Origin of the sequence: Glutamicibacter sp. NPDC087831 (assembly GCF_044742845.1) — a bacterium.
GTDB lineage: Bacteria > Actinomycetota > Actinomycetes > Actinomycetales > Micrococcaceae > Glutamicibacter.
In genome coordinates this window covers 228,020-282,671 of sequence record NZ_JBIUVH010000005.1, presented here as the reverse complement: position 1 = coordinate 282,671, position 54,652 = coordinate 228,020, and the positions used below count along the sequence as shown (strand labels likewise).

Sequence of the window (54,652 nt, the reverse complement as noted above, 5' to 3'; positions counted from 1 at the left end):
CGGAGACCACAGCTCCGGCGCAATGCGGGTCGTTCAGGACCCTGCCCAAAATGCCTTGCGAAATCCGCGAAAGTTTCGAAGTTGTCTTGCTATCTCCCCGCTGCGATCGAGCATTGCGAGTGCCCGCCAGCGAGAGAATTCGTGAATATTCCATTATTCAAACCGCCCCAATCGGTTCGTTCCCCCAAATTAACCGTGAAAGAATCTGTCAGGACTCTTCCTCGTGTTTCCCCATCCTAGGACTTAAAGGCAGCGAGAACACTGGGTTCGGCAGGATAAATGAAGCTCAGTCACTTTTTCTTCTTTTCCCAGTGATTGCACAACACTTCGCCTTCACTCGGGAACAACGAGTTAGTCCCCATGACTTTTCTAGTTGACTTGGAATAACTCGCACCTTGGGAAGGATTGCCGAGCCTAGATGAGGGGTTCTGGCCGTTCACCTGCCATTCACTGGGACCACACCCGATTTTTACCTACCCGGTTTTTATGGCGTTACGCGATTCTGGCCAAGGAACTGATCCAGCAAGTCGGCTAACGGCTTCGGCGCGAAGCCGGTCGCTTGCAATTTTGCGGTGTCCAGCGTGCTGTTCGCCGGCCGGGGTGCCAACTGCGGCCGGCCCAAGGCATACTCCCGGGTGGAAACCGGCTGCACGGAATCCGGGTCATGGCCGCACAAGGCGAAGACCTCGCGGGCAACCTGGTACCAGCTGGCGGGTTCGCCGCCACCCTGCAGGTGATAGGTCCCCGGGGCGCTGCCGGCATCAATCAAATGCATGATGCCGCGGGCCAGCTCGCTGGCGAAGGTCAACCGGCCGATTTGGTCATCGACCACCCTGGGCGCGATTCCCTGCTCGGCGAGCCGGCGCATGGTAGACACGAAATTGTTGCCCTGCCCGATAACCCAGCTGGTGCGCACCACATAGTTTCTGGTGTGGGCCAGCACGGCCTGCTCGCCGGCGGCCTTGCTTTGGCCGTAGACTCCGAGCGGCGCGATCGGATGCAACTCATCAACCTCGCGTTGCGCGCCATCGAACACATAGTCGGTGGACACATGCACCAGCGGCACCCCCCGCTCGGCGCATCGTGACGCCAGCTGGCGCACGGCCACGGCATTGACCTGCCACGCTTCGGCACTGCCCGCAGGGGTTTGCGCCCGGTCCACTGAGGTCATCGCCGCCGCGTTGACCACGTGGCTGCAATTTGCAAGGTCCAGCGATGCCGCGAAGCCCGGGGACTGCAAGTCGGTCTGGGCGCGGGTATACAAAGCGATCCGTTCATCTGACTTCGCCAGCTGGGCGAAGGCACGTCCGAGCTGACCGTTCCCGCCGAGCACCGCAATTTTCTTGGGCTGCACTGGTTTCGCCTGCGCCAGCGGTGGGTGCTCCTTGTCCGCCTGTGAAACTATGGCCTCATCCAAGCTGATGGGCCAGGGGATGTCCAAATCCGGGTCGGCCAGATTGACGTAGCTGTATTCCAACCGGGCTGGCTCGGTCCAGTGCTCGGTGACCAGGTAGGAGTACACGGTATTCGAGGCCAAGGTCTGGAAGGCGTTGGCCACCCCGCGGGGCACGAAGACCGCTTGGCCTTCGCCCACCTGAGCGGTGAACAGCCTGCCGAAACCGTGCCCGGGACGCAGGTCCACCCAGGCGCCGAAGATCTCCCCAGACAGCACCGAAATGTATTTGTCCCATGGCTCGGCGTGCAATCCGCGAGTGGTCCCGCGCTGGCCATTGAAGGAGACATTGTTCTGCACCGGACGGAAGTCCGGCAAACCCGCAGCCACCATTTTCTCCCGCTGCCAGTTCTCCTTGAACCAGCCGCGCTCATCGCGGTGCACCGGCAGGCTGACCACTTTGAGTCCCTGAATCGGGCTGTCCTCTACCCGTAGCTGTGCCGCGCCGCCCATCAGCTGGCAACCTTGAACGCATCGGCCTGCTGCGCATAGCGCTGCTCGGTCTGTGCCTTGGCCGGCTCCCACCAGGAGCGGTGCTGACGGTACCAGCCAATGGCCTGCTCCAGGCCCTGCACCAGGTCGGTGTACCGCGGCTGCCAGCCAAGCTCGGTGCGCAGCACCGTGGAATCGATGGCATAGCGCAGGTCATGGCCGGCCCGGTCGGCCACCGCATCGAAGTCATCGGCTTTCCTGCCCATCAGCTCCAGAATCAGGGCGAGCACTTCGCGGTTGCTCTTCTCTCCGTCCGCACCAATCAAATAGGTGCGCCCGGTCTGGCCCGCTTCCAGAATGAGCTGCACCGCCGAGGAGTGGTCGCTGGCGTGGATCCAATCGCGCACGTTTGTTCCATTGCTGTAGAGCTTGGGCCGCAATCCCCCCAGGACGTTGGTGATCTGCCGCGGGATGAACTTCTCCACATGCTGGTACGGCCCGTAGTTGTTCGAGCAGTTGGATAGCGTCGCCTCGATCCCGAAGGAACGGACCCAGGCCTTGACCAGCAGGTCGCTGGAGGCTTTGGTAGCCGAATAAGGGCTGGATGGCTTGTAGGGCGTGGTTTCGGTGAAGCGCTGCGGATCATCGAGTTCCAGGTCTCCATAGACCTCGTCGGTGGAAATATGGTGCAGGCGCACACCGTGGTTGCGCACGGCTTCCAGGAGTTCGAAAGTTCCCAAGACATTGGAATTCACGAAGCTGCGCGGGTCATGCAAGGAATTATCGTTGTGCGTCTCTGCCGCGAAGTGGACCACAGCATCATGCTGCGGCACCAGTTCGTTGACCAACACGTAGTCGCAGATGTCGCCAACAACAAGGTTGACGCGTTTGCTGTCCAAGCCTTCCAGCGACTGCCGGTTGGCGGCGTAGGTCATCTTATCCAATACGGTGATTTCACTGTCGGAATGCGCAATCATATGGTGCACGAAATTTGCCCCAATGAATCCTGCTCCCCCAGTTACAAGGATTCTTTTCATCTCACCAATGTAGCCAGTGGGCACCGCGGCCAAGCAGCTTCCTAGCAATTCTCGAGTATGACTACTCTGACAAGATCGCTGCCCGCTTCATTAGGCTCGATAGCCATGAGGGGAATAATTCTAGCTGGGGGAACCGGGTCTCGTTTGCACCCGATCACGCGAGGCATCTCAAAGCAATTGGTGCCTGTCTTCGACAAGCCGATGATCTACTATCCGCTGACCACGCTGATGCTCGCTGGAATCAGGGACATCCTGGTCATCACGACGCCGCAGGATGAGGGGCAGTTCAAGTCCTTGCTCGGCGATGGCTCGCAGTTCGGCATCAATCTGTCCTATGCCGTGCAAGCCCGGCCTGAAGGCCTGGCCCAAGCGTTCATACTTGGCGCCGAGCACATCGGAGGGGAATCCGTGGCGCTGGTGCTGGGTGACAACATCTTCCATGGACCGGGGTTCGGCACCCAGTTGGGAAGCTACGCCGACCAGACCGGCGCGACGATCTTCGGCTACTGGGTCAAGGATCCCAGGTCCTACGGCGTCGTCGAGTTCGATAGCTCCGGAAGGGCCGTATCGCTGGAAGAGAAGCCGCTGGACCCGAAAAGCCACTACGCTGTTCCGGGATTGTACTTCTACGACAATTCCGTGGTTGGCAAAGCCCGGACATTGCAGCCTTCGGCCCGTGGAGAGCTTGAGATCACCGACATCAACCGCTTGTACCTCGAAGAGGGCAACCTCAACGTCACGGTGCTGGCCCGCGGAACTGCGTGGCTTGATACCGGAACCTTCGATTCGCTCAACGACGCCTCCAACTTCGTGCGCACTGTCGAAGCGCGGCAGGGTTTGAAGATCGGTTCTCCCGAGGAAGTTGCATGGCGCCAGGGGTTCATCTGCGATGACCAGTTGCGCACTTTGGGCCGGGAGTTGGGCAAGAGCGGGTATGGCGATTACTTGCTTCAGCTGGCAGAAAACAGTTTCGTCGATCCCCATCATTCAACGCGTCCTGCCGCTATGCCGGCTATCAGCTGATATTCGAGGGCTTCGCGGCTTCCGGACGCCGTTGGCACCCGGAAGCAGTGCGCTGGCTAGCGCGTCGAGCGCAGCGAGAAGAACAGGAAGCTCAAGAACGCGTCGCGTTCACGCAAGGCTTCTGGAATCACGCCTTCGGGCGCATCCTTGGCATACGGCGGCTCCCAAACACGCTCCACCGCGAACCCTGCGGAGATCAGTGCCTTCATAGTTTCATGCAAAGGCCGATGCCAATAGGTCAGTTCGGCAGGCTTCCCCTTGAAAGTCACTTCGTCGGTGTACTGGGTGAGCTGGAAGTAGTCCTTGCCTCGGTGGTTGAACGGGTAGAGAATCGGATGGTTCACCGACATGATGAGCCGGCCGCCGGGCTTGAGGACCCGGCGGACTTCCTCCAGTGCGTAGTCCCAGTCCGGCAAATAGTGGAACACCAAGGAAGCAATGGCATCGTCAAAACTGTTGTCGGCATACGGGAGCTTCTCCCCCAATGTCGCCACTTTCAGGTCGGCATCTTCGCCCAGCCGCTGGCGTGCCAGGTCCACCATTGCCCGGCTGGTGTCGAAGCCCGAGACGCTCGCTCCACGGCTCATGAGCTGTTCCGACAGCGGGCCGGCGCCGCAGCCGATATCCAGGATGTTCCGGCCGGCAACCTCTCCTGCCAGTTCCAAGGTGGCCGGCCGCTCATAGTAGGCGTTCAGCATGCTGAATTCGTTCTCGTCAGCGTAGTCCTGGGCGAAATCGTCGTAGTTGCTTTCCTGTGGCACGGGCGCGCTCCTTTGCATGGTTTTGCCCGAGCCTAGCAAAGGCTTCAACTAATCATTGGGAAAACACTCGACTGATCGAGTAACGCTTTGACTGCAATAGCCGCAATCGATCACAATCGCGTCCAGCCATAGTTTCTATTCCCAGTCCAGATTAGAATCAGCACATGGGACCGATCAGTGCCCATGCTCGTTCGACTTTCCATGGGGAGAAATTGAATAAATTAGTTCAGCGTTCACTCGCTGTCATCGCTTCGGGAGCACTTGTATTCTCCGGTGTCTCCGCGGCCTCGGCCGCTCCGTTGCCCACCAGCATTTCATCTGCCAGCATCGTTGCTGCGAAGAAAAAGGCTCCTGCGGTAACGATCAAGAAAATTGGCACGAAGACTGTCAAGGGTTCAGCCAAGGCAACCATCAAGCCTAGCTATTCCAAGGCAAAGAACGTGAAGATCAAGTCGGCGTTGCTGAAGGTGGTCAAGGGCAAGAAGACCGTCGCCAGCAAGAAGAAGTCCGTCAAGCTCGCAGCGGGCACCTACAAGGTCACCACCACGGTCAAGTACCAGCTCAAGGGCAAGACCTCGACCATTCAGAAGACGCAGACCTTGCTGGTGAAGAAGGCGGCCGCCAAGCGTTCCGTGAAGATGAGCGGGAAGGCGAAGAACTGCCCTGCGGGGTACCCGGTGAAGGGCAACCGCACCGGCAGCCAGAAGGAGTGGAAGTACCACGTCAAGGGACAGCGCTTCTACAACATCACGAAGCCAGAAGAATGCTTCAAGACTGCAGCTGATGCGCGCAAGGCCGGCTACCGGGCTTCGAAGCTCTAAACCTGCCTGGCTGGTATCCGACCCAGCAGACTGAAAAATCGACCTCGGTTGTTTCCCAAATGGGAAGCAACCGAGGTCGATTTATTGTGTGCAGATTATGCAGGCAGCCGCATGATTAGCGGGCTACCGAACCATCTACGTAATCATCCGAGGATGCATCCGAGATCCAGGAGAACAGCGAGCGGAGTTCGCGGCCGGTGGTCTCGATTGGGTGGGCTTCGCCCTTGGCGCGCAGTTCCTTGAACTCCGGAGCGCCGGCCTTCTGGTCTTCCATGAAGCGGTTGGCGAAAGCACCGGACTGGATATCAGCCAGCACAGCCTTCATGTTTTCCTTCACCTCTGGGGTGATCACGCGTGGGCCGGAGACGTAGTCGCCGTACTCAGCGGTGTCGGAGATCGACCAGCGCTGCTTGGCGATGCCGCCTTCCCACATCAGGTCAACGATCAGCTTCAGCTCGTGCAGCACCTCGAAGTAGGCGATTTCCGGCTTGTAGCCAGCTTCGGTCAGGACCTCGAAGCCGTACTGGACCAGCTGGGAGGTGCCACCGCAGAGCACAGCCTGCTCGCCGAACAGGTCGGTTTCGGTCTCTTCGGTGAAGGTGGTCTCGATAACGCCGGCACGGGTGCCGCCGATGCCTGCTGCGTAGGACAGTGCCAGTTCCTTGGCGCCGCCGGTGAAGTTCTGCTCCACGGCGATCAGGTCAGGGATGCCACGGCCGGCTTCGAATTCGCGGCGCACGGTGTGCCCTGGTGCCTTGGGAGCAACCAGTGCAACGTCGACGTTGGCTGGTGGCTGGATGAAGCCGAAGCGGATGTTGAAGCCGTGGCCGAAGAACAGCGCGTTGCCCTCTTCGAGGTGCTCGGCGATCGACTCGGTGTAGACCTGGGCCTGGACCTGGTCCGGGGTCAGGATCATGATGACATCTGCCCAAGCCGCTGCTTCGGCAACCGTAGCTACCTTCAGGCCTTCGGCCTCGGCCTTGGCACGGGACTTGGAGCCCTCAGCCAGGCCGACGATAACCTCGACGCCCGAGTCGCGCAGGCTCAGTGCGTGGGCGTGGCCCTGGGAGCCGTAGCCAATGACAGCTACTTTCTTGCCCTGGATGATCGAGAGGTCTGCGTCGTCTTCGTAGTACAGATCAGCCACTGTAATTCTCCTTATTTGTGCTTCTGGTAAAGAAGTCTTGTGCTTAGGCACTGTTGCTTTCTTCTAAGCTAGGTGCCAAATACCTAAATTTGTAGTTCGTGTCTCTTGAAGTCGTTGTGCGCTTAGGCGGACAGCGTCTTCAGGGCACGGTCGCTCATCGACTTGGTTCCGCGTCCCACGGCCAGCGTTCCGGCCTGGACGATCTCGCGGATGCCGAATGGCTCAAGTACTGCCAGCAGTGCTTCGATCTTCGCCGCATTGCCGGTGGCCTCAACGACCAGCGAGTCCGTGGATACGTCGATCACCGATGCGCGGAACAGCTCCGCGGCCTGGGTGACCTGCAGTCGCGTCGCCGCATCGGCGCGCACCTTGATCATGATGTGGTCACGCTGCACCGAGGTTTCCGGCAGCAGTTCCACGATCTTGATGACGTTGACCAGCTTGTTCAGCTGCTTGGTGACCTGCTCCAGGGAATCCCCTTCGGCGTCCACCACCACGGTCATGCGGCTGATGCCGGCAATTTCCGTGGGACCAACGGCCAGCGAGTGAATGTTGAAGGCACGGCGGGCGAAGAGGCTGGCGACGCGGGTGAGCACGCCGGGAACGTCTTCAACCAGTACCGAAAGCGTATGCTTTGCCATGTCCTAGTCCTCCTCTTCCCATTCAGGGGTCATGCCGCGGGCAATCTGGATCTGGTCGTTGCTGACTCCCGATGGGACCATTGGCCACACCATGGAGTCGGCCGAGACCACGAAGTCGATGACTACCGGACGGTCATTGATTTCCAATGCCTTCTGGATGGTCGCATCGATATCCTCGTCGCGTTCGCAGCGCAGGCCCACGCAGCCGTAGGCGTCGGCCAGCTTCACGAAGTCCGGAATCCGGGCGGTTCCGTGGCCGGTGTTCAAATCGGTGTTGGAGTAGCGGCCATCGTAGAACAGGGTCTGCCACTGGCGGACCATGCCCAGCGACGAGTTGTTGATGATGGCAACCTTGATGGGGATCCGGTTGATCACGCAGGTAGCCAGTTCCTGGTTGGTCATCTGGAAGCAGCCATCTCCGTCAATGGCCCAGACCACGCGGTCCGGCTGCGCCACCTTGGCGCCCATGGCGGCAGGCACCGAGTAGCCCATGGTGCCCAGGCCGGCGGAGTTCAGCCACGAGCGCGGGCGCTCGTACTTGACGAACTGCGCTGCCCACATCTGGTGCTGGCCCACGCCTGCCACGTAGACGCCTTCCGGACCGGTCAGCTCGCCGATGCGCCCAATGACGTTCTGCGGAGCCGAGAGGCCATCGTGGGTTTCGGTGTAGCCGATCGGGTAGGTTTCGCGCAGGCGGTTGAGCAGTCCCCACCAGCCAGCCAGATCCTGCTGGGCTTCGTTCTCGAAGCGCGAGGCGCAGGCCTCGTGCAGCTGCGGGATGATTTCATCCAGCGAGCCGACGATCGGCACATCGGCCACGCGGTTCTTGGAGATTTCCGCAGGATCGATATCGGCGTGGATCACCTTCGCGTTCGGCGCGAAGGTGGAGAGCACGCCGGTGACGCGGTCATCGAAGCGGGCGCCGAGGGTAATGAGCAAATCCGACTGCTGCAGTGCGGTGACCGCAGAGACGGCACCGTGCATGCCTGGCATGCCCACGTGCTGTTCATGCGAGTCCGGGAAGGCACCGCGTGCGGTCAGCGTAGTGACCACCGGAGCGTTGACGAATTCCGCGAATTCCTTGAGCTGCTCATGGGCGTTGGCCTTGATCACGCCACCGCCAACATACAGCACCGGGCGGGTTGCCGAAGCGATGAGCTTGGCGGCTTCGCGCAGCTGCTTGTTGTGTCCGCGGGTGACCACACGGTAGCCAGGCAGGTCGACCTTTGGCGGCCATGAGAAGGTCATGTCGCTCTGCTGGGCATCCTTGGTGATATCCACCAGCACCGGACCGGGACGGCCGGTCTGCGCCAGGTAGAACGCGCTGGCCAGCGTGCGCGGAATGTCTTCCGCGTTGGTGACCAGGAAAGCGTGCTTGGTAATCGGCATCGTGATGCCGACAATGTCTGCTTCCTGGAATGCGTCAGAGCCAATGAAAGCGCTATTGACCTGACCGGTGATTGCCACCATTGGTACCGAGTCCATATTGGCATCGGCCAGTGCGGTGACGAGGTTGGTTGCGCCTGGTCCGGAAGTAGCGATGCATACGCCCACTTCCCCGCTCACCATGGCGTAACCCTGTGCGGCATGGCCGGCACCCTGTTCGTGGCGGACCAAGATGTGGTTAATCTTGGTCGAATCCATCAGTGGATCATAGGTGGGAAGGATGGCCCCACCTGGTAATCCGAAGACGTCTTTGACGCCCAGTTCTTCCAGCGAGCGGACGATGGCTTGTGAGCCCGTCATCTGTGTGGGAGCAACGATATTATTCGGACCCTGTACCGGGTTCGAAGCCTCCACGACGGAAGAGACAGCGGCGGCGGCATCCTTGGTTCGATTGATTGACTTCGCAACCGACGCCGGATTGGCGGGTGTTGAGTTGCTCATCGGGATCCTTTCCATATCTATCTCTTCGTTTGCGCATAAAAAACGCCCCGCGGCCGTCACTACTGACGAAAGGGGGCTTGCGCGTTACCGACGTACTGTCCGTGGTGTTGGACAGTGCCTCAGGCTCCGCGCCTGATAACTAGTAGTACATCGGTGTTTGTTTGCATGCCTCTAGTTTTCTCCACCTCACGGCAAAGAGCAACTAGACACCCTGTTTATCTCATTATATGAGATGGATGTCCAAGCCTTGGACGCGACACCGCAAACAAGACTTGGTTTTTTCGCTTCATAGGCACCAAAAGCGCCTGTCGAAACGGGATTAGCTGGAGACAAGCACCAACTGCCGGGAATGCGCATCGCTCGCGCTGCGCACCCCTTGCTCCAAGGAAGTCCCCTGCCATGCAGTTGGTTTCGCTTGCAGCGTTGAGCCGGGAAAGGCATGAGTTCCGTCGATGGCCACACGGGCGCATGGCTTGGCGACTCAATCAGCATCCTGGCTCATTAATCCCATTCTAGAAGTCAATATGACCAATCAGATAACCCATGACGTGCCGATGACACATTTCGATAAATGTTGCGACTGGTCAAATTGTCCAAAGTTATCGGTAGAGTATTAGTTATGGACAAGCGCCCAGACGAAAATCCAACCCAGCAGGTAAAGGCCCGCCTCCATGAGGCCTTCGACTCGCAGATCCCCAACTTCGCCAGCTACAATCTCGTGGCGGGCACCGGCATCGCCGGCTCCGGAGGGCTCAAGGTCATTGGATATCGGCGCCAACCAGCGGAACTGATTATTGCGCCAGTGAATGCCAGCAGCTTGGAAGCATCCGAGGATGCGATCAACATCAACAATACGAATGTGAACCAGCTCGCCGAGCTCAGCGATGGCGGCTACGAAATCGCGATCTCTTCGGGCCGGGTGTTCCGCTTCAGCATTCCCGAAGCGCCGAGCATCGACTTGCATGTCGATGATGCCATCAGCATTGGTGCCACCATTGACCAGAAATCAGATGCAGAGGACTTCGCTGATTTCATGGACCACTTCATGAACACCATCGAAGGCACCGAGAACTTCGTATAGCCAGCAAGAGAATTCCCGATAGCAAAGGCCATCCCGCCAGCTAGCTCCATTGATAGCTACGCGGCGAGATGGCCTTTTCGCTTACAAAGCCCCGGGATGATTCCCGCGGTAGTCGGAGGCGAGCAGTTGCCCTTCGACGGTGAGGATCTCAACCCGGTCCAATTCGATTGATTCGTAGCCGACGGAGGTCATGACCCGCTCGGCATAGCCGGCAGCACTGCCATCTGCGATCCAATCACTGCCCTCCACCACAATGGCGAGCACGCCCCTGGACTGGAGAGAGCCACCCCACGGTGGCGTACTGGATGGAATCCTCGGCGAATGAATGGAAGCCTGCGGCGCCCTGGCCATTGAGGTACTGGAAGATCTTCTGATCCGCCCATTCCTGGCGCCCTTCGACTTCCTGGAGATTGTCGGCATACTTCGGCAAGGCCGCGATCTGCGGGCTCACGCCAGGAGTTTGCGCGGATGCTTCGAACTGGAGCGGGGCACAGCTGGCCAGGGACGAAGCCAGCACCAGGCCACCGGCAACCACACTGGCCTTGCGCAACGCATCGATGGCCGCGCAGCGCCACTGGATACCGGAAGAAATTACTTGAAGCACCATGCAATCGAGCATAGCCAATGACCGGGACAATTCCACAGGAATCATCCAGTACGGGATTCCACGCCGGCGGCGGGCCCGGAATCAGCCTTGCTCGGCCTGGTACAGGGACATCCCTGCAGCCTGCATCACCAGCCACGGGCTGAAGGCCCACGGAGTGGCGCGCAGGGCTTCACCGAGTTGTGCCGGATCCACCCAGCAGTAGTCCATGACTTCGTCCGGGTTCGCAGTGATTTCGCTGTCAATTATCGCGGTGAAGACCGGGCAGATTTCGTTTTCCACAATGCCCGAGGCATCCACGGCGCGATAGCGGAAGTCCGGCAGCGCCGATTCGATGCGGCTGACCTTGAAGCCGAGCTCATGGGCCGCGTGGCGCGTAATGGCTTCTTCGAAGCTCTCGCCGGGCTGGGGATGCCCGCAGAAGGAGTTCGTCCAGACCCCTGGCCAGGTCACCTTGGACAGGGCACGACGCGTCACCAGCACCTGGCCAGCTTGATTCTGCACATGGCAGGAGAATGCCTGGTGCAGCACGGTATCCGTGGTGTGAACCAATTCTTTCGGGTGCGTGCCAATAGGCTGGCCTTGATCCGAAAGCAAAATGACGTCCATTGAAATCCTTGAATCCCCATCCGGGTCTAGTAGGTGAAAAGTGCCGAAAAGATCAGGAGCATGGTCAGCAGGAAACCGCACAGGTAGTTGATCCACAAGAATCTCTTCCATCCTCGATTAACCGTACCCGAGCTTGCATCGCTGATTCCAAGATGGGGTAGGACGTTGAGCACATAGGCCAGGGCCAGCACCGCTGCCCAGCGGCCAAGGCCCGACAGGCCCACCGCCACGAGCGCTCCGGCCAGCAGGTAGGCGGCCAAGACCAGGTAGATGGTCGTGCGGGCCGACAAGGCGGTGGCGATCGAGGACAGCCCGCCTTGGCGATCGGGAACAATATCCTGGATTGCGCCCAGGGCATGGCTGGCCATCCCCCAGAGCAGGAACGCGCCGAAGACCAGCCACTGCTCGGCCTGCACGCTGGCGCCAGCCAGCACCCACCCGTAGACCGCCGGGGAGACGAAGTGCACCGCGCTGGTCAGCGAGTCCAGCCCGGGCCTTTCCTTGAAGCGCAACCGCGGTGCGGAGTAGGCCAGCACCGCAAGGAGCGACACGGCCAGAACGAGGTTGGCTGCGCCATCCCCGGCCGCCACGAGCACCGCGAGGAACGGCGCGGCGCACAGGACGCAGGCGATGAGCAGCGACTTATGGCTCTGCCTGGACAGCAGCGCCCCCTCGATTCCTCCCTTGCGCGGATTGCGCAGGTCCGACTCGTAGTCGAAGACGTCGTTCACGCCGTACATCAGCAGGTTGTAGGGGAAGAGGAAGAACACCGTGCCCAGGACCAAACGCCAATCGATCCCGCCGCCGGCCAGCAGATAGGCGGCGGCAAACGGGTAGGCGGTATTCACCCAGGAGATGGGGCGTGAGCTCAATACGATTCCGCGGATCATGAAGCGTCCTTTCTGTGGCTGCGGGCACCGAGCAGCCACCACAGCCCGGGAACCAGGAAGACCGCGCAGGCGGCGTAGAAGAAGTCTTCAATCGGGGCCAGGCCCAGATGCACCCCGGACAGCGTCCCGCTGCCGTAGCCGAACAGCCCGGCGTAGATCATCAGGTTGTCGAAGATCGCGGTGAGCACGAGCATCAAGGCCATGGCAGCGCCCAGCGGCTTGGCGACCGAGCGCAGGCGCTGCTTGCTGGCGGCCAGACCGGCGGCAAAGACGGCCATGGCCGCAAATAGGAAGCAGAAGCTCAATTCAAGGAACATGGTTCTCCCCTAACGTGCGCTTGGGTGCTTTCTGGTTCCGGTTGCGCAGCATTCCGGCCAGCACTGGCAGCCCGGTGAAGGCAATCATGGCGCAATAGCACAAGAAGACCAGGAAGAAGACTTCTTCCACAGGGAACTGCTCGCCCACCATGATTCCGGTCATGAGCTCTGATTCCTTGTGCAGGAAGATGCCCTGCCTGATGGCCAGCACATCCCAGAGCACGAAGAATCCGGTGCCCAGCCCCAGGGCCAGGATCCCGCGCACCGGGTGGCGGAAGATGAAGAGCTTTCCCTTCGCGTCCAGCAGCCCCATGCAGGCCAGCAGTGCCAGCAAGATGCCCAGGTAGATCATGCTCCTGCCTCCTGCCGCACCGTGGCCGCGAAGTTTTCGTCCATGGGCCCCGCGGCCTTGATCCCGAGCACCGCTTTGGCAGCCAGTTCCCCGCTGATCAGGCACATCGGCACGCCGATTCCAGGGCGCACGGTGCTGCCGGCATAGTGCAGCCCGCCCACCTTGGCGCTGCGGTTGCCCGGACGCAGCATGGCGCTTTGCCCCAGGGTATGGGCCAGGCCCAGCGCACCGCCTTTGAAGGCGCCGTACTGCTGGAGGAAGTCCCCCGGGCCGATGCTCTGGCGCACTACGATCCGCTCGCGAAGATCCTTGATGCCAGCCCATGCGGCCAGCTGGTCGATGGCCGCGTCGGCCACCGCTTCCACCGCGGCATCTCCTGCCCCATCGGCTGCGCCGATCCCCCATTCGGGCATGGCCGGAGCCGGAACCAGGATGAACAGGTTCTCGCAGCCTTCCGGGGCCACCGAGGGGTCGGTGGCACTGGGCTTGCAGACATAGATGCTGGTTTCCGCCTCCAGCATCCGCCCTTGGCGAATCCGCGAGAAATTCTCTTTCCAATCGGTGGTGAACAGCAAGTTGTGGTGCTCCAGCTGCGGCAGCTTGCCGCTGATGCCCAGGCAGAGCAGCACCGCGCTGGGGCCGGGGTCTTTGCGCTGGAAGCTCTTGGCGGTATGGGTCTGCAGCTCCTCGGGCAGCAAATGGCCTTCCAGGTGGCGCACATCGGCGGCTGCGATCACATGGGTCGCCGGGGTGCGCTGCTGCCTGCCGTGCGCGTCGATCCAGCGCACCGCGCTGACCCGTGGATTTTTTCCTGCGCTGGTTTCAATGGCCGTTGCGGTGGCGCCCAAATGGATGGCCGCGCCGTGTTTCCGTGCCAGTTCGGCCATGGCATCGGCAACGGCAGCGAAGCCTCCCATCGGGTATTTCACCCCGTCGGTGAGGTCCAGGTGGCTCATCAGCTGGTAGAGCGCAGGGGTGCGGCTCGGGCTGGAGCCCAGGAACACCGCCGGGTATCCGAGCAGCTGGCGGATCTCGTTGCTCGAAAAGCGCCGGGCGACATGGCTTTCCAGGCTGGAGGCCAGCAGCTGGGCCAGTTGCGGGGTCCGGCGCAGGATCCTTGGGTGCAGCAGGGAGGTGAGCGAGCTGAAATCGTCATAGAGGAAATGCTCCAAGGCCAATTCATAACCCTCCTTCGCTGTGCGCAGGTACCGCTCCAAGGCTGGGCCGCTGCCCGGTTCCAGGGCTTCGAAGAGTCCGCTGGCCGCAGCGCCGGTTCCGACATCCACCGGTTCTTCGCGGTCCTGGAAGAAGGTGCGGTAGCCGGTGGCCAGTTCGCGCAACTCCAGCTGTTCGCTGGCGCTGGTGCCCATGAGCTTGAACCAGTGCTCGAAGACCTCGGGCATCAGGTACCAGGAGGGGCCGGTGTCGAAGCGGAACCCGTCGCGCTCCAGGCGTCCGGAGCGACCGCCTGGATGCGGCTGCTGCTCGATCAAGGTGACCTTGCAGCCTCGGGCGGCGAGCAACCCGGCGCTGGCCAGGCCGGAGAATCCGCCCCCGATGACTACGACTTCTCTTTGTGCGTGGTTCATCTGCTTGCTACTTCCATTCTTGGCTTGCGGCCGGTGGTGCCCCGGGTGCCCAGCAGCACGCGGGCGGCGATCAGCGCCTTGCGCGGGGCGGAGACCGAGATGCGGGTGCGCAGCAGCTGGGAGGCCGGGGCCTTGTCCAGCTGGGAGTTCAGTTCGCGGAACAGGTCATGGGCCAGGCGCACCGCTCGGGCAGCGGACGGGGCCAGGTAGGGCAGGCCGGCACGGGCCTGCGCAAGGTCCTGCTCGATCTGCGCAACCAGCTTCGCCTTGCTTGGCTCATCGAATCCTGCCGGGTCCAGGCCGGGAAAGTAGCTGCGTCCCAAATCTTCGCTGTCTTCCGCCAGGTCGCGCAGGAAGTTGACCTTCTGGAAGGCCGCGCCCAGGCTGCGGGCGGCGTGCTTGGCGCGCTGCGCCTGGGCAGGCGTCAAGTCCGGCGCGGCGGGCATCGCCTGGAAGACCTGCAGGCACATCAGCCCGATGACTTCGGCCGAGCCGTAGATGTAGTCCTGCAAGCTGCGCGCATCATGCTGCCCGGTGCCCAGGTCCGCGCGCATGGAGGCGAAGAACGGGGCGGTGAGCTCGGCGTGGATGCCGGTGGCCCGGGCGGAAATGGTGAAAGCGTGGACCACCATGTTGGTGCTGTACCCGCGTTCCATGGCGCGCAGGGTTTCTGCTTCCAGCTCGTCCAGGCACGCGGCGATGGCCTGGTTGTCCAGGCCGGCCTGGCAGGCCACCCCGTCCACGATTTCATCGGCCAGGCGCACCAGCGCATAGATATTGGCGATGTGCCTGGCGCTGGCGGCATCCAGCAGCCTGCAGGCCAGCGAGAACGAGGTGGAGTATTCGCCCAGCACCACCCTGGCGCTGCGCTGGGCGGTGCGCGAATAGTGCTCCAAGGCGGCGGTGCCTGCGGTGCTGTTTGGGGAATTGTCAGGTTTCATGGCGTTCAGCTGCTTCGATCCAGGATCAGGCCGGTGCATTCGCGCAGCAGCGTCCGGGCTTCCTCGGGCAGGTCCAGGAAGGCCGCGGAGCCGGTGGCCCGCGAGCACAGCTGCTGGGCCAGCTGCCGGGCGAAGCGCTCGGCCCCCTGCGCGGCTAGTTCCTGGCGGATCCGGCCGGCATCCACTGTTCCTTCGCGGAATCCGCCCAGCAGCTTGGCGAATTCGGGTTGCTCGCTGGCCAGGGCCAGCAAGATGGTGCTCTTGAATTCGCGCAAGTCCGATTCCACCGGCTTGCCGGTGCGTGCCGGGTCACCGAAGGTGCCCAGCACATCATCGATGATCTGGTAGGCCACCCCGAGCTGGCAGCCCACCGCACCGAGGGCCTCGGCCTGCCCGGGGTGCGCCCCGGCCAGCAGCGCTCCGGCCTGCAGCGGCAGCTGGAAGGAGTAGGCCGCGGTTTTCATCTGTTCCATGCGCAGCACCTGGCTGGTGGTGGCCGGAGCCGGGGCCAGCGAGTAGAGCAGGTCCTCGAGCTCTCCGGCCCCTGCCTGCTCGATGGCTTGGAAGAAGGCCTGCTGGACCCCGGCCTCGCTGTCGCTTCCGGCCGAGGCCCTGGCCGCAAGCTTGATCGCTTCGCTGATCAGCAGGTCCCCGGCGATGATTCCCACGGAATTGCCCGCATGCTCGGCATCGGCCCGGTTCCGGCCGCTGGCGATGGCGTGGTCGCGGTAGAGCGCCGAGATGGTCTTTTCCCCGCGGCGCACGAAGTCGCGGTCCACCACGTCGTCGTGGATCAGCAAGGCGGCGTGCAGCAGCTCGAAGGCGCAGCCCAGGTCGATGGCGCGGGCCTCATTGCGGCCGCCGAAGGCACGGTAGCCGAGCATTACCAGCCCCGGGCGCATCAGCTTGCCGGTAGCCAGCCGCTCGGAGATCCGGGACCAGAGCAGCGCAGTCTGCGCGGAGTAGGCGGCGCTGCGGTGCTGGGCCTGCGTGGCCAGCAGTTCCAGCCGATCGCTGATGGCGCGCCGGGTGGGTGCATCGATGAGCCCGCCTGAGGCTGGCGCGCCAGCCGCTGCGGCCTGCGGGGCCTGGTGTGTGGTGGTGTGCATTCTCATGGTTCCCTACTGAAAGGATGTGGTGGGGTTTGCTTGGTTCTCTTCGCTGCTCACGGTGTCCCGCGTCTCCAGCTCTCGCCGGGCATCTTCGAACAGCGCGCCCAGATTCCTGCGGGACGGCTCGTCCAGCTGCGCGTAGAACGTGTGCAGCTTGCGCAGCAGCACCTGCCCTGGCCCGGTGGACACCGGGAAATTGCGCCCCGGGACTACCAGGGTGCGCCGCCGGTCCGCGGCATGGTGCCTTCTTTCAACCATCCCGCGGGCTTCGAGCCGGTCCAGCACCGAGGTGATTCCTGCCGATGACACTCCCAGTTCGCGGGCCAGTTCCCCGGAGCTGGGCGTTTGCATGGAACGCAGCAGGTTCACCGCACGCAAATCTGTATCGTTCAGGTCAAGGCTGTGGCGCAGGCGCGCTTCGCTCAGTGCATAGGACCGCTGGAGCTTGAGCAACAACCGGAACACTTCCGAGGCAATCAGCGGACGTGAACAATCCATGATAACTTCTCTCGCGTAGTTGATATTTAGCTTTTCTAGATACATCATGGTTTAACTATCTCGTTTTGTCGACTCGAAGCGGGAAAATTTTCAACCGACATCAGGAGCACACGATGAGCAGTTCCACGGATTCCCCGAATTTTCCCTATCGAGCCCCCGCGTCAGCAACATCCTGGGCACTGCCGGTGTTCACGGCGATTGCCCTGGTCCTGGCCATTGCCGTTTCATTCATCGGAAGCGGGGCCCTGGGCGGAACTCCGGTCCAGCAGGCAGCCGGCGGCTATCTGGGCGCTGACTCGACGCTGCTGGCCCCCGCGGGTCCGGCCTTCTCCATCTGGAGCTTGATCTACGCCGGGCTGGCCGTCTACGGCATCTTCCAGCTCACCCCCGCCGGACGCCGCTCGGCCTGGGCTGCCAAGCTGCGGATTCCCGCGCTGCTTTCCGCATTGCTGAACGCCGCATGGATTACCGTGGTCCAGCTGGGCTGGCTGGGGGCCAGCGTCGCGGTGATCTTCATCCTCGTCGCGTGCTTGGCCTGGATGCTGACCATCATGGTGACAGGCACCCCGTCTTCGCGCACCGAATACTGGATCATGTGGCTGACCTTCGGCATCTACCTGGGCTGGGTCTGCGTAGCCAGCATCGCCAACACCTCCGCATGGCTGCTCTCCCTGGGCTTTGGCCAGGACGCCTCCTGGGCACCAGGAGCGGCAGTGGCACTGCTGGTGGTCGCAGCGGCCATCGGGCTGGGCACCACCGCCTACTCGGGCAGGATCTTCACCGCCTTGGCCATCGCCTGGGGCCTGGGCTGGATCGGCGTGAGCCGGCTGTCCGGAACCAATCAGTCTGAACTGGCCGGGTACGCCGCGCTGGGCTGCGCCGCGCTGCTCCTGCTCGGATCCATGGTGATCGCCTGGCGCAAGCGCGGTGTTCGAACTCCATGAGCCTGATAGCAGTGACCGGAGCAACCGGATATATCGGCGGACGACTGGTGCCCCTGCTCTTGCGCAACGGGCACCAGGTCAGGGTTTTCACCCGTGACGCGCAGCGCCTGCGCGATACCCCGTGGCGCAGCCAAGTCGAGATCGTCGAGGGCGACCTGCAAGATGAGCACGCAGTGGCCAAGCTCTGCAAGGACGCGGACCTGCTCTACTACCTGGTGCATTCGATGTCCGGGACCCGGGATTTCGCGGCTCAGGAAAAAGCGTGCGCGCAGGTCATGGCGCAGGCCGTACGCGAACAGGACGTCAGCCAGCTGGTCTACCTTTCCGGGTTGCATCCTGCAGGTGAACTCAGCGAGCATCTGGCTTCGCGCGTGGCCGTGGGGCAGATCCTGTCAGCGGCCGCCAGCACCCTGGTGCTCCAGGCGGGCCTGGTGATCGGCTCCGGCTCGGCCAGTTTCGAAATGGTCAGGCACCTGAGCGATGTGCTGCCGGTGATGCCGGCCCCGCGCTGGGTACTGAACCAGGTCCAGCCCATCGCCATCCGCGACACCTTGCACTACCTGGCGGCCTGCGCCGAGCTGGCGCAGCCCGCGCAGGGAACCTATGACATCGGCGGCCCCGGCACCTACAGCTACGCGCAGCTGATGAAGATCTATGCCCAGGTGGCCGGCCTGCGCGAGCCGAAAGTCTGGCCATTGCCGCTGCTCACCCCGCGGCTGGCTTCGCACTGGGTGAATCTGGTGACGCCGCTGCCGCACACCCTGGCTTCCGCGCTGGTGCAGTCGCTGCAGCATGATTGCGTCATGGGCTCGCGGGACATCGATAAGCTGATTGCCCCGCCGGCCCAGGGCTTGTGCGATTATCCGCGAGCGGTGCAGCTGGCACTGGAGAAGATGGATGCCGACGCGGTGCAAACCAGTTGGGCTACCGCCCAGCCGATTTCGGCACCCGCCGAACCGCTGCCCTCTGATCCGGATTGGTCAGGGCGCAAGGCCTACACCGACATCCGCCGCATCAGCACCACGGCAACCGAGGCGCAGCTCTTCAGCGTGCTGCATCGGCTCGGCGGGGAATCACCGTATTTCGCCTTCCCCGCCCTGTGGAAGCTGCGCGGCTTGATGGACAAACTGGCAGGCGGCGTGGGGTCGCGGCGCGGACGCCGCTCGCACAGCACGCTGGCACTAGGAGATGTGGTGGATTGGTGGCGCGTGGAAGCCCTGGAGGAAAACAGCTTGCTGCGCTTGCGCGCGGAGATGCGTGCCCCGGGCCAGGCATGGCTGGATTACCGGATCGACAAGCGAGCTGACGGGCGAAGCGAACTGATCCAGCGAGCGGTGTTCTTCCCGCGGGGCTTGGCCGGACGCTGCTACTGGTGGGCGGTATACCCGTTCCATGGGGCCATTTTCCCGGTCACCATCAAGAACATTGTGCGCGATGCGGAAAAGCAGGCGGCTGGCTGAGGATCCAGCACGTCCCGGTACTAGTCCGCTTCGCCGGCAGTCGTTGAATCGAGGCTGCTTTCCAAGGCATCGGAGGTCCCGGCAAGGAACCGGATCACTACGTCCCGCTCCTCGGGGCTCATCGCGTTGGCCACTTCGAATCTCTTGGCATGGTGCCGCCCCACTTGCTCCCGTGCTGCCAGGTGGGTTTCCTCGGTGACCTCGACGCATTGCGAACGCCGGTCGGTTGGATGCCTGGTGCGCCGCACATGGCCGTGGGCTTCCAAGCGGTCAATCATCTTGGTGACCGATGCGCTGGAAATTCCCAGATACTGGCTCAGCGCACCCGGGGTGACGGATTGGCCCGCATGCTTGGCGGAGATCATCTTGCGGATCGCCCGCATGTCGGTTTCGTTCAGTTTCATGAACTGCTGGGAGCTGCGCATGATGCGGCGTTCGATCTGGCGCATCCGGCCCATTTCAGCCATGATGCGGTCGATTTGCTCCAGATTGGCAGGGGCTATGCCCGCCCGCTTGATCAGGTCCTGGCCAGGATCGGATTCAGAAAGCCCATACATGGTGGGCAGTTCCTTGGCTGCCATGGTGCCCCTCCTCCTCGGATCGCGGCCGCTTGCCTTATTTGGATCATACGCTTGGTCAACCGCTGCGGATGCATGCAAAAACCCTGCGGCCGATGGAATCAGACCGCAGGGTTCAGTTGGTGCGAGTAGAGAGACTTGAACTCTCACGTCCGAAGACACTGGAACCTAAATCCAGCGCGTCTACCAATTCCGCCATACTCGCTAGCGCTACACCGGAAACACTGTTTCCTCGAAGGCGACCTCATTTAGTGTAGCGGAAGTTCTGCCTGATATGAAATCAGCCAAACAAGGGGTCTACTTGGGATCAATGCCCAAGTCACGGCGCAGCTTGGCTACATGGCCGGTGGCGCGAACGTTGTACTGCGCCAGCGCGATTTTGCCCTCTTCATCGAGCACGATTGTGGAGCGGATCAGGCCCTCGTAGACCTTGCCGTAGTTCTTCTTTTCTCCCCAGGCGCCGTAGGCTTCAGCTACTGCGTGGTCCTCGTCGGAGAGCAGCGGGAAGTTCAGTTCTTCCTTGGCGACAAATTTTTCCAGCTTGGCGGTCTTGTCCGGGGAAATGCCCAGAACTGCGTACCCCAGGGACTGCAAGGATTCGAGCGAATCACGGAAATCGCAGGCCTGCTTCGTGCAGCCCGGGGTGGATGCGGCTGGGTAGAAGTACACGATGGTCTTCTTGCCGCGGTAATCGGCCAAGGCAACAGACTTGCCAGCAGCGTCCTGCAAGGTGAAATCAGGGGCCTGGTCACCGATGGACAGACGGTTCGTCTTTTCGGAAGCACTCATGAGCTGATCCTCTTTTCTTTGCGGTATACAAAAAATCCGACCTGACGAATCAGATCGGATCTACTGTGCGCCCTCCGGGACTCGAACCCGGAACCTAATGATTAAGAGTCATTTGCTCTACCAATTGAGCTAAAAGCGCTTCCTCGCTCTGACTAGTTCTTTTTCAGAACTCATCTTTGCGACGTAGACAATCATAGGCAGAAATGATGCGAAAGCAAAAATCGGCCAGTACCCGACCTGAGAACATAAAAGTCCAAGTCAGATTAATGATATCACATTTGTCCGGCTTGAAAGTAATCTAAAACACACATAGTTTTCCGATCCGGACCTCACTATCCACCGGCGGGGCAAATCCGGGATTTGCCACTCGCGGCCAGCACTCCCGCTCGGCTCCGGTCCGCACAGCACTCCGGGCGCACCTGCAGCAATGATTTCCACGAAACCGCAATGCGGCGTCGCCCGAAGGACCAGCCGCCAGCCGGTCAATTTCCCGCCAGTGGCCTCGAATCCTTTCCCCGATCCCCTCCCGGCTCCGGCGCGGGCCAGCCTACCGGCGACCACAGGCCAAAGTGGTTCCGCGTCAAGCGCTGGCTGGTCCACCGGGACAAACAAAAAAGGCCAGACCGAAGCCTGACCTTTGTTTTGTGCGCCCTCCGGGACTCGAACCCGGAACCTAATGATTAAGAGTCATTTGCTCTACCAATTGAGCTAAAAGCGCGTATTTATTTATGAAAACAAGTTGTCTGGTGAACCGAACAAATTGTTCGTGCGCCCCCCGGGACTTGAACCCGGAACCTAATGATTAAGAGTCATTTGCTCTGCCAATTGAGCTAGAGGCGCCCGCTGCGATGTTCTAGAAGCTTTTCGGGCTTCGCGCTTTCGCAACGAGATAAAACTTTACCAGCAATTTCCCTCAGCGCAAATTCGGGGGCCAGTATTCTGCGGTGACCTTCATTACAGGACATGACTAGGGGTTACTACCAAAGCGCGGATGGGGTTTGTACAGTGTTTCCATGAGCACCCAACGAACGATTTCATTCCCGACACAAGATCTGATTGATGCGGTCGGTCCGATCCCGGAAAACCTCAAAGCTGTGCTCTGGGACCTGGAGAGCACCCCCGGAACTGCGCTGGAAGAAATCGACATTGCCATTCTTCCCTATATGTCGAATCCCCAGACGCTGAAGAACATCCGCAAGGCACCGAACGTCAAGATCGTCCAGACGCAGACCACCGGCTTCGACGGAATGGTTGACCTGATTGGCGATCGCGCAGATATCAATACCGCGGCCGGCGTCCACGCGGCGGCTACCGCCGAGATGGCCATCGGCCTGGCCATCGCATCCCTGCGCGGCTACCCGCACGCGGTCCGAGATCAGCAGCAGGGCCGATGGAATCCCCAGCAGTGGCCCGGCTTGGCTGATCGGACGGTGGCATTGGTTGGCGTGGGCGGCATCGGCGAAGAGATCCGCAAGCGCCTGGAGCCCTTCGAGGTCAACCTCCTGCGCTTCGGCTCCACGGCCCGCACCGATGAGCATGGCGAGGTCTTCGCAACTTCTGATCTCGCAGCGCGCGCGGCGGAGATCGAAGTGCTGATCCTGATCGTGCCGCTCAACGATTCCACCCATCATCTGGTTGACGCTGATCTGCTGGCCCAGCTTCCCGACGGTGCAACCGTGGTCAACGTCGCTCGCGGCCCGGTGGTGGATACCGAGGCAATCGTGGCAGAAGTCGCTTCGGGCCGCTTGAATATGGCATCGGATGTATTCGATCCAGAACCCCTGCCGTCCGATCACCCATTGTGGCAGCACCCTAATGCCTTGGTCATTCCCCACAACGGCGGCAACACCAAGGCGTTCTTCCCGCGCATGGTGAAGTTGCTCAAGAAGCAGGTGCAGGCCTGGGCCGCGGGCAACGACGGCGAGAACCTCGTGCACCGCAGCTAACAATTTAGCGACAGTTGACGGCTCCGGGAGTTTTGGCTCCCGGAGCCGTGGCCGTGGTGCGCTATCTTTGATAAATACCTTTGCGCACATTTACTTGCTTGTTCCCTGCGCGAAGCAGTACCGCCTGCCATAGGAAGATGAGTCATCCCAGTGCCCGAATTGCCATTGAAACTCGTATCACGACGCGCATTGCTGACCGGTACATTGGCGACTACCGCACTGGCACTGACCGCCTGCACCGGAAAGCCAGGGCCCGCGGCTTCCGCTTCGCCCTCAGCCTCGGCCAGTGCGCCGCGCATTCCCCGGACCCTGCGCCTGGCAGCAGCCGCTCCCCCGGTCAAGCTCGATCCGGCCATCGTGGCGGATAACGAATCCTTCCGGATCACCCGCCAGGTGTACGAGACGCTGGTCGATATCGATCCCGATACCGGTGGCGCCGTAGCGGGCCTGGCCGAATCCTGGACCGAAAGCCCTGATGGCTTGCGCTACACCTTCACCCTGCGCGAAGGCGTGCTCTTCCACGACGGCACCGAATTGACCGCAGAAGCAGTTGTCGCCAACTTCAACCGCTGGGAAAACTTGTCTCCGCAGCTGCGCGCTTCATCCAGCCAGGGCTTTGCCAATGTTTTCCACTTCGACAGCGACATCCCCAAGCTTCCAACGGCTAAGGAACTTGAAGAAGAGTTCAAGAGCGCTGCCGACGCCAGCGAAGAGGAACTGGCCACCCAGCAGCTGCGCACCAAGCAGCTTGAAGAGCTGACCAAGAAGTTTGACACCAAGCTCTTCGAGGGCAAGTCCGCAGCCGGTTCCGCAAGCTATTTCGAATCAGTCAAGGCAACCGGCAAGTACCTGGTCGCCTTGAATCTGCGCCGCCGGCTGCCAGGGCTGATCGAAGCGCTGACGTTGCCGGGCATGGCCATTGCCGCGCCCAGCGCGTTGACCGGCGGTCCCGGGCAGAACCCGGCCGAGTCGCTCTCCACCCACCCGGTGGGTACCGGGCCATACACTTTCGTTTCCCATGAGGACAATGTGGTGCGTCTGGAGATCTTCAAGGACTATTGGAATCAACCGCGGCTGTCCAATAACACCGCGCATCCCGAGGTTGCGCTGATCTCTGCTGTTCCTTCGCCCTACAACCGCGAAGGCGCGCTGCTGGCCGATGAAATCGACGGCTTCGACATGGTCTCGGTGGACATCATGCGCACCCTGGTGCGAAATGCCAAGGTGGTTGTCCAGCGCGATCCCTTCTCCGTGCTCTACCTCGGCATGAACCAGCGCAATAAGTGGCTGGCCAAGCCGGAATTCCGCATGGCCATTGCGCACGCGGTCAACCGCAGCTCGCTGGCTGAGAAGCTGTTCCTGCAAGGGTCCAAGCACGCTTCGACCCTCTTGCCCTCTGCCTTGAGCATTCCGGCACCGGAAGATACGCCGAACCACGATGCGTCGAAGGCCAAGACCTTGCTGGCCGAGTTGGGTTACAAGGGCGAACAGATCGAGTTCGCCTACCCGCTGCAGGTTTCGCGCAACTACCTGCCGCTGCCTGAACGCACTTTCGCGCAGATCGCCGAGGACCTCGCCGCAGTGGGGATCCGCATCAAGCCGCGCCCGATTGCATGGACCGACGGCTACGTGCAGACCGTGCAGTCCAAGGACTTCGAGGGACTGCACCTGCTGGGCTTCTCCGGCGGCTACCGTTCGGCAGACGACTTCCTTTCCGGCATTTTGGCGGCCAAGGAGAATGAGTTCGGATACACCTCGACGTTACTTGACTCACAGATCATGCTGGCCCGTTCCATCCCTTCCGGGGAGGAACGGACCGCCGCCTATGCCGATATCCTCAAGACCCTGAACGCGGATCTGCCCGCGCTCCCACTGGTCTTTCCGATCTCTGCGCTGGCGTTTAACGGCAACGTCACCTTCTATCCGCCCTCGCCGATGCTCAATGAGTGCTACGCGGATGTGCAGATGGCAAACTCGCCGTCTATCTCAAGTTAGTGACCGTTAACCCAGTTAACGATTTCTAACCCCCGGGGATATAGGTCTACTCTGGGAGAGAGCAAAGTATCACTGTCGATGGAGATCCTCGTGCCTTCTGAAACGTCAACCGAATCTTTTGACGTAGTACTAATCGGTGCCGGCATCATGAGTGCCACCCTTGGCACCATGATCAACCAGCTGGAACCAACCTGGTCCATTGGTCTTTTCGAGAACCTGGACAAGGCCGGGCAGGAATCCTCCTCCCCTTGGAACAACGCAGGTACCGGCCACTCGGCACTGTGCGAATTGAACTACACCGCTGCCAAGGCTGACGGATCGGTCGATCCGGCCAAGGCCATTGGCATCAACGAGCAGTTCCAGGTTTCCCGCCAGTTCTACTCGTGGGCCGTCGAGAACAACCGCGTTGCCGACAACAGCTTCATCAACGCCCTGCCGCATATGTCCTTCGTCATCGGCGAGGACCACTCCAAGTACCTGCAGACCCGCTACGAGGCACTGAAGCCCAATGCGTTGTTCGAGGAACTGGAAATCACCAACGACCTGGACACCATCAACCAGTGGACCCCGCTGGTGGCCAAGGGCCGCGATGCCTCGCAGAAGGTTGCCGCATCCCGCGTTGCCTCCGGTACCGATGTCGACTTCGGCCGCCTGACCCGGGACCTGACCGACTCGCTGGGCGCCGCTGGCGCCTCGGTGAACTACGGCCACAAGGTCAAGGGCATCAAGCGTTCGGGCGCCGGCTGGGAACTGAGCGTCAAGGACAACGCTTCGGGCGCAGTCAAGAACGTCAAGGCCAAGTTCGTGTTCGTCGGTGCCGGCGGTGGCGCACTGCCGCTGCTGCAGAAGGCCGGCATCGACGAGATCAAGGGCTTCGGCGGCTTCCCGGTCTCCGGTCAGTTCCTGCGCTGCACCGATGAGACCGTCATCAACCAGCACCACGCCAAGGTCTACGGCCAGGCTTCGGTGGGCGCTCCTCCCATGTCGGTACCGCACCTGGATACCCGCTTTGTCGACGGCAAGCGCTCGCTGATGTTCGGCCCCTACGCCGGCTTCTCGATGAACTTCCTGAAGTCCACCGGCCAGCTGGATCTCCCGTTGTCCCTGCGTCCGCACAACATCATCCCGATGCTGGCTGTAGGCAAGGACAACCTGGATCTGACCACTTACCTGATCAAGGAAGTTCTCAAGTCCCGCTCCAAGAAGGACGAGGCGCTGGCCGAGTACTTCCCGGATGCAGATGGTTCCAAGTGGGAGCTGATCACCGCTGGCCAGCGCGTGCAGGTCATCAAGAAGGATGCCAAGAAGGGCGGCGTGCTGCAGTTCGGCACCGAGGTCATCACCTCCTCGGACGGCTCGATCTCCGGCCTGCTCGGCGCTTCGCCAGGCGCTTCGACCGCTACCCCGATCATGGTCGGGCTGCTGTCGCGCTGCTTCCCCAAGCAGTTCGCAGGCTGGGAGTCGAAGCTCAAGGACATGATTCCTTCCTACGGCCAGAAGCTGAACGAGAACCCAGCACTCTACGCTGAGGTCAAGGCAGCCACCGACAAGTCCCTGGGACTGTAGGCACCAAGCACAATGAGAACCGCCCACCAGCTTTGGTGGGCGGTTCTCGCGTATTCGGGCACTGGTCGGGCTATGGCCGGTCCAGCGGCTCGCCGTAGGGGTAGTCCACCCAGGCACCGGCGCCAAGGTCGGGGCAATGGCGTTCGGCGCCGTGGCGCGTGCACGAGGCATCGGCGGGATACCGGTGCCCTTGCAGCAATTTATCGGCCTCGGCCCAGCCCAGGCCGGAGACTTCCCGCCCGTCGGCGTAGCGCAGGGCGTAGCTGAAATAGCGGTACCGGATCCTGATTAGCCGCCGGATCCCTTGCTGCGCGGTGGCTTGCACCGCAATCGGCATCTGCAGACTCATGTCCCCAGTATTCCATGCGGCCACCAGCCACCGCCTTCCCTAAGAATCGGGCAGGCGCTCCAGCAGCGCTGCGCGCGCCGCGCCATCGGCAGCATGGGCACGTGCGGGCGGGCGGGCCCCAGGCAGCTTCGGGGTAATCCATTGGGATGATTTTGCGTGCTTTACATCTCCCGGTGACTGTTGAGCATTGGCAACCAACTAAAGTTGAGATCAGCCCTTCCCACTGCGACACAGCTAGGACCACACCCGCATGCAGCGCTTGGCCATCTTGTCATTGAAAAACCGGGCGCTCATTGCGCTCATCACGGTTTTCGCCGCCGTCTTCGGCGTGATTTCCATGGGATCGCTCAAGCAGGAGCTGATCCCCGCCCTGGAATTCCCCCAGATCTCGGTCATGGCAACCCAAATGGGCTCCAGCCCCGAGGTGATCGACGAGCAGGTGGCTGAACCGCTGGAAACCGCTTTGCAGGCAGTTGAGGGCCTGGAATCCTCCACCGCTACCTCGCAGACCGGCTTCACCCGCATCTCGCTGACCTTCGAATACGGCACGGACATGGATCGTGCCCGGTCCCAGGTGGAACGGGCCATTGCCAATTCCAAGGCCCAGCTTCCCGAGGATGTCGAGCCCACCGCCTTCGCCGGCTCCATCGCGGACTTCCCGGTCCTGGCCCTAGCCGTCTCCTCGGACCAGTCGCTGGAAGCGCTCAACGACGATGTGGAGCGCCTCACCCTGCCCAAGCTGCAGAAGATCGAGGGGGTCCGCGAGGCCTCGGTCTCCGGTGGCGCCTCCCAGCACATTGCGGTGATCCCGAAGGACGACCAGATGCGCGATGCCGGCCTGGCCGTCACGGATCTGAAGGACGGCATCGAGAACGCCGGCTCCCCCATGCCCATTGGCAACATGGACGTCGATGGCCTGGAACTGCCGGTCATTGCCGGCTCCACCCCGGACAGCTTGGAGGCCATCAAGGAGATCCCGCTGGTCACCGATGGCGGTCCGGTGCTGCTCAAGGACGTCGCCGAGGTTTCGGTCAAGGCCGATGAGGCCACCAGCATTACCCGAACCAACGGCGAGGAGACCCTGTCCATCCAGGTCACCAAGACTCCCGATGGAGACACGGTAGCCATTTCGCACGCGGTCACCGCAATGCTTGCCGAGCTGGAGTCAGAGCTGGGCCACAAGGCCACCATGACCACGATCTTCGACCAGGCGCCCTTCATCGAGGACTCGATCAAGCACCTGGCACTGGAAGGCGCCCTGGGCCTGGGCTTCGCGGTGATCATCATCTTGGTGTTCCTGTTCTCGGTACGCTCCACCCTGGTCACCGCGATCTCCATTCCGCTGTCCCTGATGGCCACCTTCATCGGGATGAATGCCTTCGGATACACGCTGAACATGCTCACCTTGGGCGCCTTGACCATTTCCATTGGCCGCGTGGTGGATGACTCGATTGTGGTCATCGAGAACATCAAGCGCCACCTGTCCCATGGCGAATCCAAGGCGCAGTCGATCCTGCTGGCGGTCAAGGAAGTGGCCGGCGCCATTACCGCGGCGACCCTGACCACCGTGGCGGTCTTCTTGCCGATCGCCCTGGTGGGCGGCATGGCCGGCGAACTGTTCAGCCCGTTCGCGCTGACCATGACCATCGCGCTGCTGGCGTCCCTGCTGGTATCGCTGACCATTGTTCCGGTACTGGCGTACTGGTTCCTGCCGCACCGCCCGGGCAGCGGCGAAACCCATACCGTGCATGTGGCCGAAGACAAGTCGTGGTTGCAGCGTGCCTACATTCCGGTGCTGGAGGGAACCCAGAAGCACCCGGTCATCACCTTGCTGGCCTCGGTGCTGGTCCTTGCCGGCACCGTGGCCATGACCCCGCTGCTGAACACCAACCTGCTGGGCTCCACCGGCGAGAACTCGATTTCCATCACCGCCAAGATGCCTTCGGGCACCTCCATGGAAACCACCGAAAAGCAAGCGGCAAAGATCGAGACCGGGCTCGCTGATATCGAGGGAATCGAAGATATCCAGCTGACCGTGGGCACCGCCAGCGGCATGGCAGCCATGTTCTCCTCCGGCTCGGATACCGCAAGCTTCACCGTGATCACCAATGCCGATGCCGACCAGGAAGCGCTGAAGAACACGGTGCGCGAGCAGGTGGAAGGCCTGGACCTGCCCGAGGACCTGGACCTGAGCTTCGGCTCGAACTCCTCGGCCATGATGTCCAGCGATGTCACCATCGAGATCAAGGCCCCGGACGAGGGGATCCTGCGCGAGGCGACCTCCACGATGCGCGAAGCACTGGAAGGTACCGCGAACGTCACCGAAATCTCCGATAACCTTTCTGCCGAACGCGAGCAGGTGTCCATCGATATCGATGCGCAGAAGGCTGCCGAGGCGGGATTGACCGAGACCCAGCTCGCTGGCATGGTCGCTTCGCAGGTCTCCCCTGTTCCGGCAGGCACCCTGCGCCTGGACTACACCGACATGACGGTGCAGATCGGCGAGGGGATGGACCTGGACAGCCTGGAGAAGCTGCGCGAGCTGCAGATCCCTACCGCCGCCGGCATCAGGGAACTGCAGGATCTGGCCACCGTTGAGCGTGCCAAGGTGGTCCAGCAGGTCACCACCTCCAACGGCGAGCGTATCGCTACGGTCACCCTGGCTCCGGTGGAGAACATGCTCGGAGAGGTGTCCAAGGACGTCGCCACGAGCCTGGACTCGGTGCAGCTGCCCGAGGGCGCTACCGCGGAGATCGGCGGCGCCGCAACCGAGCAGGCCGAGTCCTTCAACCAGCTGTACCTGGCACTGCTGGCGGCCATCGCGATTGTCTACGTGATCATGGTGGCCACCTTCAAGTCGCTGATCCAGCCGCTGATCCTGCTGGTCTCGATTCCCTTCGCGGCGACCGGCGCTATCGGCCTGCTGCTGATCTCGGGGATCCCGCTGGGCTTGCCTTCGCTGATCGGCATGCTGATGCTGGTGGGCATCGTGGTGACCAACGCGATTGTGCTGATCGACCTGATCAACCAGTACCGCCAGGACAGCGCCGAGCGTCCGGCCATGTCCCTGGAGGATGCCATCATGCACGGCGCCCGCCAGCGCCTGCGCCCGATCCTGATGACCGCCCTGGCTACCATCTTCGCGCTGGTGCCGATGGGCCTGGGCCTGACCGGCCAGTCCGGATTCATCTCCCAGCCGCTGGCCGTGGTGGTGATCGGCGGCCTGGTCTCTTCCACCGTGCTCACCCTGATCCTGGTGCCGGTGCTCTACCGCTTGGTCGAGTCCCGCAAGGAGAAGAACGCCAAGGCCCGCGGCGCGCGCAAGCATTCGGCGCAGCAGCATACCGCTACCCAGGACCTGTCCCGGGCGATGGACAGCGCCAGCGCCAAGATCGTTCCGGGCACTGAGCCAGAAGCCGCGGCCACGGAGGCCTCGAGGACCGCGGATGCCGGGAAGAGCCCTGCGGCTGCCCCCGCGCCTGCCGAAGCCGCTGGCCAGGTCGTCAACCCGTTGACCGGCCAGATCCCGGTCTCGCGCAAGGAACGCCGGGCATTCGAAGAGCTGATGAAGCAGGCACCGCCAAAGCCCAACGACTAGGCTTTGCCGACGCCAGGACTCGGGCCTGCAACCACCTTCGTGGTTGCAGGCCCGAGTCCGTTTGCGCGCTGTCCGCGGCCGCTGACCCTAGACCAGCCGCAGCTCCGTCAGGCAGGTTGCGCTGGACTGCCCCGCAGTGGACACCGTGGTCTTGGCGCTCTTCCCCTGGTAGGTGAATTCAAGGTCCACCGTGATTCCCCGCGGAACCCAGAGGCCGATGAATCCGTTGTCGAAGGTTTCCATGCCCTGGTCCACCAGCACCTCGCCGGTCTCGGCGTTCACGGCCTTGACCTCCATCTCCTTGCCTTGCAACTGCCCAAGGCAGGTGGTGAGGCTATGGAAATGGCAGCTGTGCGTCTGGTCCACATAGGGCGCGGCCGAAAGATAGTACTGGCCTTCCGGCAGCGGCAGGTTCGCGGTGCGTCCCGACGCATCGGCCAGCACCAGTTGCGTTGGCTGCACCATGGCGGTGAAGTTCTCCGGCCGCTGCTCCTGCGGCAAGCGATCGAGCCGGTCGATGGCCGCCTTGGCGTCGAGTCCTTCCAGTCCCAGCTCGGCGAGGAACTGACCGGTGTCCTCGGCTGCAACCACCGTTGGCTCGGGCTGCGCGACGGGTGCCGCAGCGGTGCTGCATCCGGCCAGCACGGCCAGCGCGAGCAGCGAACCGGCGCCCCTGGCCGCAATGCGGGCACGGTAGCTCTTGCCGCCGGCAAATATTCCAGACATGGCCACTCCCAACCTTCCTGTCTCCAATTCCGGACTACAGCGTCTCAAGCAGCTGCTTCATCTCATTGATTTCCCTGGTCTGGGAATCAACGATCTGCTGGGCCAGGTCGAGGGCCGCCGGGTAGCTTCCCTCGCTGATCTCGGTCTTGGACATCTCCACGGCGCCTTCGTGGTGCATGATCATCTGCTCGAGAAAGAGCCGGGCAGCGTCGGAGCCGGTCGCGTCTTCCAGCGCCTTGATGCCCTCCTCCGGGACCATCCCGTCGCCGTGGTCCATGCTCCCGTGATCCATCCCGCCGGGCATATTCCACTCGGAAAGCCAGCGGTCCATGCGTTCGATCTCCGGGCCTTGCGCAGCCTGGATCCTTTCGGCCAGGGATGCCACCTCGGCGGGAATCCCGGATTTGCCCAGCAGGATGCCGGACATCTCGATCGCCTGTTCGTGGTGCACCTTCATGCCCGCGGCGAAGGCCATATCGGCGTCGTTGGCCGACGCGGACTGGTCCATGGAATGCCCGGAATGCGAACCGGAGGCCGAGGCGCTCGGCGCCTCGGTGCTTGCTGGTTCCCCTGCGCATCCGGCGAGGGCGAGCGTTGCACCCAGTACGAGGGCGCTGGAAATGAGGGTCTGCTTGTTCATGGTGATTCTCCTGGTGGATCTGGAACATGAGCGGCGTCCGCCTGCGGCGGCGCCGGAACTAGCTGGAGGCCAGTGCATCGACCGGCCAAGTTCTCACGTTCGGCAGATCCCCAACGCAACCAGATCAGGTTTATCCGGCGCGATCCCCCGCAGTTCCGATGCCACGCACAAGGTCAGCGGGAACACCGCCCGGAGAACGGCTACAGTCTGCGGCGGCCGCAGGAACAGCAGCATGGCCAGCAACGCCAAGACGCAACCGGCGGCGGCCATCTCATGGCCCATCGGGCAGTCGGTACAGCCCTGTTCCTCGCCGCCCGCATCGGCTGGCGGAGCATGGTGCGCGGGCTGGGTGTGAGCCGGATGCGCCTGCGCGACCGGGGCCGTGGCCGGGGATTGCGCCGAGGCTCCATGATGCAGCACATGCATCGAGAACAAGCCGAAAAGCACCGCGCTGATCAGCAGCAGCGAGCGGACTACCGCCAGGCGGGGGCAGGTGCGCCCTCCGGCCTTCGCCAGGTAGTTGCCGATGCTCATGGCTCCCAGCTTAGCGACGCCACCGCAAGGCCGCGAAACATGACCCCATCAACCGGCGGGACAAGATCCCTGCCGGTGCTCCGACCCGTCATTGTCCCCCGATTCCAGTGCCGGTCCGGCTCCAATTCCAAATCCGATTCCAAGCCCCCGTCCTGCGGTCCTCGCAGGGCCACGACTGGCGAATCAATAATTTAAGTTGCGCACAATTGAATTGCGTGCAATCATTATTCCATGGCAATTGTTGACGACATGGTGTGTTTCTCCCTCTATTCGGCCAGCCGGGCCACCACCCGCGCATATACCGAGCTGCTCGCCCCTTGGCAGCTGACCTACACCCAGTACCTGGTGCTCGTTGCACTGTGGTCCGAAGGCGATAAGCCGGTGCGCGAAATCGGCGAGATGCTCCAGCTGGACTCCGGCACCCTGTCCCCGCTGCTACGCCGGCTGGAACAAAAGGACTTCATCGAACGCCAACGCGATGACCAGGACAGCCGCGTCGTCAACGTCCGCCTAACCCCCGCTGGCGTATCCCTGCGCAAGGAACTGGCGCACATCCCGGCGCAGATTGCCTGCGGCACCGGGTTGCCGGATATGGAAAGCGCCAAAGCGCTGCTGGCATCCCTGCACCGCATCACCGCCTCCATGCAGCAAATCCCCGCTCCGGACCAACCCTCCGGAAAATAGCTACCAGATTTCACCCTCATCGAAAGGCAGTTTCATGGAAACCCTGTACACCGCTGAATCCCTGTCCACCGGCCAAGGCCGCGAAGGCCGCGTCCAGACCCCGGACGGCAAGCTCGATCTGGCCCTGGCCTCCCCGGCAGAACTGGGCGGCTCGGGAGCCGGCACCAACCCGGAACAGCTGTTCGCCGCGGGCTACGCCGCCTGCTTCCACTCGGCATTGAATATGGTAGCGCGCGGCCGCAAGGTCAAGATCGAGGACTCCAGCGTCGGCGGCCGAGTCCACCTGAACCGCGACGGAGAGAACGGGTTCAAGCTCTCGGTTGAGCTGGAAGTCATCATTCCCGGCATGGAACCCGCACTGGCCCAGGAACTGGCCGATGCGGCCCACCAGGTCTGCCCCTACTCCAATGCCACCCGCGGCAACATCGATGTCCTGGTCAGCGTCAGCGATGACTAGGTCCCCGGCGGCGAAGCCCCTGGGAATTGCCCGGCACGGCGCACGGATTGCGCTCGGGGCATTCCTGGGCTTCGCCGGGGTCAGCCACCTGACCTTTGCCCGCGAGGAATTCCGCGCCCAGGTCCCGGACTTCGTCCCGCTGGATCCGGACCTGACGGTCATCCTTTCCGGTGTCGCCGAAATCGGCCTGGGACTTTCCTTGCTGGCGCTGCTCAAGAAGCGGGTCGCCGTGGGCTGGATCGCCGCGCTCTTCTTCGTCGCGGTGTTCCCCGGCAATCTCGCCCAGTGGCAGGAGGGACGCGACGCGTTCGGCCTGGACACCGACGGGAAACGGCTTGCCCGGCTCTTCTTCCAGCCAGCGCTGGTAGCGCTTGCACTGTGGAGCACCGCCGCATGGCGGGACCGTGCCCAGCTTCGGTCCAAGGCCTAGCAACGCCAGAAAAGTGCGCACAGCGGGGTATCGGGCATCACGCCCGATACCCCGCTGTGCGCTGCCTGCGGCTAGGCGTCGCGCCGCTTCAGCGAAACATATCCGGCTCCGAGCAGGGCCACGGCCCAGCCTGCCAGCACCAGCAGCGCCGCTGCCGGTCCATAGGGTTCGGTGGCGCCGGTGGCCATGAACGTCGCCGCATTGCTGGGCAGGTAGTCGGCCACCGTCTGCACCCATGAGAAGGGAATCAGCTGCAGGATCTGTGGCAGCCCGATCACCAGCATGATCGCCGAGACGATCGCCCCGGCCGAGTTCCGGCACAGCAGCCCGAGCCCGAGCACCATCAAGCTCAGCAGCGCCAGGTAGGTTCCGGCGCCCAGGCAGGCCGAAACCAGGTCGGAGACGGTGAAGGTTCCGTACGGCCCCGCGCTGAGCGCTGCCGGAATGGTGCCCACGCCGATCATGGCCACCCCGGCAGCGAAACCGAGCCCGGAGAGCAGCAGCGCCTTCGCTGCCAGCAGCAGCCCACGGCGCGGTACCGCTTGCAAGGAGGTGGTGATGGTGCCGCTGGAGTACTCGCTGGTGATGTGCAGGGCCGCCGCGGCAGCGAAGAACAACTGGCCGAATTGCAGGGTTGAGAAAACCATCAGCGGGGCAGGCATCGCCGCGTCGAAGCCATTGTCCCCGCTGGCTTTCGCACTGGCACCCAGCAGCCACCCCAGGGCGATGGACAACGCGATTCCCAAGGCATAAAGCCAGAGCAGCGACCGCAGCCCGAAGAATTTAGCGGCCTCGGCGCGGGCCGCCGCCAGCAGCTCTGCGCCCAGGTATCCGGATGCGGACTCTTTGATCTGCAGCGTGCTCATTTGCTTCCCGCTCCCCTAGCTGATTCGGCGGAGTACTCCACCATGCCATGTGTCAATTGGTTGTAGGCGTTTTCCAGCGATCCGTGGGCAACGCTCAGTTCATGCAGCTCGATGCCATGGGCGAAGGCCAGCCCACCGACATTTTCCAGCGGCAGGCCGATGACCTCCAGCCGGTCCTCGCCAGCGTTCAGCTCCATGCCCGGTTGCTGCAGGAGTCCGGCGAGCGCCGCGAGCTGCGGCGAGCGCACCGTAATGACCTGCTGGGTGAATTGCCTGATCAGCTCCCTGGTGGGGGCTTGGGCGATCAGCTCTCCACGGCCTATCAGGATCAGCTGGTCCGCGACCTGCTGCACCTCGCTCATCAGGTGGCTGGAGACGAAGACGGTCCCGCCGCGATCCGCCCTGGCGCGCAGCAGCTGCCTGATCCAGACGATCCCTTCGGCGTCCAGCCCGTTCATCGGCTCGTCCAGGACCAGGATCTCGGGGTCGCCCAGCAGCGCCGCGGCGATGCCCAGGCGCTGGCGCATGCCCAGCGAGAATCCGCCGATCCGCTGGGCGCCCACGGACTGCAGCCCGACGTCGGCCAGCACCTCATCCACCCGGGTTGCCGGGATCCGGTTGCTTTGCGCCAGGGATGCGAGGAAGGTGCGCGGGGTGTGCCCCGGGTGCCCCGCCGTGCCGCAGATGTGCGCTCCGAGAACCTGCAGCGGGTAGCGCAGCTGCGCGTAGGGAACCGAATTGACCAGTGCCCGCCCGCTGCTGGGCGCGTCCAGTCCGAGGATCATCCGCATGGTGGTCGATTTGCCGGCCCCGTTGGGTCCGAGGAATCCGGTCACCTGCCCGCGTTCTATGGTGGCGGTCAGCGCATTGACGGCCCGGGTGGCGCCGAAGTCCTTGCTCAGCGCTTCAAGTGCGATCATGGTGTGCTCCTTTGGTTCTGCGCTCAACCCTAGGATTCGCCCGGGCCGCCGCGCACCGGCTGGAAGTCGGCCAACGCGCGGCCCCGAACCCCTACCTTGGTCGGTGTCTGGCTGCGCCGATTCTGCGTAGCATGTTGATCATGACTACCTCGTGGAAGCAGCCGGTCCTGTTGCTGCTGCTGGCCCTGTGCGCCTACCTGGTTCCCATCTCCACGAACGGGGCCTGGGTTGTGCTCGCTCCCCTGGCCGCGGCCTGCAGCTACCTGGCCGGACGGCATGTTTCCGCGCTGGCCCATGGATTGCTGGCCCTCGGGGCAGGGACGCTGGCCTCCGGGGTGACGCTGGCATGGTCCTCGCACCTGAGCCTGCTGGCCTTCGCACTGAATATCCTTACCGGCCTGGTGCTCTTTGCACTGCTGCCCTGGTGGGCGGGCCGGGCGCGGCGCAATGCGGTGCTGTTCCGCAGCCAGGAGCGCCGGCATGTGGTGGTGCAAGCCGAGCTGCGGGAAAGGGCGCGCATTGCCGAAGCCATGCATGACCAGCTGGGCCATGATCTGGCGCTGCTGGCGCTGTCCACCGGCGGGCTGCAGGTGTCCTTGGAACAGGGCACGCCGGCCTACGAACAGGCAAAGCGGATCCGCGAGCAGGCCGATGAGTCCATCGAGCATCTGCACCAGATCATCGGGGTGCTGCACGAGGACGGCGAACAAGCGCCGCTGGGCCCGGCAGGTTCATCGCTGGAGCAGCTGGTCGAACAGGCCCGGGCCAAGGGCATGAAGATCAATTTCTCCCGGAAGGGCCCCTCGCCCCAGGCTCCCGGGTCCATCCGGTGGGCCGCGGTGCTGCGCCAGGTGGCCCAGGAGGCGTTGACCAATGCGGCGAAGTACGCGCCGCACGCCGAGGTGGACCTCGAGCTCGATACGCGCTCGGAGCAGGCGGTGCTGAGCATTTCCAATCCGCTGCATGGCCCCCTGCTTCCCAGCCGGGTTGGGGCCACCGGGATAGCTTCGCTGCGCGGCACCCTCGAAGCCGCCGGAGGCTCGCTGGCGGTGCACCGCACCAAGGAGCGTTTCGAACTGCGCGCTTCCATTGCCCAGGCATCCCCGCACCCGGCGCCTGCCGGGGTGCAGCCGCCGGTGAAGCGCACGAGCACCTCGATGCTGGTGCTGATGCCGGTCCTCGCCGTCACGGTGATTGCCGCGGCCCTGCTGCTGTTGCAGCATGCCACCTACCAGGCCACCGCCCTGCACCCCTCGGACTTCCAGAAGCTCTCGGTGGGCATGGACGCACGGCAGGTTGCTTCGCTGGTCCGCGCCCCGGGCCTGGATGAGCCGCTTCCCGTGATCGACGAGCCGGCACCGCCAGGGGATGCGCAGTGCCGCTACTATGCGGCCCGGACCGGGCTGCTGGATCTGGGCAGCGAGATGTTCCGCCTGTGCTTCACCGAAAACGTACTGGTTTCCACCGACCACCTCTACCCCGCCGGCTAGCCAAAGGAACTGCAGATGAGCATGGATACCCCCGTCAGCGTCCTGCTGGTGGATGACGATGCGCTGATCCGCGCCGGGCTGCGCGCAATCCTGTCCAGCGACCCGGGCATCCTCATTGCCGGGGAAGCGGAGAACGGGGTGCGCGCCATCGAGCTGGCCGCGCGCCTGGACCCCTCAGTGATCCTGATGGATATCCGCATGCCGCAGCTCGACGGACTGGGAGCCATGGAAGCAATCCTGGGCCAGGCTCCGGAAACCAAGGTGCTGGTCCTGACCACCTTCGGCGAGGAGGAATACATCGACCGGGCCATGTCCGGCGGAGCCTGCGGATTCATGCTCAAGAGCTCGGGACCCGAGGAACTGCTCGGCGCCATCCATGCGGTGGCTGAAGGCGCCGCAGCGCTCTCCCCGCGCATTGCCCGGAGGGTGATCGACAAGGTGCGCGGGATCGACACCGCCGCGCAGGCCCGGGCCCGGTCCCTGGTCCACGGCTTGACCGTGCGCGAACGCGAGGTCTTGGCGCTGGTGGGCCAGAGCCTGTCCAATGCGGAGATTGCCGCCCGGCTGGTGCTCACCGAGGCGACAGTCAAGGGGCATATGACCGCGATCCTGCTCAAGCTCGGTGCCCGCAACCGCGTGGAGGCCGCCCTGATTGCCTATCAGGGCGGAATCGTCACTCCACGGCGCCGGTAACCCCGTGGTTGGAGTTCGCATCGAGTTTGCGGATCCAGCGAGAGCCTTCGCCTTCCGCGGCGGCCTCGTCTCCGGGGTTGACCAGCGAGCAATTCTTGATCGACAGGCATCCGCAGCCGATGCATCCATCCAGCGAATCCCGCAGCGATTCGAGCTGGAGCATGCGGCGATCGATGATCTGCTTCCAATGCGTGCTGAGCTGTTCCCATTCACTCTGCCGCGGCGCCCGGTCTTCGGGCAGCTCGCCCAACGTGCCGGCGATTTCAGCCAGGGTCAGGCCCACGCGCTGGCCAGCAGCGATAATCGCCAGCCTGCGCAACGTGTGCTTGGGGAACACGCGCATGTTCCCGTTGGTCCGCGTGGAGAAAATCAGGTTCCGCGACTCGTAGTACCTGATCGCCGCCACTGATACTCCCGCGCGCCGAGCGAGATCCCCGATGCCTAATTGGCTTTTCCTTGTTGGAACTGCGGACTGGCTGGAGGATGTCATATGAGGAATTATTCAGGTCCGGCCGCTTGACCTCAAGTTAGCTGGAGCCTGTTGGCTGTCGTATGAACTTCTACGAAAGGCCAACTCATGAACGCAACCCAGATTCCGCCATGCACCATCCTGCTCGCTCGCATCCAGGAGCAGCAATCCGGTACGGATACCGGATCCGCGCTGACCGCGCGCCAGCTGCGACGGGCTTTGCGCCAGTTGCGCAAGCACAGGCGCAATTGCCGGTGCGCGCCAGGGCAGCCCTCTTTGGAACCGGCCCACGAGCAAGGCAACTTGTTCTGGGGTGCAGGTTTCATCCCCACCCGCCGTTGACTCATTGCTCATTGACTCATTGCCCATTGACTCATTGCACGTTGCCGGCAGTGTGACGGGCACCCGCCGGCCGGTTCACACCAGGAAGGGACATCTCCGAGGGGCCCGGGAATATTTGACGCATCAACTTGTTATTACATGCATACGCATATAAATTGGTGGCAGGACATAACGCTTGCACCAGGAAAACAGGAGTGGACATGCAATTCGGAGTATTCTCAGTCAGCGACATCACCCGCGACCCGACTACCGGCCGCATCCCTACCGAAAAAGAGCGCATCGACGCATCGGTGGCGATCGCCAAGAAGGTCGAAGAAATCGGCATGGACGTCTACTCCATCGGCGAGCACCACAACCGCCCGTTCTTCTCCTCCTCCCCTACCACCACACTGGCCTACATTGCCGCCCAGACCGAGCGCATCATCCTTTCCACCACGACCACGCTGATCACCACCAATGACCCGGTGAAGATCGCCGAGGACTTCGCCATGCTCCAGCACCTGGCAGATGGCCGAGTGGACCTGGTTCTGGGCCGCGGCAACACAGGGCCGGTCTACCCATGGTTCGGCAAGAACATGCAGGACTCGGTCAACCTGACCGTGGAGAACTACCACCTGCTGCGCCGCCTGTGGGATGAGGACGTGGTGAACTGGGAAGGCAAGTTCCGCACCCCGCTGCAGAACTTCACCTCGACCCCGCGCCCGCTCGATGACGTGGCACCATTCGTCTGGCACGGATCAATCCGCACCCCGCAGGTAGCAGAAATCGCCGCCTACTACGGTGACGGCTTCTTCGCCAACAACATCTTCTGGCCAAAGGAGCACTACCAGCAGCTGATCAACCTGTACCGCGAGCGCTACGAGCACTATGGGCACGGACGCGCCGACCAGGCCGTGGTTGGCCTGGGCGGCCAGTTCTACATGGCCAAGGATTCCCAGCAGGCAGTCAAGGAATTCCGCCCGTACTTCGATAACGCCCCGGTCTACGGCCATGGCCCGTCGTTGGAAGACTTCACCTCCCAGACCCCGCTGACCGTTGGCTCCCCGCAGCAGGTGCTGGAGAAGACGCTGTCCTTCCAGGAGTACTTCGGCAGCTACCAGCGACAGCTGTTCCTCATCGACCATGCCGGCCTGCCGCTGAAGACCGTGCTGAACCAGCTGGACCTGTTCGGCGAGTACGTACTGCCTGAACTGCGCAAGGAAATGGATTCCCGGGCACCGAAGGACCTTACCCCGGCTCCTACCCATGCGGGATTGGTTGCTGCTCGCGACGCTAAACTGGAAGCTGAGCAAGCAAACACCAAGGAGCCTGTAGCAAGTGACCGGGACCAGTAATCCAGCAGCCTCATTGAAGGTCGCCACCGATGCCTGGGAGGCTCTTTTCCGGGCACAGGTGGCGGTCATGCGCCAGATCACCGCAATGCCGGAGTTCGGCAAGCTGTCCATGCGCGAGTACGACGTGCTGTTCAACTTGCGCACCTGCCCCGGCGGCAAAAGCCGGATGGTAGACCTGAACAAGCAGTTGCTGATTTCGCAGCCCAGCCTCAGCCGCATGGTCACCCGATTGGAAGACCAGGGGCTGGTAGTTCGCGAGGCCGACCCGGATGACCACCGTGCCATGCAGCTCTCGCTGACCGAGGCAGGCCGCAAGCTCCAGCAGGAAATCGGAAGGGAGCACGTCAAGCATCTGCACAATTTGCTGGGCACCGCACTGACCGAAGAAGAATTCCATGAGTTGGAACGCTTGAGCACCAAACTGCGTGAAGCGGTGCAGTAGCTTTTGCCCCAGCCCGGAAGGACATGCCATAGGCAGCTCCTTCCGGGCTCCCGGGCATTCCATGGGATTAAATTGATTCAGCATCAACTGTTCAATCACGGCGCACAGAAGGCAGAACACTCTTGAAGGACGAAAAGCTATTCAGCTTGGAAGAAGCTGCCAGCACCCTTGGCGTAGAAACCAAGGAGTTGCGCAGCTATCTGCGCCAGCATCGTCCCAAGGGCGCCATCCAGAAGCCGCCTCAGCCAGGTGGCAACTGGCATGTCTCCGCCGCTTTGCAGACCCAACTTCAGTTCGCCGGCGCGCCGGGGCTGGAAATTTCCCTCACGCCCATTGACGACCAGGTCATTGAATCCCTGGACTGGTCGCCGTGGGACTCCTTTGAAGCCACCGCCGACTCGGCGCCAGTGGCCCCGGGCGTCTACATGTTCCGCCGCGCGGGCGCCTCGGACCATGAGCCAATCTACGTGGGCCAGGCTGGTGAACGCAGCGGCAAGGGACTTCGCGGAAGACTGAAGATCTATTCCAGCGGCCAGGGCGCGACCTCCGGCATGGGCAAGTACGCTTTTGACGAAGGACTAGCGGATCCCCAGTGGCTGCGGGACCTGGCAATCGAGGCGGACCGCGGTGAATCCCGCTCAATCCAGCAAGTGGCACGCCTGGCCATTGACCGCTTGAATCTTGAAGGCCGGTGGGTCACCTGCATCCACCGCAAGGCGGCCCTGCTCCTGGAAGCAGCGCTGATCCGGAAATACCACTTGTCGCTGTGGAATGTTGCCGGTGCGCCAAAAGACGTGGAGAGCTAGGCGTCTGGGTGCATTGTCCCGAACCTGGGCTTGATTCTGCCTCCGGGCAGGTTCATTGTAGGAGTAGCCACTCTCCCGCCGGCATGTAGGTTGAATCGAGGCATTTGCCATGGGCTCGGTAGTTTGCGATGTCACCGTCTCCCTGGACGGATTCTGCGCTGGACCCAATCAGAGCATGGATAATCCGCTGGGCGAGGGAGCCGAAGCCCTGCACCGCTGGCAGTTTGAGCGCCTCGACGAGAACCAGGCGGAAATTTCCGCTATTACCGAAGCCTCGGCTTTCATCATGGGGAGCAAGATGTTCGGCCCTCCAGCCGGTGAGGACGACGCCGACTGGATCGGGTGGTGGGGAGAGATCCCTCCGTACCATGCCCCGGTCTTCGTGCTCAGCCACCATCCGAAGCCGATGCTCTGCCTGGAGGGCGGGACCAGCTTCCAATTCGTCCCCGATGGGATCGAGGAAGCCCTCGCCGAAGCCCAGGAAGCGGCGGGAGAGAATCCAGTGGCCATCGCCGGTGGAGCAAACACCATTGTGCAGTTCTTGCGAGCCGGCCTCATTGACGAGCTGCGGCTGCATATCGCGCCCATCCGCCTCGGGCATGGCGAACCGATCAGCGTTGAAGATATAGAAACGCATATGGACCGCGTGTCACGGCGCGAAACGACGCTTGCCACGCACGTCTACTACCAGCGCCGCCGCTAGCTGCCGATCCCGGCTATTTGTAGAACCCCTCGCGGAGGTTGATCCCGTATTCCAGCCACGCCTTCATCGCGGCCAGCATCCCGGTCCAGCCCTCGCAATTCCCAAAGGCAGCCTTGGCTCCTTCGGAGGTCGCCACCCAGCTGGCCTCGCTGATGGTCACCTTGGTTCGGGTGCTGTCTTCCAGTGAAGCGAATTCGAACGTCACGGTATTCATGCCATCGGCAGCAGTGGATTGCTGGCCGCCCCATTGCAGGACAATACGCTTTGGCTCTTCCACTTCCACGATCTTGACCGGGAACGGGCCGGGGAAATCATGGAAGTCCCAGGTCACGGTGGCACCGTTTTCCATGTGCCCGGATGCTCCGCCGGTAGTGAAGTAATGGGAAAGCTGTTCTGGATCAGCCACAGCTTCGTATACTTGCCTGATCGATTTGGAAATGATTCCCGACACGGTGAAGGACAGTTCGCGAAGCTCTTCATGTGGTTCCATAAGACAGGTTTACGCCCGAAGAGCACTAGTGACAATAGATATGGGAAAATTCCCAGCGAAAATTAGCGTTTAGACACCAAACGGCTTGGCATAGCGGTAGTTGCCGCGCGGCAGGCGGTTATCGTCGAAGACCCGCACCATGAAGTGCTCGCCCCATGAGGTGCGCGTAGGCAGGATCCCGCGACCTTGCGCCGCTTCGTAGCCGAAGCGGCGGTAGTAGCCAGGGGCGCCCAGCAGAACGATACCGCTGATGCTTTCTTGCTCGGCCCTGTCATGAATTTCTTGCATCAGGATCGACCCGACACCTCGGTGCTGGTATTCCGGGGCGACAGCTAGCGGGCCAAGTCCCAGCAAGGGTTCCCCGTTCACTTCTCCCCATGTAGCGATGACGTGCCCAATGACCGTTGTGTCATCCAGGGCAACGATTGAGAAACGGTTATCGTACTGGTCGCAGTCGAATAGACGCTGCAGCAGTCCGACTTCCTCAGGCTCAACCATCGGATCGATGCCGGAGAACGCAGCATGGGTTATTGCATACACCGCAGCTCGGTCATCGAAGACTTCTGGACGGATACGCATGCACGCAAACCTACCAAATCTCGCCGAGCTAGAAAAATTGGCCCTTCGTGTTCTTCCACCAACTTGACTCCAGGAACGGGGCATTTTCCTGGCGGCTGGCGTGAGGATTGCGACTTCTTGCAAGCAAAGTTCAGCGAGCATTTTCCCAGGCCGCGCTCCTTGCGGCACGCCTTGCCGACTGGAAAACCCAGTTGCGAAGACCCTGCGGCCACGGCCCATGGAATACTTGCGGTGCCTCAAGTGGGAGGCCGTTTATCCATATCCACACCGCCAGCAGCAACTGGTTGCCGGCCTCTGGCGCCAAGTGCGGAACTGCCGCGCTAGTTGATTCAAAAGATGCGCCCAACGAGACTATTCCTTCTCTAACGTTTGCAGTAACGTCTTGAACGAGTCATGGATAGATGATGGGATGATGGTCGCATCGCTTGTCACCTCTATCGGAGAGTTCCATGAAACTGCCTCGGGCGTTCAAGACTTCAATGGCTGCCGTCCTGTCGGCCGCACTGCTTGCAACAGTGCTTCCGGCAACCCCGGCACTAGCCGCAGCCCCTGCTCCAGCAACTTCAGCGGTACAGGCTCAGGCACGGGCAGTTGATGGCGGACTGCAGATTGCCGCCAAGAAAATCCAGCGCAATCCGAGCAAGGATGACGTCTTCGTCAACAAGAAGTACCCGCTCAGTCCCGTTAAGTACGCACCGAAGACGGTAGCGGTCAAGGGCACCAACGTCCGGCTGAAGTCCTCGGCGGCCAAGGCCTACAGCAAGATGGCCAAGGCAGCTGCGAAGGACGGTGTCAAGATCCGGGCTGTCAGCGGTTATCGTTCATACAACCGCCAGGCTGAGCTGTTCAACTACTACACCCGCATCTATGGCAAGAGCTACGCTTCACGCATCTCCGCTGTACCGGGCACCAGCGAGCACCAGACTGGCCTGGCCATTGACGTGGGAAATGCCAACGGCGCTTGCGGTTTGCAGGCCTGCTTCGCCAACACTCCCGTGGGCAAGTGGGTCGGCAAGAACGCACACAAGTACGGCTTCATCATGCGCTACCAGATGGGCCAGGAATCCGTCACGGGCTACTCCTATGAGCCGTGGCACTTCCGCTACCTGGGTACCTCCTTGGCCAAGAGCGTGAAGAACTCCGGCGCCAAGAGCCTCGAAGCCTTCTATGGGGTTTCTGGCAAGAAAGCCAAGAGCACTCCCAAGCAGACCAAGGGCACAGCGCGGACCACCGCGAATCTGAATATGCGCACCGGGGCAGGCGCCGGAAACCGACTGTTGGTGACCATCCCGAAAGGCAAGAGCGTCCAACTGACCGGATCCAAGAAGTCCGGTTGGTACCAGATTCGCTACAGCTCGAAAACCGGTTGGGTATCGGGCAAGTACCTGAAGAACATCTCGATGCCGGCAGCACCGAAGAAGGATTCGAAGAAGAGCGCGCCTCAGAAGAGCACCAGCAATGCCAAGTCTGCCAAGACCACTGCGAACTTGAATATGCGTGCCGGGGCAGGCACCAGCCATCGCGTCGTGCTGACTATTCCGAATGGCAAGAAGGTCGCCATTCGCGGCGCAAAGAAGTCCGGCTGGTACCCGGTGAAGTACGCAGGGAAGAATGGCTGGGTCTCGGGCACCTACCTGAGCAATTTCTCCTCCTCCGGGACTGCACCGAAGACCACCAATCCCAAGAGCTCAAAGTCCTCGTCTAAGAAGACCATCGCGAACCTGAACATGCGCAGTGGTGCGGGAACAGGCAAGCGTGTCATCCTCACTATTCCCAAAGGAAAGACGGTGACCATCCGCGGCTCGAAGAAGTCCGGCTGGTACCCGGTGAAGTACGCCGGGAAGAACGGCTGGGTCTCCGGCACGTACTTGCGCTAGGGCGCCGGCATCGGCTGGCTGCAGTCCTGCTTCCAAGAACTTTTCTGTTCCGGGAAGCAGGATTTTCAGCTTAGGAGCCCGGAGACACAGGAAACTACAGCCGAGGCCACCTGGCTGATCTCATTTTCTTTTGCGGTGCGCGTGAACGAAAGACGGACAGCAGTATGGGCCAGTTCTTCTTCGTAGCCCATCGCAGTGAGTACCGCTGAAGGATCGGTCGAGCCTGCTGCGCAAGCAGAACCTGAAGAGCATAGGACTCCCTTGCGGGCCAATTCAATCAGCACAGTTTCACCGGCGGTCTTCGGGAAGATGAAGGAGACTATGCCGCCAACACGATGTTCCGGATCCCCTGTCAGCTGGACGCTGCCCGGATGCTTGGCATTGAGTTCCTTGAGAATCCGTTCAACCAGGTACGGGCCAAAGCTTTCGCCCAGTCCTGCTTCGCGCTGTGCGCTCGCTGCCTGCAATGCCGCGGCCACGCCGACGGCCGCCGCCGGGTTCTCGGTTCCCGAACGCATTCCGCCCTGCTGCCCGCCACCGTGCAGTAGCGGCACGAAGCGATGCTCGGCGGATAGGTACAGCGCTCCGCTGCCCTTGAGGCTGCCGATCTTGTGCCCGGAAATGCTCAACGCGTCCACTGCGGCGCACAACGGTTTGAGATCGATCCAGCCGGCGGCCTGCACGGCGTCCGTATGCATGATCGCCCCAGCTTTGCGGGCCAGTTGGGCAACTTGCACTACCGGTTGAATGGTGCCGACTTCATTGTTCACCGCCATCACCGAAACCACGGCAACAGCTGCATCGATCAGCTGACGGGCTGCATCCACATCGACTAGCCCCGTGGACGATACCGGGATGACGCGGTGTTCGAATCCGTGAAATTCAACAAGGTATTTGCAGGCTTCCAGCACCGCTGGATGCTCAATGGAGCTTGAGACCACCACACGTCCACGGGGGTTGGCCAAGGCCGCCCCGATCACGGCAGTGTTGGCTCCCTCGGTGCCGCCGGAAGTGAAATAGACTTCCTCTGCTGCCACGCCCAGCTGGCTAGCCAGCTGCGTTCTTGCCCAGTCGTTAGCCCGCTTGGCTTGCTGCCCGGCTTCGTGCAAAGATGCCGGATTACCGAAATCCATGGTCAACAACGGATTGAGCATGTCGAGAACGTCTTGGCGAGGTGGCGCGGTGGATGCGGCATCCATGTAGATCATGCAATAACCATATCCAGTCCAAGGTCAATTGCTTTCACCGAGTGTGTAATGGCACCCGAGGAAATGACATCAACACCGGCTTCAGCGACAGCCACGACTGTTGATGCGTTGATGTTTCCGCTGGCTTCTACTACTGTTTGCCCGTTGATCAGTTCAATGGCTGCGGGAATGTCAGCGGGATCAAAGTTATCCAGCATGATGATGTCCACTCCGGCGGCGAGCACTGGTGGAATCTGTGCAATGGAATCTACTTCAACTTCCATCGACGTGGTGTGCCCCAGCCGCGCACGTACCGACTTCAGGGCAGCGGTAAGCTGCTCTCCGTTATCCAGCAAAGCGAGGTGGTTGTCCTTGGCCATGAAAGCATCCGACAGGTTGTCACGGTGGTTGACTCCCCCACCGCAGCGCACTGCGTAGCGTTCAAGGACGCGAAGGCCTGGCGTAGTTTTCCGGGTATCGACAATGCGGGCTTTGGTATGCGCAACCAGGCCGACGAGCTCAGCGGTCGCCGTCGCGATGGCACACATGCGCTGCAGGAGATTGAGCCCCACGCGTTCAGCGGTCAGCAAGCTCGCCGCCGGCCCGGAGACCTTGAGCAAGCTGTCACCGGCGGCAAACGTGTCTCCGTCGGCAATCAGCTGCTCTACCTCCAGCTGCGCATCGACTAGCTGCATAGTCCGGGTAAATACTGCCCCTCCGGAGAGTACGCCTGGCTGGCGGGCCTGCACCACGGCGGTAGCTGTCGCGCCTTCGGGAACGATGGTAAGTGCGGTGATATCGCCGCGCGGATTGTCCTCGGCGAGCGCCAGCTCGATGATGCGGTCCATGGCAGCGTTGGGTACCGGATGGATCAAAGTGTTCACGCGTTCATTTCCTTGCTCAAAAGGTTCTCGTTGTTCAGCTCGCTTGGGTGCAGGGTCCAGCCATAGCGCACACCCTCATCTGACAGGCTGCTGGTGAATTCGGTTGAATCCAAGCGGTGGTGTGCACCCAGGCTTTTTGTGCGTGCCATGGAACCTGCAGCGATGATCCTTGCAGCGATCCACAGATTGCGCAGTTCCGCCTGCTCTCGCGCAGTGGCAGCGACAGGCGCGCTCGTCGCCAGTATCTGGGCCATTTCTTCGAGCTCCTCGCCGGTGCGGTAGACACCAAGTTTGCTGCTGGCTGCCGTTTGCAGCTGTTCAAGATCCAGGGGTGCTTCCGGGGCAGGCTCGGAGAGTTGCTGGATAGTCAGCGCATCGGTATTGCAGCGAGCATCTGGTGGGTCGCTGATCAAGGCCAGGATGGCTTCTCGGGCAAAAATCATTGCTTCCAGCAAGGAGTTGCTGGCCAAGCGGTTGGCACCATGAACTGTCGTGTTGGCGCATTCGCCGGCCGCATAGAGGCCTGGGACAGAGGTTCGTCCTGAGATGTCGGTGTGGATCCCGCCCATGAAGTAGTGCTGGGCCGCTACCACCGGAATCAGGTCATGAGCCATGTCCAGGCCGGAGCCGCCCGCGGTGCAACTTGCGAGCCGGGCGGTGATGGATGGGAAACGGCCTGCGAGGAATCCTGTGCCACGCGTTTCTTCCACGGCCCGCGCATCAAGGTAGACCTGGTGCCCGGCTTGGATCTGTTCATGGATGCCTCGGGCCACGACATCACGGGGTGCCAGCTCAGCATCCGGGTGAATTCCAGGCATGAAGCGCTGCCCGGCGTCATTGACCAAAATGGCACCTTCACCACGTACGGCTTCGGAAACCATCCCGGCTTCTGGATATCGGGCGGGGTCAACCAGCGTTGGATGGAACTGGATGAATTCGGCATCCGCGATGACAGCACCTGCCCGGGCGGCCAGTCCCAGGCCGTCGGCGGTTGCTCCCTGAGGATTGGTGGTCGCTGAATACAACTGGCCCAGTCCACCGGTAGCCAGCAGGATCGCTTCTGCCAGGAGCAGTTGTTCTGCCTCGTTGCGCAAGTAGTGCACCCCTGAGACTTTTCCATCATGCAGCTGGAGTTCGGTGGCAACTGCATCCTCGAAGATGCTGAGCTTGTTTGCAGTTTCCAGTTGGCGCACGGCACGAACCAAGGTTTGCACCAATGAAGCGCCGGTGGCATCCCCATTGATATGCAGAATACGGTGTGCGCTGTGCGCGGCTTCAAGGCCAAGCTGGTAGGAGCCATCTGCATTACGGTCAAAATCCACTGCATAGGATTCCAAAGCCTGCACTAGCTCTTCGCCTGAGGAACACAGGTGTTCCACCGGTTCCACGCCGCAGTGGCCCGCGCCAGCTTTGAGCGTATCGGCAACGTGTTTGGAAACAGAGTCGCCTTGGGCCATGGATGCTCCGGTAACAGCTGATAGCCCGCCCTGCGCGAGCTCAGAGTTCGAGTCCCCCAGTTTCCCTTTGGTCAGCAATACCGGCTGGATGCCCAGCTCTACGGCGTGCAAAGCTGCGCACAGTCCAGCCACACCGGAGCCGACGATCACCAGCTTCTTCGGTTCTTGTTGGACCTGGCTCATGGCTTGGCAGCTAGCATGCGCTCCAGGGCGATCTTTGCATCCCCTTGTTGTTCCTTCGGTACCGAAATTTGGTTGACCACTCGTCCGGCAACCAGCTCTTCGAGCACCCAGGCAAGGTAGCCCGGGTGGATTCGGTACATCGTGGAGCATGGGCAGATCACTGGATCAAGGCAGAAGATGTTGTGCTGCGGGTACTGGGCAGCCAAGCGGTTGACCATATTAATTTCGGTACCGATGGCAAAAGCAGTTGGCTCGGTAGCAGCGGCAATAGCCTTTTGGATGTAGTCGGTAGAGCCGGCTTCATCTGCCGCGTCCACAACTTCCATGGGGCATTCCGGATGCACAATCACGCGCACGCCAGGGAAATCCTCACGCGCCTTGGCGATCTGCGCGGGGTTGAAGCGCTTGTGCACGGAGCAGAAGCCGTGCCACAAAATGACCTTGGCATCGAGCAGCGTGTCAGCTTCGTTGCCGCCCAATTCCTTGCGCGGAGTCCACATCGGCATCTGCTCCAGGGGAATGCCCATGGCCTTAGCGGTGTTGCGTCCAAGGTGCTGGTCCGGGAAAAACAGGACGCGGCGTCCTCGCTCGAAAGCCCACTCCAGAACAGTTGCAGCGTTGGAGGAGGTGCAGACCAGTCCGCCGTTGCGACCGACAAAGGCCTTAAGCTCTGCAGAGCAGTTCATGTAGGTCACCGGAATGACCGGCATCCGCCCATCATCAGCTTCATCCGCATATAGGGCGGTGAGCTCTTCCCAGCACTTTTGCACGCTCGGACCGTCTGCCATGTCTGCCATGGAGCAACCTGCTGCAAGATTCGGAAGGATCACCGATTGGTCCTCGCGGCTGAGAATATCTGCCGTTTCGGCCATGAAGTGCACACCGCAGAACACGATGGCTTCCGCCTTGTCTCGGGTCAATGCTGCGTTGGCCAGCTGGAAGGAGTCACCCACGAAATCCGCATATTTCACCACTTCATCGCGCTGGTAGAAGTGCCCTAGGATCACTGCCCTGTCCCCCAGGGTTTCTTTGGCAGCAATGATGCGAGTATCAAGCTCGGCGTCGCTAGCCTCCAGGTATTCCTCTGGGATGGAACCCTGCACCGGGTAACCAGCTGGAACCGAATCCTCTTGGGAGGCACCTGGCCCGTAGCCCGCAGGGGTGTCCCACGGGTTGGAGGCCAGATCGGTGGAGCAGGTGGATTCCGGAGCCAGCAGATTGAGCCGAGCGATGTTCTGGGCTACCGAGGCATTGGCGTTGTCAGTGATTTGGGTGCTCATGGGTTCGTCCGTTTCTTACAGGATGACGGTGAAAAGTATGAATGGTGCTTGCTAGTCGTGCAGCGGGTCGACTTCCAACGGGTCTGGTCCGTGGCCCACGTAGCGGTATAACCGTGGCGGCCGGTGCTGTCCGCCGGCCAGATACTCATCGGTCTCCTCGATGGAGGCAGTGTTCTTGAGCGTTCGGCGGAAGTTCGCAGGATCCAGGCGGCGTCCGAGGATAGCTTCATAGACTCCGCGCAGGGCCGCCAGGGTGAAGCGTTCTCCTAGCAATCGATGCGCTATCTGCCCGTACTCGGTCTTGTTGCGCAGCCTCCACATGGCGTAGTCCAAGATCTTTCGGTGGTCGAAAGCCATCTGGGCAATCTGCGGATCATCGATATCGAACCAGGCCACGTTGTCGTCTTGGACGGTGGCACCGACCTGGTCAGCGTTCAGCAGCGCAAAGTAGGCGATGGTGACTAGGCGGTGGGTTGGCGAGCGGTCGATATCCCCGAAGGTGTAGAGCTGTTCCAGATAGGTGGGGCGTAGGCCTGTGGTTTCAGCAAGGTTGCGCCCTGCCGCTTGGCCGAGGGATTCCCGCGGATCAACTGGTCCGCCTGGCAGCGCCCACATTCCAGTGTGGGGTTGGCGAATGCGGCGTACCACTGGCAAGCAGAGTTTGTCGGGTCCGCCATCTTTGCCTTCACGGATTCCCAGGATCACAGTGGAAACCGCAAGAGCGGGCGGGAGGTTGCGGCGTTCGTCGACATTCGCCCAACCCGGTACGGATGACATTTCTTATTTGCCTCGTTTTCAGCACATTCGGATTCGTTAGAGTCATTCTGACATTAACGCTCTTGAGGCGCTAGCCCAGATCACATTTCAAGGGTGAATGACCTATGATCAATGGCATGACATTGGATCTGAATCTTCGAGTGGTTCGCGCAAACGCTGAGGTGAAAAGCCCATCCGTGCTTTTCATCCACGGCTTCGCCTCATCCGGCGAACTGAATTGGGACCGCTCGCGGTGGCTGAAATATTTCACTGATGCAGGACGCGATGTCCTTCTGGTTGATTTGCCGGGCCATGGAGAAGATCCTCGCCGCAACGACGGCAGCTGGGCACCAAGCCAGATTCGCCAGGCCCTGGCTGCCATCGTGATGGATCTGGACGATGGACCCGTAGATGTCATCGGCTACTCTTTGGGTTCCCGGCTGGCCTGGGAATTCGCCGCTTTCAATCCGGATTTGGTGAATCATTTGGTCATCGGGGGTCCAGGAGCCGGTGATCCGCTGGCCGCCTTCGAATTGGACCAGGCCCGCACCTACGTTGAGACGGGCGAAAAGATCCATGACGACTACACCGCCGCCATCATGCGGATTGCCGAGGCTGAACCGTCCAATGATCTATCGGCGCTCTTTGAGCTGATTGAGGCAATCAAATCCGAGCCCTACGATCCGGCAGCCAAGGTGCCATCGGTTCCCACCTTGCTGGTCGCCGGAGACCAGGATGATCTCGCGACCACCATGCCGCATTTGCGTCGCCTCCTGAAGGACGAAGGAACACGCAATGAAGTGCTGTGGCTGGCAGGACGCAATCACGCCAACGCGGTAACCAGCCGCGAGTTCAAGGAAAAGGCACTAAACTTCGTTAATGCTGAATTCTTATAATTTACATTTCGCCGCTACTCTGCAGTCAAAATAGTTCGCCTATTAGACACCTCCGCCCTTTCGTCGCTGTATGCCTATAAGCTGATCCCAACAGAAATCGATTGACAGCGCTAATTGCGCGATAAGCCTGAGGAATGATTCCATGGCGAGTACTAAAACACCTGAGCAGCACATTGCTGTCTTCGGCGAAAGTGGTAGCGGAAAAACAGTTCTACTGTCCGCTTTATACGGAGCCGCGCAAGAACCGGAGTTCACCGAACGCAACCTCTATCGGATAGTTGCCGACGACTTTAAGCAGGGTGCAAAACTTCATAAGAACTACTTGGGAATGCGGGAAAATTCGCGCACACCGCTAGCCAACCGCTTCAATAACGAAACGTACTCATTCACTTTAAAGCTGAAAGAAAACAACGGACAAAACCATCCGAGCATCCCTTTCAATGCGCTCAGGCTCGTATGGCACGATTATCCAGGCGAATGGCTCAGCCACGGAGCCAATACTGAAGAAGAAGCCGAGATCCGTCTGAAGACCTTCAACGACTTGATCCGGTCGGACGTTGCCTTGATCCTCGTCGACAGTTCGCGACTCCTTGACGATGACGACGACATCGAGCGTTACCTCAAGTCCTTGCTAGGAAATCTCAAGAGCACTCTCCTATCACTTCAAGACGAATTGCTGCATGATGGCAAGAAGCTCGTCAGGTTCCCTCGAATCTGGATGTTTGCACTGACGAAATGTGACTTGCTGCCAGATTATGATGCGTATCGTTTTCGCGATCTTTTGATCGGTAAGGTCGCAGGCGAAATCGCAGATCTCCGGCAAATTTTGTCAGGGTTTGTCACTGGAAATGAAGCACTGTCTGTGGGGGAAGACTTCGTGCTGACATCATCAGCGAAATTTGAATCTGGCCATATCGATCTCGGTGATCGCGTTGGCATCAATCTGGTCCTACCCCTCGCTTCAGCGCTGCCAATGCAACGCCATCTTCGCTGGGCGAATGCACGTGTCCTGCCCGGCAAGGTTGCGAAAGAACTGCTAAATGGCGTAGGACTAATCGCTGCGGCGGTTCAACTGGTCCAACATCGATTCCCCAATCGCATCGCATCGCTATTTAATCATGTCCAGCCACAAGCTATGGCTCACGTAGCAAACATGGCGGATGAAGGTTTGGAGAAACTCCAGAAGAAGGCAATACAGAAGAAGGACTTTATCAGTGCCATTATTGCGGGTTTCCAATTAGAACTCTCACAAGCTGAATCTGACAAGGTATTGCTCAGGAGCCCACGTTGAGCGTCATTTGGGCCACACGGGGCAGGATTTGGGGATTTCGATTTCTTCGAGATGGGAGTCACGAAAAGCCTCTGGAATTCTACAATCGAGCGTTTTCTGAAGTCGACGACGAATTAGAAGTATTCCACCGAGACGCCGATTCCATAGCTATTCGTTTCGCTGATCCGCTGGACCGCAAGGACAGATCGGGCCGAGTCATTCCTCATGAATTTGTCCTCACAGGCGACGATATGAAGGGCATTTCGTGTCTCGATGATGTTCGATCCAAAATTTGGCCCGCCTTCAGCACGGAATACAGTGAAATTTGGGATAAGGATCTTTAAACGGAGCGTTCGGTTTCGGGACTAATTTGCAGTACTGGAACCGAATGGCAATGTGATGCGTTCTGTTACGAAGCTCTCCCTACGACAAACTCATTGCGAAATCGGTTCCATCTACAGCGGCGTGTACATCAACAAGGTCAGGTCCGAGGCTTCGGTAGGGGTCAGGTTGTGCTGCTCATAGCGGGTCAGGCCTTTAGCTGGGTGCCGGAACACCCGTTCACCAGTACGGAAACCGGCAACGTCCCGTTCATTCCAGATAGCGGCGAATTCCGGGGAGGCCGCCGAGACCCGGGCAACAATGCCGCTGTCCCCCGATGGGCTGAGCCATCCACGCGTTTCGGCACGGAAGCTTCCCACGAAACCGCGGCTTTGCACTTCCCAATCCGGGAGCATCTCACGCAATTGCGCATCGGTGAAAACGAGCCACAACAGGTTCCGATCTTCGCTGTCCAGTGAAGCCACCCGCGGATACAGCTGTTCATAGGCCTCATTCCAGCCCAGGATGGTCCAGTCGGCGGAGAGCAGGAAGGCCGGGAACTGCAAAGCATCGAGCAAACGCTGCAGGGCTGGAGTCATGCCGCCGGTGCCAATCGGGTCAAGCTCACCGTGCCCAGCCAGAGAAAACAGGTACGAGGATTCCACCGGGGTGAGCCGGAACAGCCGTGCCAAGGACTGCAGAACCTGGCGCGAGGGATTGATGTCGCGGGCCTGCTCAAGCCAGGTGTACCAGGTAACAGAAACGCCGGCCAAGGTGGCGACCTCCTCGCGGCGCAGGCCGCGCACCCGGCTGCGTCCGATCTCCGGCAATCCATGGGAAGCCCTGTCAGCCCGGGCTCGGCGGTCCTTGAGGAATGCCGCGAGTTCTTCGCGACGTCTTTGACTTGGAGTCACGGGGTAAACCTCATTGCATGGTAGTAGTACTACTAGTATCGTCACCGTCTGGGTTTGAGGGCAAATATATGGTGAGATTTTAGGTATGACCACACTTCGTTCACACACTGTCACCCATGGCCGCAATATGGCCGGCGCTCGCGCACTGTTCCGCGCAGCCGGCGTGAACGGCGCTGACCTCGGGCGCAAGCCGATTATCGCTGTCTCCAACAGCTTCACTGAATTCGTTCCAGGGCACACCCACCTGCAGCCGGTAGGCCGCATTGTCTCCGACGCCATCACTGCCGCCGGTGGCATCCCCCGCGAATTCAACACCATTGCCGTGGACGACGGCATCGCCATGGGCCACGGAGGCATGCTCTACTCGCTGCCATCGCGCGACCTCATTGCCGACTCCGTGGAATACATGGTCAATGCCCACTGTGCCGACGCGCTGATCTGCATCTCGAACTGCGACAAGATCACCCCGGGCATGCTGATGGCCGCATTGCGCCTGAACATCCCTACGGTCTTCGTCTCCGGTGGACCGATGGAAGCCGGCCGCGCCACTTTGGTTGACGGCACCGTGCGCACCTTGGACCTGGTGGACGCCATCTCCGAGG

At 61.5% G+C, this 54,652-nt stretch carries 57 protein-coding genes, 4 tRNA genes and 1 pseudogene (2 of these 62 cut by a window edge); 23 read left to right on the top strand and 39 right to left on the bottom strand.

What is annotated here, in order from left to right; genetic code table 11:
- The 3 genes from ACIOJF_RS16110 to rfbB all read right to left on the bottom strand — a co-directional run.
- A protein-coding gene (locus ACIOJF_RS16110) for a LuxR C-terminal-related transcriptional regulator (protein ID WP_402741876.1) crosses the window boundary here: on the bottom strand, positions 1–49 show its start. It extends 2,480 nt beyond the left edge of the window; only the first 49 of its 2,529 coding nucleotides appear in the window; it begins with the start codon at positions 47–49; the stop codon falls past the left edge of the window.
- Between the two features lie 435 nt (positions 50–484).
- Positions 485–1,906 (bottom strand): dTDP-4-dehydrorhamnose reductase, encoded by a 1,422-nt coding sequence (gene rfbD, locus ACIOJF_RS16105; protein WP_105661118.1) that lies wholly within the window; start codon positions 1,904–1,906, stop codon positions 485–487.
- Positions 1,906–2,922, bottom strand: a complete 1,017-nt coding sequence (rfbB, locus tag ACIOJF_RS16100) for a dTDP-glucose 4,6-dehydratase (RefSeq protein WP_105661550.1) — start codon at positions 2,920–2,922, stop codon at positions 1,906–1,908. The genes rfbD and rfbB overlap by 1 nt, the downstream gene beginning before the upstream one ends.
- A gap of 105 nt (positions 2,923–3,027) precedes the next feature.
- On the opposite strand from rfbB, the gene rfbA reads away from it, so the two are divergent.
- Positions 3,028–3,945, top strand: coding sequence for a glucose-1-phosphate thymidylyltransferase RfbA (rfbA, locus tag ACIOJF_RS16095; protein ID WP_105658087.1), 918 nt, complete (start codon positions 3,028–3,030; stop codon positions 3,943–3,945).
- 56 nt (positions 3,946–4,001) lie between these two features.
- On the opposite strand, the gene ACIOJF_RS16090 is transcribed toward rfbA, so the two are convergent.
- Entirely contained in the window at positions 4,002–4,706 is a 705-nt protein-coding gene (locus tag ACIOJF_RS16090) for a class I SAM-dependent methyltransferase (RefSeq protein ID WP_131087980.1), read from the bottom strand.
- A gap of 164 nt (positions 4,707–4,870) precedes the next feature.
- Between ACIOJF_RS16090 and ACIOJF_RS16085 the strand changes: the two genes are divergently transcribed.
- Complete coding sequence (locus ACIOJF_RS16085; RefSeq protein ID WP_105661116.1) at positions 4,871–5,527, top strand: hypothetical protein; 657 nt, start codon at positions 4,871–4,873, stop codon at positions 5,525–5,527.
- Positions 5,528–5,642: 115 nt separating this feature from the next.
- Here ACIOJF_RS16085 and ilvC read toward each other — a convergent pair whose 3' ends face one another.
- The 3 genes from ilvC to ACIOJF_RS16070 all read right to left on the bottom strand — a co-directional run bounded on the left by ilvC (position 5,643) and on the right by ACIOJF_RS16070 (position 9,202).
- On the bottom strand, positions 5,643–6,674 hold the full coding sequence (gene ilvC, locus ACIOJF_RS16080) for a ketol-acid reductoisomerase (protein WP_013348730.1): 1,032 nt from the start codon (positions 6,672–6,674) through the stop codon (positions 5,643–5,645).
- Between the two features lie 122 nt (positions 6,675–6,796).
- Complete coding sequence (ilvN, locus tag ACIOJF_RS16075; protein WP_105658085.1) at positions 6,797–7,315, bottom strand: acetolactate synthase small subunit; 519 nt, start codon at positions 7,313–7,315, stop codon at positions 6,797–6,799.
- 3 nt (positions 7,316–7,318) lie between these two features.
- Positions 7,319–9,202, bottom strand: a complete 1,884-nt coding sequence (locus ACIOJF_RS16070; protein ID WP_402734941.1) for an acetolactate synthase large subunit — start codon at positions 9,200–9,202, stop codon at positions 7,319–7,321.
- A 619-nt stretch (positions 9,203–9,821) separates the two neighbouring features.
- Here ACIOJF_RS16070 and ACIOJF_RS16065 point away from each other — a divergent pair.
- Positions 9,822–10,283, top strand: a complete 462-nt coding sequence (locus ACIOJF_RS16065) for a hypothetical protein (RefSeq protein ID WP_105658083.1) — start codon at positions 9,822–9,824, stop codon at positions 10,281–10,283.
- A gap of 81 nt (positions 10,284–10,364) precedes the next feature.
- Here the strand turns inward: ACIOJF_RS16065 and ACIOJF_RS16060 are convergent, their stop codons facing one another.
- The 11 genes and pseudogenes from ACIOJF_RS16060 to ACIOJF_RS16010 form a co-directional block, all read right to left on the bottom strand.
- A complete protein-coding gene (locus tag ACIOJF_RS16060; protein WP_402741875.1) occupies positions 10,365–10,547 on the bottom strand; it encodes a hypothetical protein in 183 nt (60 codons plus the stop codon).
- Complete coding sequence (locus tag ACIOJF_RS16055; RefSeq protein ID WP_402741874.1) at positions 10,519–10,890, bottom strand: hypothetical protein; 372 nt, start codon at positions 10,888–10,890, stop codon at positions 10,519–10,521. The genes ACIOJF_RS16060 and ACIOJF_RS16055 overlap by 29 nt, the downstream gene beginning before the upstream one ends.
- Positions 10,891–10,971: 81 nt before the next feature.
- Positions 10,972–11,496: an isopentenyl-diphosphate Delta-isomerase gene (idi, locus tag ACIOJF_RS16050; RefSeq protein ID WP_105658081.1), complete on the bottom strand. Its 525-nt coding sequence runs from the start codon at positions 11,494–11,496 to the stop codon at positions 10,972–10,974.
- 26 nt (positions 11,497–11,522) lie between these two features.
- Complete coding sequence (locus tag ACIOJF_RS16045; protein WP_105658080.1) at positions 11,523–12,386, bottom strand: prenyltransferase; 864 nt, start codon at positions 12,384–12,386, stop codon at positions 11,523–11,525.
- On the bottom strand, positions 12,383–12,703 hold the full coding sequence (locus ACIOJF_RS16040) for a lycopene cyclase domain-containing protein (protein WP_105658079.1): 321 nt from the start codon (positions 12,701–12,703) through the stop codon (positions 12,383–12,385). The genes ACIOJF_RS16045 and ACIOJF_RS16040 overlap by 4 nt, the downstream gene beginning before the upstream one ends.
- Positions 12,693–13,055, bottom strand: coding sequence for a lycopene cyclase domain-containing protein (locus ACIOJF_RS16035; protein ID WP_105661111.1), 363 nt, complete (start codon positions 13,053–13,055; stop codon positions 12,693–12,695). Before ACIOJF_RS16035 ends, ACIOJF_RS16040 begins: the two co-directional genes overlap by 11 nt.
- Positions 13,052–14,578, bottom strand: coding sequence for a phytoene desaturase family protein (gene crtI, locus ACIOJF_RS16030; RefSeq protein ID WP_353616142.1), 1,527 nt, complete (start codon positions 14,576–14,578; stop codon positions 13,052–13,054). The genes ACIOJF_RS16035 and crtI overlap by 4 nt, the downstream gene beginning before the upstream one ends.
- 3 nt (positions 14,579–14,581) lie before the next feature.
- Positions 14,582–14,650 (bottom strand): annotated as a pseudogene (locus ACIOJF_RS16025) (hypothetical protein); the annotation flags it as partial.
- Positions 14,641–15,585, bottom strand: a complete 945-nt coding sequence (locus ACIOJF_RS16020) for a phytoene/squalene synthase family protein (protein ID WP_402734944.1) — start codon at positions 15,583–15,585, stop codon at positions 14,641–14,643. The gene ACIOJF_RS16020 and the pseudogene ACIOJF_RS16025, both read right to left, overlap by 10 nt.
- 5 nt (positions 15,586–15,590) lie before the next feature.
- Complete coding sequence (locus ACIOJF_RS16015) at positions 15,591–16,694, bottom strand: polyprenyl synthetase family protein (RefSeq protein WP_332727841.1); 1,104 nt, start codon at positions 16,692–16,694, stop codon at positions 15,591–15,593.
- A gap of 12 nt (positions 16,695–16,706) precedes the next feature.
- Positions 16,707–17,195: a MarR family transcriptional regulator gene (locus ACIOJF_RS16010; protein WP_332728506.1), complete on the bottom strand. Its 489-nt coding sequence runs from the start codon at positions 17,193–17,195 to the stop codon at positions 16,707–16,709.
- A gap of 113 nt (positions 17,196–17,308) precedes the next feature.
- Between ACIOJF_RS16010 and ACIOJF_RS16005 the strand changes: the two genes are divergently transcribed.
- A complete protein-coding gene (locus tag ACIOJF_RS16005; protein ID WP_402734945.1) occupies positions 17,309–18,139 on the top strand; it encodes a tryptophan-rich sensory protein in 831 nt (276 codons plus the stop codon).
- Positions 18,136–19,599, top strand: coding sequence for an SDR family oxidoreductase (locus ACIOJF_RS16000; RefSeq protein WP_105661105.1), 1,464 nt, complete (start codon positions 18,136–18,138; stop codon positions 19,597–19,599). Before ACIOJF_RS16005 ends, ACIOJF_RS16000 begins: the two co-directional genes overlap by 4 nt.
- A 20-nt stretch (positions 19,600–19,619) precedes the next feature.
- On the opposite strand, the gene ACIOJF_RS15995 is transcribed toward ACIOJF_RS16000, so the two are convergent.
- From ACIOJF_RS15995 to ACIOJF_RS15970, 6 genes are all read right to left on the bottom strand, one after another.
- Positions 19,620–20,180 carry a MarR family winged helix-turn-helix transcriptional regulator gene (locus tag ACIOJF_RS15995; RefSeq protein ID WP_105658071.1) on the bottom strand — a complete coding sequence of 187 codons (561 nt, stop codon included), beginning with the start codon at positions 20,178–20,180 and terminating at the stop codon, positions 19,620–19,622.
- A gap of 117 nt (positions 20,181–20,297) precedes the next feature.
- Positions 20,298–20,382, bottom strand: a tRNA-Leu gene (locus tag ACIOJF_RS15990).
- A 92-nt stretch (positions 20,383–20,474) separates the two neighbouring features.
- The gene (gene bcp / locus ACIOJF_RS15985; RefSeq protein ID WP_105661104.1) at positions 20,475–20,966 is read right to left on the bottom strand and encodes a thioredoxin-dependent thiol peroxidase; all 492 of its coding nucleotides are present in this window, start codon (positions 20,964–20,966) and stop codon (positions 20,475–20,477) included.
- Positions 20,967–21,032: 66 nt separating this feature from the next.
- A tRNA-Lys gene (locus ACIOJF_RS15980) sits at positions 21,033–21,105 on the bottom strand.
- Between the two features lie 506 nt (positions 21,106–21,611).
- Positions 21,612–21,684, bottom strand: a tRNA-Lys gene (locus tag ACIOJF_RS15975).
- Between the two features lie 49 nt (positions 21,685–21,733).
- A tRNA-Lys gene (locus ACIOJF_RS15970) sits at positions 21,734–21,806 on the bottom strand.
- Positions 21,807–21,979: 173 nt separating this feature from the next.
- Here ACIOJF_RS15970 and ACIOJF_RS15965 point away from each other — a divergent pair.
- From ACIOJF_RS15965 to ACIOJF_RS15955, 3 genes are all read left to right on the top strand, one after another.
- Positions 21,980–22,912, top strand: coding sequence for a 2-hydroxyacid dehydrogenase (locus ACIOJF_RS15965; RefSeq protein WP_105658069.1), 933 nt, complete (start codon positions 21,980–21,982; stop codon positions 22,910–22,912).
- 150 nt (positions 22,913–23,062) lie between these two features.
- The gene (locus ACIOJF_RS15960; RefSeq protein WP_181148976.1) at positions 23,063–24,907 is read left to right on the top strand and encodes an ABC transporter substrate-binding protein; all 1,845 of its coding nucleotides are present in this window, start codon (positions 23,063–23,065) and stop codon (positions 24,905–24,907) included.
- Positions 24,908–24,979: 72 nt separating this feature from the next.
- Positions 24,980–26,473: a malate:quinone oxidoreductase gene (locus ACIOJF_RS15955; RefSeq protein ID WP_286134275.1), complete on the top strand. Its 1,494-nt coding sequence runs from the start codon at positions 24,980–24,982 to the stop codon at positions 26,471–26,473.
- Positions 26,474–26,543: 70 nt separating this feature from the next.
- Here the strand turns inward: ACIOJF_RS15955 and ACIOJF_RS15950 are convergent, their stop codons facing one another.
- Positions 26,544–26,822, bottom strand: a complete 279-nt coding sequence (locus ACIOJF_RS15950) for a hypothetical protein (RefSeq protein ID WP_105661102.1) — start codon at positions 26,820–26,822, stop codon at positions 26,544–26,546.
- 250 nt (positions 26,823–27,072) lie between these two features.
- Between ACIOJF_RS15950 and ACIOJF_RS15945 the strand changes: the two genes are divergently transcribed.
- A complete protein-coding gene (locus tag ACIOJF_RS15945; RefSeq protein ID WP_402741873.1) occupies positions 27,073–30,420 on the top strand; it encodes an efflux RND transporter permease subunit in 3,348 nt (1,115 codons plus the stop codon).
- A gap of 87 nt (positions 30,421–30,507) precedes the next feature.
- On the opposite strand, the gene ACIOJF_RS15940 is transcribed toward ACIOJF_RS15945, so the two are convergent.
- From ACIOJF_RS15940 to ACIOJF_RS15930, 3 genes are all read right to left on the bottom strand, one after another.
- A complete protein-coding gene (locus tag ACIOJF_RS15940; RefSeq protein WP_332595249.1) occupies positions 30,508–31,146 on the bottom strand; it encodes a CueP family metal-binding protein in 639 nt (212 codons plus the stop codon).
- Between the two features lie 34 nt (positions 31,147–31,180).
- Positions 31,181–31,786 (bottom strand): DUF305 domain-containing protein, encoded by a 606-nt coding sequence (locus ACIOJF_RS15935; protein ID WP_332595250.1) that lies wholly within the window; start codon positions 31,784–31,786, stop codon positions 31,181–31,183.
- A gap of 93 nt (positions 31,787–31,879) precedes the next feature.
- The gene (locus ACIOJF_RS15930; protein WP_402734949.1) at positions 31,880–32,320 is read right to left on the bottom strand and encodes a DUF6153 family protein; all 441 of its coding nucleotides are present in this window, start codon (positions 32,318–32,320) and stop codon (positions 31,880–31,882) included.
- A gap of 231 nt (positions 32,321–32,551) precedes the next feature.
- Between ACIOJF_RS15930 and ACIOJF_RS15925 the strand changes: the two genes are divergently transcribed.
- From ACIOJF_RS15925 to ACIOJF_RS15915, 3 genes are read left to right on the top strand one after another with little or no spacing between them, the layout of a single operon-like run.
- Positions 32,552–33,004: a MarR family winged helix-turn-helix transcriptional regulator gene (locus ACIOJF_RS15925; protein WP_181148888.1), complete on the top strand. Its 453-nt coding sequence runs from the start codon at positions 32,552–32,554 to the stop codon at positions 33,002–33,004.
- A 34-nt stretch (positions 33,005–33,038) separates the two neighbouring features.
- Positions 33,039–33,461: an organic hydroperoxide resistance protein gene (locus ACIOJF_RS15920; RefSeq protein WP_105658061.1), complete on the top strand. Its 423-nt coding sequence runs from the start codon at positions 33,039–33,041 to the stop codon at positions 33,459–33,461.
- Positions 33,454–33,891, top strand: a complete 438-nt coding sequence (locus tag ACIOJF_RS15915; RefSeq protein WP_105658060.1) for a DoxX family membrane protein — start codon at positions 33,454–33,456, stop codon at positions 33,889–33,891. Before ACIOJF_RS15920 ends, ACIOJF_RS15915 begins: the two co-directional genes overlap by 8 nt.
- Before the next feature lie 71 nt (positions 33,892–33,962).
- Here the strand turns inward: ACIOJF_RS15915 and ACIOJF_RS15910 are convergent, their stop codons facing one another.
- Positions 33,963–34,757: a hypothetical protein gene (locus tag ACIOJF_RS15910; RefSeq protein ID WP_402741872.1), complete on the bottom strand. Its 795-nt coding sequence runs from the start codon at positions 34,755–34,757 to the stop codon at positions 33,963–33,965.
- Entirely contained in the window at positions 34,754–35,677 is a 924-nt protein-coding gene (locus ACIOJF_RS15905; RefSeq protein ID WP_105658058.1) for an ATP-binding cassette domain-containing protein, read from the bottom strand. The genes ACIOJF_RS15910 and ACIOJF_RS15905 overlap by 4 nt, the downstream gene beginning before the upstream one ends.
- Before the next feature lie 140 nt (positions 35,678–35,817).
- Between ACIOJF_RS15905 and ACIOJF_RS15900 the strand changes: the two genes are divergently transcribed.
- Complete coding sequence (locus ACIOJF_RS15900) at positions 35,818–37,167, top strand: sensor histidine kinase (RefSeq protein ID WP_402741871.1); 1,350 nt, start codon at positions 35,818–35,820, stop codon at positions 37,165–37,167.
- Between the two features lie 15 nt (positions 37,168–37,182).
- Positions 37,183–37,860, top strand: a complete 678-nt coding sequence (locus tag ACIOJF_RS15895; protein WP_402741870.1) for a response regulator — start codon at positions 37,183–37,185, stop codon at positions 37,858–37,860.
- Here ACIOJF_RS15895 and soxR read toward each other — a convergent pair.
- Positions 37,841–38,350, bottom strand: a complete 510-nt coding sequence (gene soxR / locus ACIOJF_RS15890) for a redox-sensitive transcriptional activator SoxR (protein WP_402741869.1) — start codon at positions 38,348–38,350, stop codon at positions 37,841–37,843. The genes ACIOJF_RS15895 and soxR overlap by 20 nt on opposite strands.
- Positions 38,351–38,437: 87 nt before the next feature.
- Here soxR and ACIOJF_RS15885 point away from each other — a divergent pair, with 87 nt between their 5' ends.
- From ACIOJF_RS15885 to ACIOJF_RS15865, 5 genes are all read left to right on the top strand, one after another.
- Positions 38,438–38,671 carry a hypothetical protein gene (locus tag ACIOJF_RS15885; RefSeq protein WP_105658054.1) on the top strand — a complete coding sequence of 78 codons (234 nt, stop codon included), beginning with the start codon at positions 38,438–38,440 and terminating at the stop codon, positions 38,669–38,671.
- Positions 38,672–38,871: 200 nt separating this feature from the next.
- A complete protein-coding gene (locus ACIOJF_RS15880; protein ID WP_402741868.1) occupies positions 38,872–40,005 on the top strand; it encodes an LLM class flavin-dependent oxidoreductase in 1,134 nt (377 codons plus the stop codon).
- Positions 39,989–40,447 (top strand): MarR family winged helix-turn-helix transcriptional regulator, encoded by a 459-nt coding sequence (locus ACIOJF_RS15875; RefSeq protein WP_105658053.1) that lies wholly within the window; start codon positions 39,989–39,991, stop codon positions 40,445–40,447. The genes ACIOJF_RS15880 and ACIOJF_RS15875 overlap by 17 nt, the downstream gene beginning before the upstream one ends.
- 122 nt (positions 40,448–40,569) lie before the next feature.
- Complete coding sequence (locus tag ACIOJF_RS15870; RefSeq protein ID WP_105661090.1) at positions 40,570–41,253, top strand: hypothetical protein; 684 nt, start codon at positions 40,570–40,572, stop codon at positions 41,251–41,253.
- A gap of 109 nt (positions 41,254–41,362) precedes the next feature.
- Complete coding sequence (locus ACIOJF_RS15865; protein WP_402741867.1) at positions 41,363–41,956, top strand: dihydrofolate reductase family protein; 594 nt, start codon at positions 41,363–41,365, stop codon at positions 41,954–41,956.
- A gap of 13 nt (positions 41,957–41,969) precedes the next feature.
- Here the strand turns inward: ACIOJF_RS15865 and ACIOJF_RS15860 are convergent, their stop codons facing one another.
- A complete protein-coding gene (locus ACIOJF_RS15860; RefSeq protein ID WP_105658050.1) occupies positions 41,970–42,446 on the bottom strand; it encodes an SRPBCC domain-containing protein in 477 nt (158 codons plus the stop codon).
- 69 nt (positions 42,447–42,515) lie between these two features.
- The gene (locus tag ACIOJF_RS15855; protein WP_166650847.1) at positions 42,516–43,025 is read right to left on the bottom strand and encodes a GNAT family N-acetyltransferase; all 510 of its coding nucleotides are present in this window, start codon (positions 43,023–43,025) and stop codon (positions 42,516–42,518) included.
- A gap of 449 nt (positions 43,026–43,474) precedes the next feature.
- Between ACIOJF_RS15855 and ACIOJF_RS15850 the strand changes: the two genes are divergently transcribed.
- A complete protein-coding gene (locus tag ACIOJF_RS15850) occupies positions 43,475–44,902 on the top strand; it encodes a D-alanyl-D-alanine carboxypeptidase family protein (protein WP_402741866.1) in 1,428 nt (475 codons plus the stop codon).
- 65 nt (positions 44,903–44,967) lie between these two features.
- Here the strand turns inward: ACIOJF_RS15850 and ACIOJF_RS15845 are convergent, their stop codons facing one another.
- The 5 genes from ACIOJF_RS15845 to ACIOJF_RS15825 are packed head-to-tail and all read right to left on the bottom strand — an operon-like array spanning position 44,968 to position 50,670.
- Positions 44,968–46,110 (bottom strand): cysteine desulfurase family protein, encoded by a 1,143-nt coding sequence (locus ACIOJF_RS15845; protein ID WP_402734957.1) that lies wholly within the window; start codon positions 46,108–46,110, stop codon positions 44,968–44,970.
- On the bottom strand, positions 46,107–46,973 hold the full coding sequence (gene nadC / locus ACIOJF_RS15840; protein WP_402741865.1) for a carboxylating nicotinate-nucleotide diphosphorylase: 867 nt from the start codon (positions 46,971–46,973) through the stop codon (positions 46,107–46,109). Before nadC ends, ACIOJF_RS15845 begins: the two co-directional genes overlap by 4 nt.
- Complete coding sequence (gene nadB, locus ACIOJF_RS15835; protein WP_402734958.1) at positions 46,970–48,613, bottom strand: L-aspartate oxidase; 1,644 nt, start codon at positions 48,611–48,613, stop codon at positions 46,970–46,972. The genes nadC and nadB overlap by 4 nt, the downstream gene beginning before the upstream one ends.
- Positions 48,610–49,893, bottom strand: coding sequence for a quinolinate synthase NadA (gene nadA / locus ACIOJF_RS15830; RefSeq protein ID WP_332489029.1), 1,284 nt, complete (start codon positions 49,891–49,893; stop codon positions 48,610–48,612). The genes nadB and nadA overlap by 4 nt, the downstream gene beginning before the upstream one ends.
- 51 nt (positions 49,894–49,944) lie before the next feature.
- Entirely contained in the window at positions 49,945–50,670 is a 726-nt protein-coding gene (locus tag ACIOJF_RS15825; RefSeq protein ID WP_332489031.1) for an NrtR DNA-binding winged helix domain-containing protein, read from the bottom strand.
- Between the two features lie 116 nt (positions 50,671–50,786).
- On the opposite strand from ACIOJF_RS15825, the gene ACIOJF_RS15820 reads away from it, so the two are divergent.
- Positions 50,787–51,545: an alpha/beta fold hydrolase gene (locus ACIOJF_RS15820; RefSeq protein ID WP_332498684.1), complete on the top strand. Its 759-nt coding sequence runs from the start codon at positions 50,787–50,789 to the stop codon at positions 51,543–51,545.
- A 142-nt stretch (positions 51,546–51,687) separates the two neighbouring features.
- Positions 51,688–52,836, top strand: coding sequence for an ATP/GTP-binding protein (locus ACIOJF_RS15815; protein ID WP_402741864.1), 1,149 nt, complete (start codon positions 51,688–51,690; stop codon positions 52,834–52,836).
- 434 nt (positions 52,837–53,270) lie between these two features.
- On the opposite strand, the gene ACIOJF_RS15810 is transcribed toward ACIOJF_RS15815, so the two are convergent.
- Positions 53,271–54,050: a helix-turn-helix transcriptional regulator gene (locus tag ACIOJF_RS15810; RefSeq protein ID WP_402697527.1), complete on the bottom strand. Its 780-nt coding sequence runs from the start codon at positions 54,048–54,050 to the stop codon at positions 53,271–53,273.
- An 85-nt stretch (positions 54,051–54,135) separates the two neighbouring features.
- Here ACIOJF_RS15810 and ilvD point away from each other — a divergent pair, with 85 nt between their 5' ends.
- Positions 54,136–54,652: the 5' end (the start) of a dihydroxy-acid dehydratase gene (gene ilvD / locus ACIOJF_RS15805; protein ID WP_105661080.1), read on the top strand. It continues 1,403 nt past the right edge of the window; the window shows 517 of its 1,920 coding nt (coding positions 1–517); the start codon lies at positions 54,136–54,138; the stop codon falls past the right edge of the window.

Excerpts from the sequence above, each read along its gene's own strand:
- rfbD (WP_105661118.1), bottom strand. The coding sequence starts at position 1,906 with ATGGGCGGCGCGGCACAGCTACGGGTAGAGGACAGCCCGATTCAGGGA.
- rfbB (WP_105661550.1), bottom strand. The coding sequence starts at position 2,922 with ATGAAAAGAATCCTTGTAACTGGGGGAGCAGGATTCATTGGGGCAAAT.
- rfbA (WP_105658087.1), top strand. The coding sequence starts at position 3,028 with ATGAGGGGAATAATTCTAGCTGGGGGAACCGGGTCTCGTTTGCACCCG.
- ACIOJF_RS16085 (WP_105661116.1), top strand. The coding sequence starts at position 4,871 with ATGGGACCGATCAGTGCCCATGCTCGTTCGACTTTCCATGGGGAGAAA.
- ilvN (WP_105658085.1), bottom strand. The coding sequence starts at position 7,315 with ATGGCAAAGCATACGCTTTCGGTACTGGTTGAAGACGTTCCCGGCGTG.
- ACIOJF_RS16070 (WP_402734941.1), bottom strand. The coding sequence starts at position 9,202 with ATGAGCAACTCAACACCCGCCAATCCGGCGTCGGTTGCGAAGTCAATC.
- ACIOJF_RS16065 (WP_105658083.1), top strand. The coding sequence starts at position 9,822 with ATGGACAAGCGCCCAGACGAAAATCCAACCCAGCAGGTAAAGGCCCGC.
- ACIOJF_RS16055 (WP_402741874.1), bottom strand. The coding sequence starts at position 10,890 with ATGGTGCTTCAAGTAATTTCTTCCGGTATCCAGTGGCGCTGCGCGGCC.
- idi (WP_105658081.1), bottom strand. The coding sequence starts at position 11,496 with ATGGACGTCATTTTGCTTTCGGATCAAGGCCAGCCTATTGGCACGCAC.
- ACIOJF_RS16045 (WP_105658080.1), bottom strand. The coding sequence starts at position 12,386 with ATGATCCGCGGAATCGTATTGAGCTCACGCCCCATCTCCTGGGTGAAT.
- ACIOJF_RS16040 (WP_105658079.1), bottom strand. The coding sequence starts at position 12,703 with ATGTTCCTTGAATTGAGCTTCTGCTTCCTATTTGCGGCCATGGCCGTC.
- ACIOJF_RS16035 (WP_105661111.1), bottom strand. The coding sequence starts at position 13,055 with ATGATCTACCTGGGCATCTTGCTGGCACTGCTGGCCTGCATGGGGCTG.
- ACIOJF_RS16020 (WP_402734944.1), bottom strand. The coding sequence starts at position 15,585 with ATGAAACCTGACAATTCCCCAAACAGCACCGCAGGCACCGCCGCCTTG.
- ACIOJF_RS16015 (WP_332727841.1), bottom strand. The coding sequence starts at position 16,694 with ATGCACACCACCACACACCAGGCCCCGCAGGCCGCAGCGGCTGGCGCG.
- ACIOJF_RS16010 (WP_332728506.1), bottom strand. The coding sequence starts at position 17,195 with ATGGATTGTTCACGTCCGCTGATTGCCTCGGAAGTGTTCCGGTTGTTG.
- ACIOJF_RS16005 (WP_402734945.1), top strand. The coding sequence starts at position 17,309 with ATGAGCAGTTCCACGGATTCCCCGAATTTTCCCTATCGAGCCCCCGCG.
- ACIOJF_RS16000 (WP_105661105.1), top strand. The coding sequence starts at position 18,136 with ATGAGCCTGATAGCAGTGACCGGAGCAACCGGATATATCGGCGGACGA.
- ACIOJF_RS15995 (WP_105658071.1), bottom strand. The coding sequence starts at position 20,180 with ATGGCAGCCAAGGAACTGCCCACCATGTATGGGCTTTCTGAATCCGAT.
- bcp (WP_105661104.1), bottom strand. The coding sequence starts at position 20,966 with ATGAGTGCTTCCGAAAAGACGAACCGTCTGTCCATCGGTGACCAGGCC.
- ACIOJF_RS15965 (WP_105658069.1), top strand. The coding sequence starts at position 21,980 with ATGAGCACCCAACGAACGATTTCATTCCCGACACAAGATCTGATTGAT.
- ACIOJF_RS15950 (WP_105661102.1), bottom strand. The coding sequence starts at position 26,822 with ATGAGTCTGCAGATGCCGATTGCGGTGCAAGCCACCGCGCAGCAAGGG.
- ACIOJF_RS15945 (WP_402741873.1), top strand. The coding sequence starts at position 27,073 with ATGCAGCGCTTGGCCATCTTGTCATTGAAAAACCGGGCGCTCATTGCG.
- ACIOJF_RS15940 (WP_332595249.1), bottom strand. The coding sequence starts at position 31,146 with ATGTCTGGAATATTTGCCGGCGGCAAGAGCTACCGTGCCCGCATTGCG.
- ACIOJF_RS15935 (WP_332595250.1), bottom strand. The coding sequence starts at position 31,786 with ATGAACAAGCAGACCCTCATTTCCAGCGCCCTCGTACTGGGTGCAACG.
- ACIOJF_RS15930 (WP_402734949.1), bottom strand. The coding sequence starts at position 32,320 with ATGAGCATCGGCAACTACCTGGCGAAGGCCGGAGGGCGCACCTGCCCC.
- ACIOJF_RS15925 (WP_181148888.1), top strand. The coding sequence starts at position 32,552 with ATGGCAATTGTTGACGACATGGTGTGTTTCTCCCTCTATTCGGCCAGC.
- ACIOJF_RS15920 (WP_105658061.1), top strand. The coding sequence starts at position 33,039 with ATGGAAACCCTGTACACCGCTGAATCCCTGTCCACCGGCCAAGGCCGC.
- ACIOJF_RS15915 (WP_105658060.1), top strand. The coding sequence starts at position 33,454 with ATGACTAGGTCCCCGGCGGCGAAGCCCCTGGGAATTGCCCGGCACGGC.
- ACIOJF_RS15910 (WP_402741872.1), bottom strand. The coding sequence starts at position 34,757 with ATGAGCACGCTGCAGATCAAAGAGTCCGCATCCGGATACCTGGGCGCA.
- ACIOJF_RS15905 (WP_105658058.1), bottom strand. The coding sequence starts at position 35,677 with ATGATCGCACTTGAAGCGCTGAGCAAGGACTTCGGCGCCACCCGGGCC.
- ACIOJF_RS15900 (WP_402741871.1), top strand. The coding sequence starts at position 35,818 with ATGACTACCTCGTGGAAGCAGCCGGTCCTGTTGCTGCTGCTGGCCCTG.
- ACIOJF_RS15895 (WP_402741870.1), top strand. The coding sequence starts at position 37,183 with ATGAGCATGGATACCCCCGTCAGCGTCCTGCTGGTGGATGACGATGCG.
- soxR (WP_402741869.1), bottom strand. The coding sequence starts at position 38,350 with ATGACATCCTCCAGCCAGTCCGCAGTTCCAACAAGGAAAAGCCAATTA.
- ACIOJF_RS15885 (WP_105658054.1), top strand. The coding sequence starts at position 38,438 with ATGAACGCAACCCAGATTCCGCCATGCACCATCCTGCTCGCTCGCATC.
- ACIOJF_RS15880 (WP_402741868.1), top strand. The coding sequence starts at position 38,872 with ATGCAATTCGGAGTATTCTCAGTCAGCGACATCACCCGCGACCCGACT.
- ACIOJF_RS15865 (WP_402741867.1), top strand. The coding sequence starts at position 41,363 with ATGGGCTCGGTAGTTTGCGATGTCACCGTCTCCCTGGACGGATTCTGC.
- ACIOJF_RS15860 (WP_105658050.1), bottom strand. The coding sequence starts at position 42,446 with ATGGAACCACATGAAGAGCTTCGCGAACTGTCCTTCACCGTGTCGGGA.
- ACIOJF_RS15855 (WP_166650847.1), bottom strand. The coding sequence starts at position 43,025 with ATGCGTATCCGTCCAGAAGTCTTCGATGACCGAGCTGCGGTGTATGCA.
- ACIOJF_RS15850 (WP_402741866.1), top strand. The coding sequence starts at position 43,475 with ATGAAACTGCCTCGGGCGTTCAAGACTTCAATGGCTGCCGTCCTGTCG.
- ACIOJF_RS15845 (WP_402734957.1), bottom strand. The coding sequence starts at position 46,110 with ATGATCTACATGGATGCCGCATCCACCGCGCCACCTCGCCAAGACGTT.
- nadB (WP_402734958.1), bottom strand. The coding sequence starts at position 48,613 with ATGAGCCAGGTCCAACAAGAACCGAAGAAGCTGGTGATCGTCGGCTCC.
- nadA (WP_332489029.1), bottom strand. The coding sequence starts at position 49,893 with ATGAGCACCCAAATCACTGACAACGCCAATGCCTCGGTAGCCCAGAAC.
- ACIOJF_RS15825 (WP_332489031.1), bottom strand. The coding sequence starts at position 50,670 with ATGTCATCCGTACCGGGTTGGGCGAATGTCGACGAACGCCGCAACCTC.
- ACIOJF_RS15820 (WP_332498684.1), top strand. The coding sequence starts at position 50,787 with ATGACATTGGATCTGAATCTTCGAGTGGTTCGCGCAAACGCTGAGGTG.
- ACIOJF_RS15815 (WP_402741864.1), top strand. The coding sequence starts at position 51,688 with ATGGCGAGTACTAAAACACCTGAGCAGCACATTGCTGTCTTCGGCGAA.